The organism is Mycobacterium sp. P2_H7, from assembly GCF_056403275.1.
The window spans coordinates 87,735-145,405 of record NZ_JBFUFU010000013.1 but is presented as its reverse complement, the minus strand read 5'-3'; the positions used below and the strand labels follow the sequence as shown (position 1 = coordinate 145,405).

General features: G+C 66.8%; 45 protein-coding genes (2 of these 45 cut by a window edge). 13 read left to right on the top strand and 32 right to left on the bottom strand.

Going from position 1 to position 57,671, the window contains the following annotated elements:
* The 3 genes in view from AC1DY7_RS21170 to AC1DY7_RS21160 are tightly spaced (each overlapping or abutting the next) and all read right to left on the bottom strand, a layout consistent with a single transcriptional unit that may run on beyond the window.
* Nucleotides 1–572 carry the 5' end (the start) of a lipopolysaccharide biosynthesis protein gene (locus AC1DY7_RS21170; RefSeq protein WP_477495677.1) on the bottom strand. It extends 871 nt beyond the left edge of the window, so the window shows 572 of its 1,443 coding nt (coding positions 1–572); it begins with the start codon at nt 570–572; its stop codon lies beyond the left edge, outside the window.
* Nucleotides 572–2,470 (bottom strand): glycosyltransferase family 2 protein, encoded by a 1,899-nt coding sequence (locus tag AC1DY7_RS21165; RefSeq protein ID WP_477495676.1) that lies wholly within the window; start codon nt 2,468–2,470, stop codon nt 572–574. The genes AC1DY7_RS21170 and AC1DY7_RS21165 overlap by 1 nt, the downstream gene beginning before the upstream one ends.
* The gene (locus tag AC1DY7_RS21160; protein ID WP_477495675.1) at nt 2,467–3,543 is read right to left on the bottom strand and encodes a transferase; all 1,077 of its coding nucleotides are present in this window, start codon (nt 3,541–3,543) and stop codon (nt 2,467–2,469) included. The genes AC1DY7_RS21165 and AC1DY7_RS21160 overlap by 4 nt, the downstream gene beginning before the upstream one ends.
* Before the next feature lie 14 nt (nt 3,544–3,557).
* Here AC1DY7_RS21160 and AC1DY7_RS21155 point away from each other — a divergent pair, with 14 nt between their 5' ends.
* Nucleotides 3,558–4,112, top strand: a complete 555-nt coding sequence (locus tag AC1DY7_RS21155; RefSeq protein WP_477495674.1) for a dTDP-4-dehydrorhamnose 3,5-epimerase family protein — start codon at nt 3,558–3,560, stop codon at nt 4,110–4,112.
* On the opposite strand, the gene AC1DY7_RS21150 is transcribed toward AC1DY7_RS21155, so the two are convergent.
* From AC1DY7_RS21150 to AC1DY7_RS21125, 6 genes are all read right to left on the bottom strand, one after another.
* Nucleotides 4,096–5,124 (bottom strand): NAD-dependent epimerase/dehydratase family protein, encoded by a 1,029-nt coding sequence (locus AC1DY7_RS21150; protein WP_477495673.1) that lies wholly within the window; start codon nt 5,122–5,124, stop codon nt 4,096–4,098. The genes AC1DY7_RS21155 and AC1DY7_RS21150 overlap by 17 nt on opposite strands.
* Before the next feature lie 2 nt (nt 5,125–5,126).
* A complete protein-coding gene (locus AC1DY7_RS21145; RefSeq protein WP_477495672.1) occupies nt 5,127–6,377 on the bottom strand; it encodes a methyltransferase domain-containing protein in 1,251 nt (416 codons plus the stop codon).
* A gap of 101 nt (nt 6,378–6,478) precedes the next feature.
* Nucleotides 6,479–7,258 carry a glucose-1-phosphate cytidylyltransferase gene (rfbF, locus tag AC1DY7_RS21140; RefSeq protein WP_477495671.1) on the bottom strand — a complete coding sequence of 260 codons (780 nt, stop codon included), beginning with the start codon at nt 7,256–7,258 and terminating at the stop codon, nt 6,479–6,481.
* Nucleotides 7,255–8,043: a glycosyltransferase family 2 protein gene (locus AC1DY7_RS21135; RefSeq protein ID WP_477495670.1), complete on the bottom strand. Its 789-nt coding sequence runs from the start codon at nt 8,041–8,043 to the stop codon at nt 7,255–7,257. The genes rfbF and AC1DY7_RS21135 overlap by 4 nt, the downstream gene beginning before the upstream one ends.
* A 799-nt stretch (nt 8,044–8,842) precedes the next feature.
* Entirely contained in the window at nt 8,843–9,856 is a 1,014-nt protein-coding gene (locus AC1DY7_RS21130; protein ID WP_477495733.1) for an alpha/beta hydrolase family protein, read from the bottom strand.
* A 5-nt stretch (nt 9,857–9,861) separates the two neighbouring features.
* Nucleotides 9,862–10,851 (bottom strand): lysophospholipase, encoded by a 990-nt coding sequence (locus AC1DY7_RS21125; RefSeq protein ID WP_477495669.1) that lies wholly within the window; start codon nt 10,849–10,851, stop codon nt 9,862–9,864.
* Between the two features lie 49 nt (nt 10,852–10,900).
* Here AC1DY7_RS21125 and AC1DY7_RS21120 point away from each other — a divergent pair, with 49 nt between their 5' ends.
* The gene (locus tag AC1DY7_RS21120; RefSeq protein WP_477495732.1) at nt 10,901–11,890 is read left to right on the top strand and encodes a sigma-70 family RNA polymerase sigma factor; all 990 of its coding nucleotides are present in this window, start codon (nt 10,901–10,903) and stop codon (nt 11,888–11,890) included.
* Here AC1DY7_RS21120 and AC1DY7_RS21115 read toward each other — a convergent pair.
* On the bottom strand, nt 11,887–12,375 hold the full coding sequence (locus AC1DY7_RS21115) for a VOC family protein (RefSeq protein WP_477495668.1): 489 nt from the start codon (nt 12,373–12,375) through the stop codon (nt 11,887–11,889). The genes AC1DY7_RS21120 and AC1DY7_RS21115 overlap by 4 nt on opposite strands.
* A 128-nt stretch (nt 12,376–12,503) precedes the next feature.
* Here AC1DY7_RS21115 and AC1DY7_RS21110 point away from each other — a divergent pair, with 128 nt between their 5' ends.
* Entirely contained in the window at nt 12,504–13,628 is a 1,125-nt protein-coding gene (locus tag AC1DY7_RS21110) for an NDMA-dependent alcohol dehydrogenase (RefSeq protein ID WP_477495667.1), read from the top strand.
* A gap of 55 nt (nt 13,629–13,683) precedes the next feature.
* On the opposite strand, the gene AC1DY7_RS21105 is transcribed toward AC1DY7_RS21110, so the two are convergent.
* Nucleotides 13,684–14,460: an SDR family NAD(P)-dependent oxidoreductase gene (locus tag AC1DY7_RS21105; protein ID WP_477495666.1), complete on the bottom strand. Its 777-nt coding sequence runs from the start codon at nt 14,458–14,460 to the stop codon at nt 13,684–13,686.
* Nucleotides 14,461–14,569: 109 nt separating this feature from the next.
* Between AC1DY7_RS21105 and AC1DY7_RS21100 the strand changes: the two genes are divergently transcribed.
* Complete coding sequence (locus AC1DY7_RS21100) at nt 14,570–16,129, top strand: class I SAM-dependent methyltransferase (protein ID WP_477495665.1); 1,560 nt, start codon at nt 14,570–14,572, stop codon at nt 16,127–16,129.
* Here the strand turns inward: AC1DY7_RS21100 and AC1DY7_RS21095 are convergent, their stop codons facing one another.
* Nucleotides 16,130–16,573 (bottom strand): MarR family winged helix-turn-helix transcriptional regulator, encoded by a 444-nt coding sequence (locus AC1DY7_RS21095; RefSeq protein ID WP_477495664.1) that lies wholly within the window; start codon nt 16,571–16,573, stop codon nt 16,130–16,132.
* A gap of 69 nt (nt 16,574–16,642) precedes the next feature.
* Between AC1DY7_RS21095 and AC1DY7_RS21090 the strand changes: the two genes are divergently transcribed.
* From AC1DY7_RS21090 to AC1DY7_RS21080, 3 genes are all read left to right on the top strand, one after another.
* A complete protein-coding gene (locus tag AC1DY7_RS21090; RefSeq protein ID WP_477495663.1) occupies nt 16,643–17,404 on the top strand; it encodes a pirin family protein in 762 nt (253 codons plus the stop codon).
* Complete coding sequence (locus AC1DY7_RS21085) at nt 17,385–18,680, top strand: PQQ-dependent sugar dehydrogenase (RefSeq protein WP_477495662.1); 1,296 nt, start codon at nt 17,385–17,387, stop codon at nt 18,678–18,680. The genes AC1DY7_RS21090 and AC1DY7_RS21085 overlap by 20 nt, the downstream gene beginning before the upstream one ends.
* A 111-nt stretch (nt 18,681–18,791) precedes the next feature.
* Nucleotides 18,792–19,871, top strand: a complete 1,080-nt coding sequence (locus tag AC1DY7_RS21080) for a phosphodiester glycosidase family protein (protein WP_477495731.1) — start codon at nt 18,792–18,794, stop codon at nt 19,869–19,871.
* Nucleotides 19,872–19,882: 11 nt separating this feature from the next.
* Here AC1DY7_RS21080 and AC1DY7_RS21075 read toward each other — a convergent pair whose 3' ends face one another.
* From AC1DY7_RS21075 to fadD5, 15 genes are all read right to left on the bottom strand, one after another.
* Complete coding sequence (locus AC1DY7_RS21075) at nt 19,883–22,213, bottom strand: hypothetical protein (protein ID WP_477495661.1); 2,331 nt, start codon at nt 22,211–22,213, stop codon at nt 19,883–19,885.
* 195 nt (nt 22,214–22,408) lie between these two features.
* Nucleotides 22,409–23,236: an SDR family NAD(P)-dependent oxidoreductase gene (locus AC1DY7_RS21070; protein ID WP_477495660.1), complete on the bottom strand. Its 828-nt coding sequence runs from the start codon at nt 23,234–23,236 to the stop codon at nt 22,409–22,411.
* Nucleotides 23,237–23,239: 3 nt separating this feature from the next.
* Nucleotides 23,240–23,944, bottom strand: a complete 705-nt coding sequence (locus AC1DY7_RS21065) for a mammalian cell entry protein (protein WP_477495659.1) — start codon at nt 23,942–23,944, stop codon at nt 23,240–23,242.
* Complete coding sequence (locus AC1DY7_RS21060) at nt 23,911–24,462, bottom strand: mammalian cell entry protein (RefSeq protein WP_477495658.1); 552 nt, start codon at nt 24,460–24,462, stop codon at nt 23,911–23,913. The genes AC1DY7_RS21065 and AC1DY7_RS21060 overlap by 34 nt, the downstream gene beginning before the upstream one ends.
* Complete coding sequence (locus tag AC1DY7_RS21055; protein ID WP_477495657.1) at nt 24,459–25,436, bottom strand: RDD family protein; 978 nt, start codon at nt 25,434–25,436, stop codon at nt 24,459–24,461. The genes AC1DY7_RS21060 and AC1DY7_RS21055 overlap by 4 nt, the downstream gene beginning before the upstream one ends.
* Complete coding sequence (locus AC1DY7_RS21050; RefSeq protein ID WP_477495656.1) at nt 25,433–26,053, bottom strand: hypothetical protein; 621 nt, start codon at nt 26,051–26,053, stop codon at nt 25,433–25,435. Before AC1DY7_RS21050 ends, AC1DY7_RS21055 begins: the two co-directional genes overlap by 4 nt.
* Nucleotides 26,023–27,573 carry an MCE family protein gene (locus AC1DY7_RS21045; protein WP_477495730.1) on the bottom strand — a complete coding sequence of 517 codons (1,551 nt, stop codon included), beginning with the start codon at nt 27,571–27,573 and terminating at the stop codon, nt 26,023–26,025. Before AC1DY7_RS21045 ends, AC1DY7_RS21050 begins: the two co-directional genes overlap by 31 nt.
* A 6-nt stretch (nt 27,574–27,579) precedes the next feature.
* Nucleotides 27,580–28,731 (bottom strand): virulence factor Mce family protein, encoded by a 1,152-nt coding sequence (locus AC1DY7_RS21040; protein WP_477495655.1) that lies wholly within the window; start codon nt 28,729–28,731, stop codon nt 27,580–27,582.
* Nucleotides 28,731–30,380 carry a virulence factor Mce family protein gene (locus tag AC1DY7_RS21035; protein ID WP_477495654.1) on the bottom strand — a complete coding sequence of 550 codons (1,650 nt, stop codon included), beginning with the start codon at nt 30,378–30,380 and terminating at the stop codon, nt 28,731–28,733. The genes AC1DY7_RS21040 and AC1DY7_RS21035 overlap by 1 nt, the downstream gene beginning before the upstream one ends.
* Nucleotides 30,381–31,967, bottom strand: coding sequence for an MCE family protein (locus AC1DY7_RS21030; protein WP_477495653.1), 1,587 nt, complete (start codon nt 31,965–31,967; stop codon nt 30,381–30,383).
* A complete protein-coding gene (locus AC1DY7_RS21025) occupies nt 31,964–32,995 on the bottom strand; it encodes an MCE family protein (protein WP_477495652.1) in 1,032 nt (343 codons plus the stop codon). Before AC1DY7_RS21025 ends, AC1DY7_RS21030 begins: the two co-directional genes overlap by 4 nt.
* An 85-nt stretch (nt 32,996–33,080) precedes the next feature.
* On the bottom strand, nt 33,081–34,289 hold the full coding sequence (locus AC1DY7_RS21020; RefSeq protein ID WP_477495651.1) for an MCE family protein: 1,209 nt from the start codon (nt 34,287–34,289) through the stop codon (nt 33,081–33,083).
* Between the two features lie 4 nt (nt 34,290–34,293).
* Complete coding sequence (locus AC1DY7_RS21015) at nt 34,294–35,070, bottom strand: ABC transporter permease (RefSeq protein WP_477495729.1); 777 nt, start codon at nt 35,068–35,070, stop codon at nt 34,294–34,296.
* An 89-nt stretch (nt 35,071–35,159) separates the two neighbouring features.
* The gene (locus AC1DY7_RS21010; RefSeq protein WP_193585081.1) at nt 35,160–35,897 is read right to left on the bottom strand and encodes an MlaE family ABC transporter permease; all 738 of its coding nucleotides are present in this window, start codon (nt 35,895–35,897) and stop codon (nt 35,160–35,162) included.
* A 282-nt stretch (nt 35,898–36,179) separates the two neighbouring features.
* Nucleotides 36,180–37,814, bottom strand: a complete 1,635-nt coding sequence (fadD5, locus tag AC1DY7_RS21005; protein ID WP_477495650.1) for a fatty-acid--CoA ligase FadD5 — start codon at nt 37,812–37,814, stop codon at nt 36,180–36,182.
* Nucleotides 37,815–37,947: 133 nt separating this feature from the next.
* Between fadD5 and AC1DY7_RS21000 the strand changes: the two genes are divergently transcribed.
* Nucleotides 37,948–38,628, top strand: a complete 681-nt coding sequence (locus AC1DY7_RS21000; RefSeq protein ID WP_477495728.1) for a GntR family transcriptional regulator — start codon at nt 37,948–37,950, stop codon at nt 38,626–38,628.
* Between the two features lies 1 nt (nt 38,629).
* Here the strand turns inward: AC1DY7_RS21000 and AC1DY7_RS20995 are convergent, their stop codons facing one another.
* A complete protein-coding gene (locus AC1DY7_RS20995; protein ID WP_477495649.1) occupies nt 38,630–39,070 on the bottom strand; it encodes an SRPBCC family protein in 441 nt (146 codons plus the stop codon).
* Here AC1DY7_RS20995 and AC1DY7_RS20990 point away from each other — a divergent pair.
* On the top strand, nt 39,063–40,031 hold the full coding sequence (locus tag AC1DY7_RS20990; RefSeq protein ID WP_477495648.1) for a D-2-hydroxyacid dehydrogenase family protein: 969 nt from the start codon (nt 39,063–39,065) through the stop codon (nt 40,029–40,031). The two genes, AC1DY7_RS20995 and AC1DY7_RS20990, sit on opposite strands and share 8 nt — an antisense overlap.
* Nucleotide 40,032: 1 nt before the next feature.
* Here the strand turns inward: AC1DY7_RS20990 and AC1DY7_RS20985 are convergent, their stop codons facing one another.
* Nucleotides 40,033–40,452: an acyl-CoA thioesterase gene (locus tag AC1DY7_RS20985; RefSeq protein WP_477495647.1), complete on the bottom strand. Its 420-nt coding sequence runs from the start codon at nt 40,450–40,452 to the stop codon at nt 40,033–40,035.
* Between the two features lie 25 nt (nt 40,453–40,477).
* Here AC1DY7_RS20985 and AC1DY7_RS20980 point away from each other — a divergent pair, with 25 nt between their 5' ends.
* From AC1DY7_RS20980 to AC1DY7_RS20965, 4 genes are all read left to right on the top strand, one after another.
* Entirely contained in the window at nt 40,478–41,563 is a 1,086-nt protein-coding gene (locus AC1DY7_RS20980; RefSeq protein WP_477495646.1) for an alcohol dehydrogenase catalytic domain-containing protein, read from the top strand.
* 88 nt (nt 41,564–41,651) lie between these two features.
* The gene (locus AC1DY7_RS20975; protein ID WP_477495645.1) at nt 41,652–46,172 is read left to right on the top strand and encodes an EAL domain-containing protein; all 4,521 of its coding nucleotides are present in this window, start codon (nt 41,652–41,654) and stop codon (nt 46,170–46,172) included.
* A gap of 136 nt (nt 46,173–46,308) precedes the next feature.
* The gene (locus tag AC1DY7_RS20970; protein WP_477495644.1) at nt 46,309–49,041 is read left to right on the top strand and encodes an AAA family ATPase; all 2,733 of its coding nucleotides are present in this window, start codon (nt 46,309–46,311) and stop codon (nt 49,039–49,041) included.
* A gap of 145 nt (nt 49,042–49,186) precedes the next feature.
* Nucleotides 49,187–50,857 carry a hypothetical protein gene (locus AC1DY7_RS20965; RefSeq protein WP_477495643.1) on the top strand — a complete coding sequence of 557 codons (1,671 nt, stop codon included), beginning with the start codon at nt 49,187–49,189 and terminating at the stop codon, nt 50,855–50,857.
* Between the two features lie 68 nt (nt 50,858–50,925).
* Here the strand turns inward: AC1DY7_RS20965 and AC1DY7_RS20960 are convergent, their stop codons facing one another.
* The 3 genes in view from AC1DY7_RS20960 to AC1DY7_RS20950 are tightly spaced (each overlapping or abutting the next) and all read right to left on the bottom strand, a layout consistent with a single transcriptional unit that may run on beyond the window.
* Complete coding sequence (locus tag AC1DY7_RS20960) at nt 50,926–51,756, bottom strand: ABC transporter permease (protein WP_477495642.1); 831 nt, start codon at nt 51,754–51,756, stop codon at nt 50,926–50,928.
* Nucleotides 51,753–52,586 carry an ABC transporter ATP-binding protein gene (locus AC1DY7_RS20955; RefSeq protein ID WP_477495641.1) on the bottom strand — a complete coding sequence of 278 codons (834 nt, stop codon included), beginning with the start codon at nt 52,584–52,586 and terminating at the stop codon, nt 51,753–51,755. Before AC1DY7_RS20955 ends, AC1DY7_RS20960 begins: the two co-directional genes overlap by 4 nt.
* Nucleotides 52,583–57,671, bottom strand: the 3' portion of a protein-coding gene (locus tag AC1DY7_RS20950; protein WP_477495640.1) for a type I polyketide synthase. The gene runs 455 nt beyond the window's last position; the window shows 5,089 of its 5,544 coding nt (coding positions 456–5,544); its start codon lies off the right edge, out of view; it ends in the stop codon at nt 52,583–52,585. The genes AC1DY7_RS20955 and AC1DY7_RS20950 overlap by 4 nt, the downstream gene beginning before the upstream one ends.

Here is a 57,671-nt window from a genome sequence, read left to right as displayed (position 1 = left end):
GCCGCGGTGACACCCCAGGCGATCGTCACCGCACCCATCGCGGCGGTCTTGGCCAGCACGATCAGCAGCACCAACTTCGCCACGGCGTGCAGCGGGTTTTTCACCGCCACCCATCGGGCGACGCCCAAACCGGTGAACGCCTTGTCCTGCAGGACGAAGATCGCGATCACCATCACCAGTACGGGGTAGCCGACCATCGACCATCCGGTCTTGAACAACTCGTGCCGCGGGCCGACGAGCACCAACACGATCCCGGCCAGCAGCGACGTCACGGCAACCAGCAGGAAGCCCTGCCGTAGCAGCGTTCCCGCCCGATCACCGGCCACCGGCAGGAAGCGCTCGTAGAACCGGTCGACGCCGAGAATGGCCAATGTGGAGAGCATCAGCGCCGACGTGATCTGTGCGGCAGCCACGCCGACGTCGCTGGCGGGGAGCATCCGGGCAGCCGCGCCCCAGAAGAACACTCCCGCCACGCACACCAGGCCGTTCGACAGGATCAACGCGATCGTGTTGACGCTCAGATTCGACTCCGCCGGAAGGTCCCGGTCAGCCGCCTTGACCCCACTTCTCATCAGGATCCCAACTCCTCGGCGCCGGCGACACGCGCCAACGTGCGGCGGACCTTCGCGTTGACATACCCGCCCGTGGTGACGGCCAGTCCGAGAATGATGGTCGCGCCCCTGGCGAAGCCGTCCCGGCTCAACGACATCCATTCCCGCAGCACGCCCCTGGGCAGCGTGCGGCTCGCGTAGGAGCGTTCTGTTCCCAGCGCCTCGCGCGAATCGGCCAATTCCGAGACGATGCCCTTGGACATTCCCTCGTGGTAGCAGCGCCGGACGAAGTACGCCAGCGTCGTGCGATCAGCCGAAACGTGGTGTCGCACCCGCATGTCGGGATCGAACAGGATCCGGCTGTGCGGCCACCTGGCGGCGAGCCTGATGCACAGTTCGGTCTCCTCGCCCCCCACCGGGTGCGAGCCGACACGCCCCACCTCCGAGTTGAATCCGCCGACCTCGGCGAACACCGACCGACGCAGGGACATGTTGCAGCCCAGCGGATTACGCACCGCCGCAGGCGCCGTCGGCTGCCCGATATAGCTGCAGCCGACCACCCAGTCGAACTCGCCGGGCATCCAGGCGGGCCTGGTCTGCGGCCAGACCGGTTCCGCATAGCCGCCGACGCCCGCCACGGCACCGTCCTGATAGTGCGCCATCAGGGCCGCGGCCCAGCCGGACTCTGCCGCGGCATCGTCGTCGAGGAATGCGACGATGTCTCCGGTCGCGGCTTCGACACCGGAATTGCGCGCGCCGGAGAGACCGGATTGATGGATGTTCTCGCACACCGTGACCCGATCACGCGCCGCGAACTGCAGGAAGGCGCGGTCGTACAGATCCGGATTGTGGTCGATGACCAGGAGCACCTCCAGGACCGCGAACTCCTGCGCCAGTACCGATTCGACCGCGGCACAGAGTTCGTCCCAGCGCAACAAGGTATATGCGCAGATCACCACCGACAACGTCTCGGCCCGTTGACCCACGGCCGGGGCGGGCGGCACCACGTCCCGGCGGGCGCCGGTGCCCTGCGACACCCGCAAGGTCGCGARGGCAAACAACAGAAGCCGTCGCACGATGTTCTCGTAGCACCCGATCCGTCCGCGAATCCGATCGGTGCCGGTGATGTTCCAGCGCGTGTCTGTCCGCAGCACCTTGTCGAAGGCCAGGTGGGCGGCGAGTTGGGAACGGGCAGAGGTCAGCCCGGAGACCGATTCACTGCGCACCCGGAACGACCCCAGAGTGCCCGGCTGGCCGACGAAGTCCCCGTGGTGGAGAAGGCGCACCCACAGGTCGAGATCAGCAAGGAACGGTTGCTCGCTGCGGAACCCGCCGCAACGGTCGAAGTCATTGCGCCTGAACATGACTGCCACAGGTACGCCGATCGGATTGCCGCCGTTGTGCACCAACCGCCTGACCGTCACGTCGGCCGAATGCCGGCCCTCCAGACCGCGCAGGCCACGCGCCTCCACGATCAGCTGACCGTCGTCGTCGACGAAGTCCGTCTTCGCCGCGACCAGCGCCACCTCCGGGGAATCCACGAGGACGGCGACCTGCCGGCCCAGGCAGTCCGGCGTGAGCAGGTCGTCGGCGCAGACCAGTTTCACGAGTTCACCACGCGTGTGCCGAACCGCGCAGTTGAAGTTGTCGATCGCCGGTATCGTCGCCACGTTCGTGATCACGCGGACCCGGTCGTCGGTGATCGCGTCGAGGATCTCGCGCGTCCCATCGGTGCTGTTGTTGTCGACGATCACCAGTTCGAAGTCACGGTAGGTCTGGGCCAGGATGCTGTCGATGGTGGCCTGCAGATATCGCGCGGCCTGATACGCGGGTATGCACACCGATACCAGAGGCCGGGCACTCTCCTCGGAGCGTTCGGCATCCTGATCGCTGGGCTCGGTGTGTGCGTGAATCGTCACTGGCCGTGTGCCTTCCATTTCCCGTGGAGTTCGGGATACCTCGCGCTGACCTCGGGGAGCAGATCCGCCAGTGTCAGCAGCACCCGATCCGGTCGTGCGGCAAGCATTTCCTCGGGCGAGATGATCGGGATGTCGGTGCCGGGCATCCTCTTGCCCTGCTTGTTGGGCGAGGCATCGGCGACGGCCGCGATCAGGCGCGTATCGATCCCGGCACGGCTGAACAGCGAGACCGCTTTGGACGCCGCGGCATAGCCGTAAACGGTGTGACCGGCGGCGGCTTGGTCCTGTAGCCAGGAACGCAGCGAGTCGACGTCCTCATCGGCGAGTTCTTGCAGCCGTCCGATCGATGTCGCGGTGGTGACCCCGATCGCGGCTTCCCGATCGAGGATCGCTGCCACCGACCCGTCGGGTTCGACCTGCCCGTGCACCGCGGCGATCAGGATGGTCCCGCCGTACAGGTCGAAGTCCCAGGCAGCTGCCACCGACATGCCCACGGCGCCGAGCAGGTTCTGCAACGACGTCAGCGAGTAGTACGCGAAATGTCCGTGCCGCAGTGCATTCCACTGCCCTTGCTCGAGGATCGTGGTGATGGACTGGTACTGGATGAACAACGTCCCGCCCGCACGGGTCGCCGCCGCACGCCGCGCGAAAGAAGCGCGCTGATCCGGCTCGTGCATGATGCCGAAGCAGTCGAGCACGACGTCGGCGTCCACCGACGAGGTGTGGAAGCCGTACTCCAGGACATGCGGCACCCACGTCCCGCTGTGCGGGCTGTCGAACTCCAGGACGGTGCTGCCTCGCAACCAGCCCTCGACGGCAAGCTGTTTGACGGCCAGCGCCGCCTGGTCTCGCAGCGCCTGGGGTTCGACACCGTGCGCCTCTTCACCGCCGGTGTCGTCCTCGGCGAGCTGCGCCAGTCCGCACGAAGGGCACAGGTCGATGCTCAGCCCGTGGCAGACCTCCTCGGGGAGCACCGGTTCCGACGCGAGTGGAAAGTGGTCCGGCGCCGGCACCTTGCCGAAATCAAGTACCGTCGAGAGCCCGGTTTCGCCGCATCCTCTGCACTGATTCATGGCAACATTTCCTTGTGCGAATCGAAACAACGGATCTGGCAGATGTTCTCGTCCTGGTGCCGCAACCGTCGCGCGACAGTCGCGGCCTGTTCACGCGGACTTTCGATGCCGACATCTTCGATGCCCATGTCGGCAGACCCGGCGCCGCCGCGTCGTTCGTGCAGGATTCCCAGTCCCGGTCCGCCCAGGGCGTGGTCCGGGGTATGCACGGCCGGTCGGGTGCGGGCGAGTCGAAACTCATCCGATGCGCCAATGGCGCCATCCACGACGTGCTCGTCGACATCCGACGGGAATCTCCGACGTTCGGTCGCCGACAGGCCTTCCGCCTCGATGACGACGCGTTCCACCACCTGTTCGTTCCGCCGGGCTTTCTGCACGGCTTCCAGGCCCTCACCAGCACCGCGGACGTGTGTTACCGCATCGACCGGCCACACAATCCGGCCGAGGATCTTGCTGTGGCCCATGATGATCCGGACCTCGCCATCACGTGGCCGCAGCCCGTCACGGTGATATCGCCCCGCGACGCCGGCGCCCCCAGCTGGGCGGCCCTGCTCAGGCAACTGCCTTGACCCATCGCATCGTGGGATCCACCGAGCCCTTGCTGCGCAACGAATCGAGGATCGCCAGCCGGGTGAACTTGGCTTTGAAGTCCGGCTCGGTGAGCCCGGCCGACACGTAGGCCCCATAGAGCTGGACGGCGCCGTCGGCGACAGACCATGCGGCGTCGAATCCGAGTGCCCGCCGGAAGGCCGAGAAGTCAACCTGGTACGAGCGCGGATCCGCTCCGGTCTCACCGGTGATCCGCAACACGGAGCCGGGAACCGCGTCGACCACGCACTGGGCGATGTCGGCGACCGTCACGTTGTTCGCTTCGGTACCGACGTTGTAAGCCGCACAATGGATCTTGGCGATCGGTGCCTCCAGCGCCAGGAGGAATGCGGCGGAGATGTCGCGGATGTGCACGAGCGGACGCCAGGGCGTGCCGTCCGAGAGCACCTTGACCTCGCCGGTGAGCACCGCGTGCCCGACCAGGTTGTTCAATACGATGTCTGCCCGCAACCGGGGTGAGAAGCCGAAGGCCGTGGCGTTGCGCAGGAAGACGGGCGAGAAGGAGTCGTCGGCGATCGCCGCCACGTCGTCCTCGACCCTGACCTTGCTCTCGGCGTACGGCGTGAGCGGGCGCAGCGGTGCGTTCTCGTCGACCAGGCCGGCACCCGCCGACCCGTAGACCGAGCATGTCGAGGCGTACAGGAATCGGCGGACACCCGCCTCTTTGGCCAAGCGCGCCAACCGAACCGAGGCGTGGTGGTTGATGTCGTAGGTGATCTCGGGGGCCAGCGCACCCAGTGGATCGTTCGACAGTGCCGCCAGGTGGATCACCGCGTCGAAGCCGGCGAGCTGGTCGACGGTCACGTCGCGCAGATCCACCCGGATGCCGGGGGGATCCTGCGGTGGTGTGCCGAGCACACAGTCCGCGAAGAAACCACAGTCCAGACCCGTCACCTCATGGCCGGCCGCCTGCAGCAGTGGCACCATGATCGTGCCGATATAGCCCTGGTGTCCGGTGACCAGTACCTTCATCGTCAGATCCCCGCCTTTTCTTGGGTGCGGAGCTCCGCGGCGTGCAGCGTGGGCAGGGGGAAGACCAATTGCCCACCCCATGCGCCGATGTAGGCCAACTGCTGCTCCAGTTCGCGCTCCAGGTTCCAGGGCAGCACCAGCACCACATCCGGCTGGTCCCTGTCGATCTGCGCGGGATCGACGATCGGGATACGCGTCCCCGGCGTGAACAGACCCTGTTTGTAGGGGTTTCGGTCCACCGTGTACTCGAGCAGGTCGGTTCGGATGCCGCAGTAGTTGAGCAGGGTGTTGCCCTTGGCGGGCGCCCCGTACCCGACGACGCGCTTGCCCTGCGCGCGGCAATCCAGCAGGTACCTCAGCAGGTCCTGCCGGATGGCTTCGGTCCGCGGCCGCAGGCTCAGGTAGCCCTCGGCATGGTGCAGGCCGGCCTCTTCTTCGATGCGCAACACTTCGGCCACCCCGTCACTCGGCGGCTGGGCGCAGCCCTCCGGCCGAGCCCACAGTCGCAGCGAACCCCCATGTGTCGGAATAAGTTCGACGTCGACCAGGGCCAGTCCTGCGGTGGCGAGGGCACGCATCGCCGACAACACCGTGTAGTACTGGAAGTGCTCGTGGTAGATCGTGTCGAACTGCCCGAGTGCCACCAGATTCAGGGCATGGTGCACCTCGATGGTCAGCCAGCCCTCGTCACTCATCAGCCCGCGCAAGGAGCGGGTGAACCCCAGCAGATCAGGGATGTGCGCGTAGACATTGTTGGCCACCACCAGATCGGCAGGGCCGTGCTCCGCGCGGACGGCGGCGGCCACTTCCTCGTCGAGGAAGTCGGTTCGGGTGGGCACTCCCGATTCACGCGCTGCCGCACCGACATTGACCGAGGGTTCGATGCCCAGGCACGGGATGCCGGTGCTCACCATGTTGCGCAGCAGATAGCCGTCGTTGCTCGCGACCTCGACCACGAACGAGTCCGCACCCAGGTTCAGGCGTTCGGTGGCCTGCTCGACATACTGCTTGGCATGCTCCAACCAGGAGTCGGAGAAGGACGAGAAGTACGCGTACTCCGTGAAGGTCTCCTCGGACGTGATGAGGGCCGGGATCTGCAGCAGCAGGCACGACTCACACAGCCGCAGGTGCAGCGGGACGGTGTGCTCGGCGGAATCGAGCTGATCCTCGCGCAGGAAACTCTGCGAGGGCGGGCTCGCACCGAGGTCGAGGACGCTGAGAAGATTGTCGGAATCACATAGACGGCAACGCATTTTGGATACTGCTCCTTGAGGTCGGGACAATGATGCAGAGGCGAGGTGGAGGTGCGAACGGTGCCTCGATGCGCGATCACGGCCCCGTACCCGGCTGGGCGCTAGTCGGGGACGTCGCTCCAGGTCTTCCAGGGAGCCTTGTCGCTCTCCCACAGATCGTTGAGGTAGATCTTGTCCCAGAGGGTGTCCATTCCCCGCCAGAAACCGTCGTGCTGGTAGGCCGTCAGCTCGCCGTTCTTCGCGAGCTTCTGCAGCGGCTCCTGCTCGAAAACCGTTTCATCACCGTCGATGTAGTCGAGCAGTTCGGGCTGGGCGACGAAGAAGCCGCCGCTCACCCACCCACCTTCCTCGGTGGGCTTCTCGCTGAAGTTCGCGCGGTCGGATTCGAACTGCAGCTTGCCGTAGCGCGCCGGCGGCTGGACGGCGGTGACTGTCGCGGTGGCCCCCGACACCCGGTGATGTTCGATCACCTTCCGGATGTCGAGATCGGTCACGCCGTCGCCGTAGGTGAAGGAGAACGGCTCGTCGCCGATGTACTTCCTGGCACGCAACAGGCGACCACCGGTCATGGTGCTCTCCCCCGTGTCCAGCAGGGTGACGGTCCAGGGCTCGGTCTTGGACTGCAGCGTCTGGATCGTGTCGGTGGCCAGATTGATCTTCAGGTCCGACATGTGCAGGAAGTAGTTGACGAAGTATTCCTTGATCATGTAGCCCCGATAGCCAAGCAGCACAACGAAATCGGTGATTCCGGCGTTGGCGTAGATCTTCATGATGTGCCACAGGATGGGCTTGCCGCCGATCTCGACCATCGGCTTCGGACGACTGTCCGACTCTTCGCTGATACGTGTGCCTCGGCCGCCGGCGAGGATGACGGCCTTCATCGCGCCGCACCGTGGACCAGCGCGGGTGCCGCGGTACGCGTCCCACGGTTGGCGATCGCCTCGAGCACCCGCCCGGAGCGATGCCCCTTCAGCACGGTCCGCAGCACCCTGGTGCCGTCCCGGATGGCGCGCAGGTTCGATTTTCCGTACCGACGTGGGAGTTCCAGGCTCGGCACCTCGGCGATCCGGAGTCCCGCCTGCATGGCGCGCACGGTCATCTCCGCCTCGATCTCGAAGCCGGTCGCCGACAGTTCCAGCAGGTCCAGGTAGCGCCGGTTGAACGCGCAGAACCCGTAGCAGAGGTCGGTCAGATCAGCGTCGTACACCGAGTTGAACACCAGGAGCAGGAAGCGGTTACCGAGCCGGCGGAACGGGGTGATGTCCAGCGATCCGCCGCCACCGACGAATCGCGATCCCTTGACGAAATCGTAACCGTTGCTGAGGAAGTGGATGTAGTGCCGGATCTCCTGGGGCGCCATGCTGCCGTCGGCATCCATCATGACGATGAGATCACTCTGGGCGGCGAGGAAACCGGTTCGCAGTGCGCTTCCCTTACCCGGGCCCACCTGCTGCACGACGCGGATGTCCGGGCGGTACGTGCGGGCGGTGATCAGGGTCGAGTCGGTGGATTCGCCGTCGACCAGGATGATCTCGTCGACATCGTCGGCAATCTGTTCGAGCACCCAGGCGATGTTGCGACCCTCGTTGCGGACCGGGATGACCAAGCTGACGCTCGGTTTCGGACGCGTGACGTGGCCTCCGTTCACGGCAGCCAGTTCGGTCATGTTCGATCTCCCATCCTGCGACGCGGTGTTCGCAGTTTCGTGTGATTGGTAAGGCGACGGAGGCCATGGCGCCTCCGGAGAGCAGGGTTGAGTAAGCCCTTCCGGATGGATGCTTCCGAGAGAGCAAACGATGTTTGATTTGCGAAACGGTGGTTACGGCGACGCTGCCGGAAGTGATGGACGGGAACGTAGCACGCAAATCTCACGCAAGACAAGAGATGCAGCAAATAAGCGACGGGCCGTGTCATCCATCCGGACGACAAACTGTTGCCGATGGATTAACGGAACTTTTCGAAAGGTCCCTACCGGCAACGTAGCTGGTCAAAGCCACATATTGACGAGGCGGGCTGTATGTGACTGCGGTACAAACCTCGGTCGGACGTTGCCGATGACTCTCGGTTTCAGCTCGCTCGTCGTCAATATGGCAAATTTACGTCCTCGTTAGCAAAGATTCGTTCACAGCTTCGTGGCAAATGCTGATTGAGTCACTACAAAGCGTGTCAGCAAACCCATATAGAGCTCCCACTAGGGCTGATCTTGATTCAGCAAGGCTCGCTCGAAAGGATCTGCGAATGCGGCAAACGTGACTGTGCGTCCGCTGTGGGCATGGCGCTAATCCCTGATTGATCCGGCGTGGTGGTCGCGGCAACACACGATTCTGTGCTACGTCGGGTACCGCGCAGCCCTCGCCAGGGTCCCGCCATCGGCCCCGCCGCCCCTATTCGGGTAGGTCGATAGCCTCGACCGCCACATCTCGGCGAATGCCGGGGTCTACTCCCCGATGGTGCTCAGCGCGCGGTCATTTCGCGACGAATGCGTTCAGCGCCTCGGTCAATTGGGGTGAGAGCGGGTCCTTTTTCGCGTAGTTGGCGACATTGTCGCTCGCATCGTCGCGCAGCACATGGTTGACACCCTTGAGGGGGACGACCGTCAACGCCGTGTGCTTGAGGGCCGCGATCAGCGGCTGCTCGTCCTCGCAGCGGGCCTGGTTGTCGGCGTCCGAGCAGGTGAGCAGGACCTGTGTCCCACCGGGGACCTTGCCTGCCAACACAATCGGGTCGATGGCGTCGGCCTCCACGACGGCGTTGACGTTCTTGGCATTCAGGATCGCCGACAACCCCTCCGGCAGTTTCTCCGGCGCCGTGTGCTGCGTCCGCGCCTGGGCCACCGCCGCATTCCAGGCCGCGACCACCGCGTCGGCCTGCGCCTGCGTCTTGGCTCCCGAGCTGACCGCGGCCGCCACATCGGCGTGCACACGCCCGGTGATGATGTCCAGGTATCGGCCCGACAACGGCTGGAACAGACCGAGTGCGTGGATCTTCGGTGCGTCCGGCGCGGTGTCCGACGCGAGATTCATCGCGTGAATGGTGCCCTCGCCCAACGCATATACCGACAGCCGCGCGGCGTCGACGCCTGGCCGGCCGGCCAGGAACCGGATGGCCGCCCGAGCGCCGGTCGTGTAGATGGCACTGCCGACATCGGCCGGATGGTCCTTGTACTTACCCAATCCCGTCTTGCCGGTGCCGACCTTGTCGTAGCGCAGCGTCGCGACGCCATGATCGGACAGGTACTCCGCCAGCTGCCGCATGTTGCCGACCGGGCCGGCGACGGCGTTGTCCCCGTTGCGGTCGGTCTGGCCGCTCTCGGAGATCAGCAGGGCCGCGGGGCCCGATCCGTTCTGGTGGCGGAAGGTGCCGTGGATCGTGAGCCCGTCGGCGTCGAAGCTGACGTCCTCGTCCACCCAGCCTTTCGGCTCAGAGGTGCAGGCCGAACAACCGAGAATCAGCAGCAGTGCGGCCGCGAGCAGCAGCAGCCGTCTCACAACCGGGTCTCGATCCAGGTGGTCACGTCGTCGAGCACGAGTGCACGCTCGGGTTCGTTGAACACCTCGTGGTACAGCTCCGGATATACCTTCAGGTTGACGTCGGTGGACGCCACACATTCGACGAGGCGCTCGCTGCCGGCGACCGGGATCAGCTTGTCCTGTCCGCCGTGCACCACCAACAACGGGGCGGTCAGTGCGGACGCGCGTTGCGGCATGGTCTCGCCCACCCCGATCAGGGCCTTGGCGATCCCGGCGGGCAGCTTGCCGTGGTGCACCAGCGGGTCGGCCTCGTAGGCTGCCACCACCTGCGGATCCCGGGAGACGGCGTCGGCGGGCAGGTTCTCCACCGGCAGGCCGGGTAGCAGGCTGCCGAGCACCTTGGCGACCGCCGTCATCACCGGCGACACCGCGGCCTGGGCGTAGACCGCGGGACCGGACAGCACCATCGCCGCATAGTCGTCGGGGTGCTCCACGCCGTAGGAGAAAACGACTCCACCGCCCATGCTGTGCCCCAGCACGACCCTCTTGAGCTCGGGGTGCGCCGCCGTGGCCAGGCCGACGAGGTGATGGAAGTCCGCGGTGTATTCGGAGATGTCGCGCAGGAAGACCCGCTTGCCGCCGGACCGTCCGTGCCCGCGCAGGTCGAGGGCGTAGGTGATCAGCCCGGCCTCGCCGAACCGCTGCGCGACGTGGTCGTAGCGGCGGGCGTGCTCGGCGTACCCGTGGCAGAGGATGACGACGCCATTCGGATCCCTACCCGCCGGGTCTGATCCCCTAGTCGCTCCGCTCCCGCCCGCCGTGCCTGATCCCCCAGTCGCTCCGCTCCCGCCCGCCGTGTCTGATCCCCTAGTCGCTCCGCTCCCGCCCGCCGTGTCTGATCCCCTAGTCGCTCCGCTCCCGCCCGCCGGGGGGGTCCAGACGTCATAGACGATGCGGGTGCCCCCGACACCGTCGAAGCTGCGTTCACTGCGCGTGGTGGCCACCGGACGAGCGTAACGAAGAGGTGACTTGTCGGTACCGGTGCGTAAGCTCATGACCGTGAGCGTCCTCACAGAGATCACAGGCCATTCCGCGAAGGCGGACTCCCCTGACGCGTTCCTCGCGGATGCGCAGCAGTACCGGCGCGAGCTCTTGGCGCACTGCTACCGGATGACCGGTTCGGTGCACGACGCCGAGGATCTCGTGCAGGAGACGTTCCTGCGGGCATGGAAGTCCTACAGCGGTTTCGAGGGCAAGTCCTCGGCCCGCACGTGGCTCTACCGCATCGCCACCAACACCTGCCTGACGGCCATCGAGAGCAAGCAGCGGCGCCCGCTGCCGTCGGGCCTGGGCACCGACAGCTCGGACCCGACCACCGAGATCCTCGAGCATCACGAGGTCCCATGGCTGGAGCCGTTGCCCGACACCGCCGAGGTGGTGGAGTCCAAGGAGTCGGTGCGGCTGGCTTTCGTCGCCGCGCTACAGCACCTGTCGCCGCGGCAACGGGCGGTGCTGGTGCTGCGCGATGTATTGCAATGGCGCGCAGCCGAAGTCGCCGACGCGATCGGCAGCTCCACTGCCGCGGTGAACAGTCTGCTGCAACGGGCCCGCGCCCAACTCGACGAGGTCGGCCCCAGCGCGGACAACACGCTGTCGGCTCCGGAATCCCCCGAGGCCCAGGAACAGCTCGGCCACTACATCGCGGCGTTCGAGGCCTACGACATCGACAAGCTGGTCACGCTGTTCACCCAGGAAGCCATCTGGGAGATGCCCCCGTTCGACACCTGGTACCGCGGTCCGGAGGCCATCGGCCTGCTCTCCAAACACAAATGCCCCGCCGAGTTTCCCGGCGACATGCGATTCATCGCCACCAGCGCCAACGGTCAGCCCGCGGCGGCGATGTACCTTCGCAACCCGCAGACCGACGTGCACGAGGCCTTCCAGTTGCACGTCCTGGATGTCACGCCCGACGGCATCTCGCACGTGGTGGCGTTCATGGAGCCGCGACTGTTCGCGACGTTCGGGCTACCCGAACGGCTCTAACCCCGCGACGCCGCCTGCAGCGCGGCGATGTCGAACTTGCCGTGGGTGGACAGCACCGCGCTCATCAATCGGGCATTGGCCGCGTCGTCGCCCTCGATGAGCAGGTCGTAGTACTCGCTCGGGGTGATCTGCCAAGACAGGCCGTACTTGTCCTTGAGCCACCCGCAGGGCTGCTCGGAACCGCCGTCGACGAGTGCTGCCCACAACCGGTCCAGCTCGTCCTGGCCACTGACCCGCACCTCGAGCGAGACGGCCTCGGAGAACTGGAACTGCGGGCCCCCGTTGATCCCGACGAACCGCTGGCCGGCGAGTTCGAACTCGACCACCACCGGAACGTCCTGCGGTGACGGCGAGTCGGGGTGGGAGTCGATGGTGGTCACGATTCGGCCGTTGCCGCCGAAAGCCGCGATGTAATGTGCGGCGGCTTCCTCGGCCTGCCGGTCGAACCAGAGATTGGGCACGATCTGAGCGTTGATCTGAGTCATGCAAGGTAGACCGGCGGGCGCCCCGGGAATCATCGACCGCCTACCTGAACGATTCAGTGAAGCTGCCATAGCTGCACCTCACAAGGTCGCTGGCCGCAAATCTAGAACCTGTTCTATGATCGCAGTCCATGAAGACCAAGGGCGCCCTGCTGTGGGAACTCAATGCACCGTTCACCATCGACGAGATCGATCTCGGTGACCCCGTCGCCGACGAGGTCCAGATCCGGATACATGCCGCGGGCATGTGCCACTCCGACTACCACCTGACCACTGGCGCCACCCCGATCGGCCTGCCCGCACTCGGCGGCCATGAAGGTGCCGGCGTCGTCACCAAGGTCGGCAAGAACGTTACCGGGATCGAGGAGGGCGACCACGTCATCCTCGCGTTCATCCCGGCGTGCGGGGTGTGCCCGCCGTGCCTGAAGGGCTTCCGGTCGCTGTGTGACCGCGGCGCCCTGCTGCTCGGCGGCAAGGCCATCGCCGACGGCACGTCGCGCGTGCACGCCGGCGGCCGCGAGGTGTCCCCGATGAACCTGCTGGGCACCTTCGCGCCGTATATGACGGTGCACAAGGACTCGGTCGTCAAAATCGACAAGGACATCCCGTTCGAGACGGCCGCGATCATGGGGTGCGCGGTGCCGACGGGATTCGGCTCGGCCACCAACGTCGCCGAGGTGAAGCCAGGCGAGACCGTCATCGTCGTCGGGGTGGGCGGCATCGGGATGAGCGCCCTGCAGGGCGCGGTGATCTCGGGCGCCAAGCACGTCATCGCCATCGACCCGAACGAGTGGAAGCGCGAGCAGGCCATCAAGTTCGGCGCCACGCACGTGTACCCGTCCATGGCCGAGGCGATCGCGCCCGTCATCGACACCACCTACGGCCTGATGGCCGACAAGGTCATCATCGCCGTCGGCGACATGAAGGGCGAGTACATCGAAGAGGCGATGATCCTGACCGCCAAGACCGGCACGTGCGTCGTGACCGGGATGGGCTCGATGCTCGACGCCGACGTCAAGCTGAACCTGTTCCTGTTCACCATGCTGCAGAAGACGTTGAAGGGCAACATCTTCGGTGGCGGCAGCAGCCACGTCGAGACTCCCCGGCTGACCGCGCTGTACAAGTCCGGGCTGCTCAACATCGACGACATGATCACCCGCACCTACAAGCTGGAAGACATCAACACCGGCTACCAGGACATGTTGGACGGCAACAACATTCGCGGCGTCGTCACCTTCGACGAATCGGACTGGTAACCCGCCGAGCATAAAGGCCCCCGCTGCACAGCGGGGGCCTTTCGCTTGGGCGCTGCTACTTCGGTGGCATCCGGATGCCACCGTCGACGCGGACGACCTCGGCGTTCATGTAGGAGTTGGTGATCAGTTCGATCACCATCGAGGCGAGCTCGTCGGGCTTACCGAGGCGGTGCGGGAAGAGCACCGACTCACCGAGCTTGGCCTTGAACGCCTCGGAGGCTTCGCCCTCGCCGTAGATGGGGGTGTCGATCAGGCCGGGGGCGACGGTGTTCACCCGGATGCCGACGGCCGACAGGTCGCGGGCGACCGGCAGGGTCAGGCCCACGACGCCGCCCTTGGACGACGAGTACGCGGCCTGGCCGATCTGGCCGTCGAATGCCGCAACGCTGGTGAGGTTGACGATCGCGCCGCGCTCACCGGTGTCGGTCAGCTCGTTGCGGCTCATCGCGGTGGCCGCCAGGCGGATCGCGTCGAAGGTGCCGACCAGGTTGATCGCGAGCACCTTCTTGTAGGCGTCCAGGTTGTGCGCCGAGTCGAACTGGCCGTCCTTGCCGATGGTGCGCTGGGCCCAGCCGATACCGGCCGAGTTCACCAGGGCGCGCAGCGGGCCGAGGTCGGTGGCCGTGTTCACGGCGTCGGCGATCTGGTCGGTGTTGGTGACGTCGACGGTGACGAAGACGCCACCGATCTCGTGCGCCAGTTCCTGGCCGCGCTCGGCGTTCAGGTCGGCGACGACAACCCTGGCGCCCTTGGCGGCCAGCTGACGTGCGGCGGCGGCTCCGATACCCGATGCGCCACCGGTGACGATTGCACTAGCTCCATTGATATCCACGAGCGCAGAATATCCCCTATCCACCGGTCGGTAGGGCGGATACCCCGTCCGGCACTTCCAGTTCACCTCGACGGCGTAGCGTGCCGCGGAGTTTTGCCAAGGTAGAGGAGTGACCGCAGTGACTGACGCGAGCGATACGCTTCGGGCCGACTACGACGAGACGCCGTACGTCTCGAATTCGTTCCCCCAGTCGGCGCCGGGGACGCTGGCCGCCGTTGCGCACCTGTTCGGGCTGCAGCCGCCAGCCGTCGCCACCGCCCGCGTGCTCGAAATCGGCTGTGCCGCAGGCGGAAACATCCTGCCGTTCGCCGCGACGCATCCCGACGCCGAGGTCGTGGGCATCGACCTCTCGGAGGTGCAGATCGAGCAGGGGCGGGCGCGGGTCCACGCGCTGGGCCTGCAGAACATGCAGTTGATCGCCGCCGACCTGGCGAAGGTGGATCTGTCCGGGCTGGGCCGGTTCGACTACGTCATCGCCCACGGTGTGTACAGCTGGGTGCCCGAGGACGTGGCCGAGGCCCTGCTGGCCACCATCCAGGCGACACTGTCACCGCACGGCGTCGCCTACATCAGCTACAACTGCTACCCGGGCTGGAAGGCCAAGGAGATCGTGCGCGACGCCATGATGTTGGCGAGCGGGGGCAGCCAGACACCCGGCGAGAAGGTGCAGCAGGCCCGCGGCATCGCCGATTTCCTGGAGGAGGTGTCTCCGGCGGGTGGTGTGATGGCCAGCGTGCTGGCCGAATGGCGGGCCTCCGATGACGGCTTCGGCGATTCCTACCTGCTGCACGACGAGCTGGAGGCGTTCAACACCCCGCGCTATTTCTACGAGGTGCTGGCCCGGACGAACGCGCACGGCCTGGCGTTTCTGGGCGAGGCCCGGCCGGAGGTGATGATTCCGGCGAACCACGGACCGAAGGTGGCCGAGTACCTGGCCGCGCACTGCGGCAACGCCCAGGTCCTGGTGGAGCAGTACCTGGACTTCGTCACCAACCGGACATTCCGGCAGTCTCTGTTCGTGCACGCCGACCGCGCGCCGCAGATCAACTACGACCCCGGTGCCGAGCGCTTCCGCCGGCTGCACCTGGCAGCCTCCGTGCCTGCGCTGGACGGACCGACCCGGCTGGACAATTCCCGCCAGGAATTTCAGCAGGCCGACGGTGCCACCTTGTTCACCAACGCCCCGGCCATCAAGGCGGCGCTGGACGCCCTCACCGCACGCTGGCCCTGGACGTTGTCCCACGACGAGCTGGTGGCCGACGTGAGTGCGCGACTGGTCGCCGCCGGGACCCAACCCAGCGCCGACCTGCCCGCCCATCTCGACGATCTGACGAGTGTGCTGGTGATGCAGGGCCAGGCGCATTACCAACTGGACGCGGTACTGCCGGAGCCGGTGGGCACACCGCTGAAGATCGACGAATCAACAAGGAGGGTGGCCGAATTGACCGCCCGGGACGACGACGCGTCGACGTTCAACCGCTGGCACGAGACGGTGTCGCTGGACAGCCTGGACCGCCACCTCGTCCCGCTGCTCGACGGCAGCCGGGACGACGAGCAGTTGGTCGAGGCGCTGCTCTCCGCCGGTGCGGGAACTCGGGACGAGCTCACCGAACACGTGCGCACGATGCGGGAACGGCTCTCAGGGCTCAAGCTGGTGCGGCTGAACTGATCACCCGAGCCGCTGCACCGCACGGGCCAGCCACCGCCCCACGGCGGCGGTCTGCGCGGCGTTCATATCGTCGAACAACACCGCCTGCACCAGCGCCACATGCCCCGGCGCCGCGGCGGTCAGCGCCGCCCGGCCCGCTGCGGTGATCTCGACCGTCACCACGCGGCGGTCGCCGTCGGTGCCGTGACGGGCCACCAGATCGCGGTCGGTCATCCGGCGCAACTGGTGTGAGACCCGGCTCTGCTCCCAGCCCAGCCGCTCCCCGAGCTCGTTCATCGCGCAGCCGGGCCGTTCCTCGAGAGCGACGAGCACCTCGTAGTCGGACAGCGACAGCCCGCAATCGGCCTGCAGTTGCCGGTTCATGGCGGCCTCCAGTCGGGCACTCATCGTCAGGTAGTCACGCCAGATCCGCTGTCGGTCGTCGGTCAGCCACATGGAATACATGACACATCATCTATGTTGTGGTGTCCAGTACCGGCACCTAGGCTGGCATCGAATCGCAAGGAGAACCCGATGAGCAGTACCGCAACCATCGACATCCGCCGCGCCGGCGACCGGGCGGCCACCAAGATCTCGTGGCTGGACTCCAAGCACTCCTTCTCGTTCAGCGACCACTACGACCCCGCCAACACCCACCACGGCCTGCTGCTGGTCAACAACGACGACATCGTCACGCCGGGTGCCGGTTTTGACACCCACCCGCACCGCGACATGGAGATCGTGACGTGGGTGCTGCGCGGCTCCCTGGTACACCAGGACTCGACCGGGCACTCGGGCGTCATCTATCCCGGTCTGGCGCAACGCATGTCGGCCGGCCGGGGCATCATGCACTCCGAGAAGAACGACTCATGGACGTTGACCGGCGATGAAAACCATTCCGAGCCCGTACATTTCGTGCAGATGTGGGTGGTCCCGGATGAATCGGGTATCACCCCGGGCTACCAGCAGCTGGAGATCGACGACGAACTGCTCCGCGGAGGGCTGGTCACCGTCGCCTCGGGCATGCCCGAGCACCGCGGCGAGACCGCCATCAGCATCCAAAACCGCTTCGCCGCGATGCACGTGGCGCGGCTGCAGCCGGGCGATTCCGTCGAACTGCCCCAGGCGCCGTACCTGCACCTGTTCGTGCCCCAAGGCGACGTCGTCCTGGAGGGCGCCGGCCCGCTGGCCGAAGGGGACGCCGTCCGACTCACCGCCACCGGTGGTCAACGGCTGACAGCCACCACCGCTGCCGAGGTCCTGGTGTGGGAAATGCATGCAGGCCTGGCTGCCTGACCGCCTTCTCGCCGGCAGCATCACCACGGTGATGCTGCTGGCCGGTTGCGCGACAGACAGCACCCCGGCACCGCAAACCCCGGTACCGGTCACCCCCGCAGCGCCCGCCGCGAAGCCCGCCGGTCTCGTGCCTGTGACGGTGGACGTCCCAGAGGGTCTGAACCAACGGCCCTTCGACACCGCCCGCCAGGCCCTGGTGCCGCCGGGGTGGACCCTGTCGGTGTGGGCCAGATTGCCCAAGGCCAGGCTGGCGGTGTGGGCGCCGGACGGGCGGCTGCTGGTCTCGCTGCCGAGCACCGGCCAGGTGATGACCGTACGACCGGAACAAAACACACCCCTGCTCGAAGGGCTCGACCAACCGCACGGCCTGGCCTTCGCCGGCGCCACCCTGCTGGTCGCCGAGAGCGACCGGATCACCTCCTACGACTACCGCGACGGCACCGCCACCAATCCCCGGCCGATCGCTACCGGGCTGCCCGACGCCCGCAGCCCCGACCTACGCGGCGCGTACTCCCACGCGCTCAAGAGTGTCACGACCGGACCCGATGGGGCCGTGTACTTTTCGATCGGATCCACCGGGAACATCTCGGCTGGGGACCGCACGGCCGAACCACCGCGCGCCACCGTGATGCGGGTTCCACCCGGCGGCGGCCCTGCGGAGCCGTTCGCGACCGGGGTCCGTAACGGCACCGGTCTGGCCACCGGGCCCGACGGATCCATCTGGACTGCGATCAACAATCGCGACAACATCGCCGACCCGGCCACCGGCCAGGTGCGCCCCGAGTACGTCGCCGAGAACCCGCCCGAGGCCGTCGCCCGGCTGACCGCGGGCCGCGAGCTCGGGTGGCCGTACTGCCATCCCGTCGGCGGTCCTTCCGACGCCCCGTTCATCCGCGACGTCCAGACCAATCCCGACGGGCAGGCACTCGACTGCGCGGCGCTGCCGCCCGCCGAACAGACCATCGGCGCCCACTCCGCGCCACTGGGCATGAGTTTCACCGATGGCGCGTTGCCCGCCCCGTATACGTCCGGCGCACTGCTGGGCGTGCACGGCTCCTGGAACCGGCAACCACCCCGCGCCCCCGAGGTGTCCTTCCTGCCGTGGCAGAACGGATCGTTGGGACCCGCACAGACCCTCCTCGGTGGCTTCCAGTCCGCCGACGGATCCCGTTGGGGCCGGCCGGTTTCCGCGATCGTCGGTCCTGACGGCGCGGTGTACGTCACCGACGACTACGCCGACGCGGTGTACCGGCTGGCGCGACCAGGCCTCCGCTAGGCGCAATTGTCTTGTGGCAGAAGCGTTATCCTGCCGTGACGAAAGTTGACAGTGTGTCCGCTGTGACTATCCTGAGCATCTCGTGGAAGTTTGCCAGGAAGGACCGCAGTGCTGAGCTCCACCCGGTTTCTCCTGCGCATTGGCGCCGGTATCGCCGCCGCCGCGGTCGCCGCGGCGCTTGCCACAGCGGCGGGATCTCCGGTTGCGCACGCCGCCGACGGACGCACCCTGCTAGCGAACGCGATCGCCAACACCCGCGGCTCGTACCTGGTGTACAACTTCGGCGGCGGTTTTCCCGCACCGCTGCTCAATGCCGCAGGCAACTGGTATGAGATGGGCGGCGGCGGGCACCTGATGATCATCAAGGGCGCGTCGACGCGCTTGGCGCCCCGACTGCTCGTCGACTCCCACAACGGCTATCAGTCCCGGTGCGAGCGCACACCCGGCGCCCGCACCGCCGAAGGCCTGCCGCAAGCCTCCGAGATCTACACGCCCATCGCGGCGTGGCAGGCACTCGGCCGGCCCACGATCGCGATCAACGCGAACTTCTTCGACATTCGAGGGCAGCGCAGTGGCTCGTGGAAGACCACTGGGTGCAGTTCCCCGCTCGGGGCCTACGTCGACAACACCCGCGGCCAAGGCAAAGCCAATGCCGCGGTGACCGGCACCATTGCCTACGCGGGCAAGCAGGGGCTCTCCGGCGGCAACGAGATCTGGACCCCGCTGTCGACGATGATCCTGCCGGTCTCCGGCGCTCCTTTCGTCGTAAATCCCAGGGCTGCCGATGATTTCGATGCTGCGACGCCCGTCATCACCGATCTGATGAACCGAGGCACCCGCTTCGTCGCGGTCAGCGGGCTGGGGTTGCTCGCCCCTGGCGACACCGGTCAGATGAACGACCCCGGTCCGTCCGCGGCGCGCACCGCGCTCGCCTACGCGCGCGCCCGCGACGAGATGTACGTCTTCCAGGGCGGCAGCTACACCCCCGACCAGATCCAGGATCTGTTCCGGGGGTTGGGCAGTGACACCGCGATCCTGCTCGACGGCGGCGGGTCCTCGAGCATCGTGTTGCGCCGGGACACCGGGGGCATGTGGGCCGGCGCCGGTGTGCCCAGGGGTTCGTGTGACACCCGTGAGGTGTTGTGCGACTCCCGTGAGCGCGCGCTACCCAGCTGGCTCGCGTTCGGCTGAAACCCGCTGCCTCAGGCGGCTTCCCCGGCCGACGCGGCAGATGTGCCTTCCGATGCCGCCGACGCGGACTCGGCCGTCTTCTTTTTCTTCTTCGGGGCGAGCGCGTGCGTGACCTCGTTGACGGCGGTGGTCAGCGGATCGTGCTTCTTGGCCTTCGGCTTCGGATTCTTCTGCGGCGCAGGGGTTCCCGCCTTGGCCGTATCGTCGTCCTTCTTGACGTCCTCTTTCTTGACGTCGTCCTTCTTGACCGTGTCGTCGTCCTTCTTGACGTCGTCAGCCTTGACGGTGTCGTCGGACTTCTTCGGGTCCTCCGCGGCCACGTCCGCGGCGTCCTCGTCATCCGGCAGCGCGTGCTTGGCCGGGGTGCCGGAATCCTCCGGAACCGGAGCGTCTTGCGGTGCAGCGTGTTTACCGGTGGGAACAGCCTCTTTCTCGGACGTCGCGTCCTTGTTGTCCCCGGCTTTGGTGACCTTGTCGGCGCCGGCCGCGGACACCGTCAGCGTGCGCGCATTCGCCGCAGGTAGCGCGTTGGCCGCGGACAGCCCGTCGGTGACCGCGTCCGTGGTGGCCGCGGTGAGCCCCTTGAGCAGCGAGCCGCTGGTCAGCTCTTTGACCAGATGCACCAGATTGTTGATCAGGTTCGGCGTGGCCGTCGGGTGGCCGCTGAAGAACTCCTTATGGATGCCCTTCACCAGCGAGTTGAGGACGTCGTTGAGCACCCGCGCCGGGTTGACATGCGGGAAGGACATGAACGGCGTCGGCGTACCCGCGTCGTCGAGTGTCCGGGTGTAGGTGCCGTCCGGGTTGCGCACCACGTCGGTGTAACCGAGGTTCACCAGACTGGTCAGGGCCGGCGCGAGAGCGTTGGCCAGCCGGACCGGAATCTGGCCCAGGGTCCCGAAACTCACCGCGTTGAGCACGTCGCCGGTGAGGTACAGCGGCTCCAGCAGCGGCAGCGTCTTGGTCGGCAAGGTCAGATACAGGTTGACCGCCAACGGATCTCCGGATTGGAGGTTGCCGAGGATGTCGCCGACTCCGGACCTGATCTGATCGATGGTGCCGTCCACATCCAGCCCGCGGACGATATAGCTGGCGCCGATGGTCCCGGCGATCAGGTTGTTCAGCAGGGTGACCGGATTGGGCCAGGCGGCGAAGTCGGAGAACGGCTGGTACTCGACCGTGGCGTCGACCTTCACCGGGATCAGATTGGCACCGCCGATGGACAATCCGGTGCGCAGCAACGGTGTTCCGCCACTGTGGGTGGCAGCGGTCTCGGGGGTGATCACGTCGATGCCGAGCAGGTCGGCCAGCGGGTAGAACCGGGACAGCAGACCACCGTTGGCGCGGCCCATGTTGTTCAGCAGCACCAGCGGAAGAACGGTGAAGCTACCCACGATCGGGTGGCTGGTGGCGTTCACGCCACCAGGCTGGTGGGACAGGTCGGCCAGCACCTTGTCGTAGGCCGCCCCGGCGGCGAACGCACCCAGACCCAGACCTGCCACGATCGGCACGCGCAGGTTGACGACCGACGGATTCGGGATGTCGATACCGAAGATCTCGGCCAGCTCCGCGACGCTGTCCAAGGCGTTGTGCAGCACCGTGACGAGCCCTCCGACCACCGGCACGCCCGCTGCCGCATCGAGCACGTTGTCGACCAGACCCTCCGCCGAGATGTCGAAGTACGGCGTCGAGTTGATCCGGTCGAACACCGCGTTCGGGGTGCCCGGCGTCCAGCCCAGGTCCAGGCCGATCGCCTTGAGTAGCGCGAATGTCGGTCCCGGGGTGACGATCCTGATGAAGTCCGGGATCTGCAGGCTGGTCAGGATGCCGTCGAGGTCGATGCCGACCAGTTTGAGGACGTGGTTGAGTGAGGCGACACCGGACGCGTCGGTGATGTTCAGTCCGTGCAGCAGTCCGATGAGCGCGTTGGCAATCGGGGCCAGCAGGTCGGTGTGTCCGATCACGGGCAGGTTGACCGGGAGGGTCAGCGCCTTGTGCACGATCGTGCCGAGATCGATCTTCACCGCGTCCAGCACCGGATCGAGCAGATTCTCCGGGATCAGATTCAGCAGCGCATTCAGATCGACCGACGGCTGCCCGAGCAGATGCGGCAGACTGAACGCATTGAGGAGCGTCTCCGACAGGTTCCCGGCGACGTTCTGTCCGGTGTTGTACACCGAATTACCCAGGCCGCCAGTGACATCCGGCAGGACGCCGGGCTGCGGGAACAGGCTGGTCGATCCGGCGAGGTTCATCGGCTGGTCTTGGACCAGCCGCAGGTCCGGACGATGCTGGACCGGCTGCGGGGCGGCGGCGCCCACGGTCAGTGCCGTGACCGTCATGGTCGCCGCACTTACCACCGCTATCCGTTTGGTTCGTTTCCCGACCACGCGATGCTTACCCGACATGCGCACACGCCTTCCCCCACTGCCCCCCAGCTGACGCACAGGACCGTAACACCTGATTCACACAACGAGACCTGTCTTTGCGCAGTTAACTTTCGCCCGCGTCGAAGGCTTGTGCGCGTGAGCTTTTGATCAAGGTTGGCGCATGACCATCCGCAGTATCCGGTCCCGCAAAGCGGCCGGGATATTGGTGAGCAATGCGACCTGAGCCTTGGGACCCACCCCCACGACATAGCGTGACCGGGGCCGCCGTGAGGTCAGCGCGGTGTGCACGACGCCGGCCACCGTGTCGGGCGCCACCGCCAACCGCTGCGAAATCGGTACCGACTTGCGCATTCCAGCAACGTGGCGGGAATACAGTTCGCGCTGTTGCGGAGTTAGCTGTGCTTCGACATCGGCGACCATGGCGTCGGCCGTGCGCCACATATCGGTATCGGTCTGCGCGGGCTCCACCAACACCACCCGTATCTGCCACGGCGCCAACTCCATCCGCAGCGCGTCGGCGGCGGCCTCCAGCGCGAACTTCGAGGCCGAGTACGCACCGGTGAGTGGTGTGGCGAGCCGGCCGTTGACGCTGGAGATGAACACCACCCGGCCGCGCGACTCCCGCAGCCGCGGTAGCACCGCCCTGGTGACCGCGAGCTGGCCGATCACATTGACGGCCAGTTGCTTTCGCCACCCTTCGGTGTCGACGGTCTCCATCGGCCCGGCGACCACGATGCCGGCGTTGTTGACCACCGCGTCCAACCGGGCCGGCAGCACCGCGTCCAGGGCCGCGAGCTGGTTCTCCTCGGTGACGTCGAGGATGATGCCCGTGATCCGGTCGTGGACGGCGCCGACGGCGGCGGCATCGGCCGCCGATCGCACGCCCGCGAAGACGTCCCAGCCGCCCCGGGCGAGTTCCTCGGCGATGGTCCGCCCGATACCGCGTCCGGCGCCAGTGACGAGCACTGCGGGCATGCGCTACAGCCTCGGCGTCAGATCCAGCGATGTCACCGGTGTCATCTCGGTGATCAGCCACGCCGAGTCCCGGCGTTGCAGGGTCAGCCGGTAGGACAGGTACCGCAGCGACGGGATGTTCTTGGTGACCGGACTGGTCGCCACCGAGTTCGTGTAGACCAGCGCGGTGGCCTGCGCCGGGCCGATCGACTCGATGGCAGCGCCGAGCACCTGGGTGCTGTTGGACACCTGCGCCTGCTTGTTGGGCGCCACGATCGCGTCGATGTACTGGCGGTACTGGGCGGCGAAGTCACCGGCGAGATATTTCTCGGCCCGGTCAGGCAGCGACTCCATGTCCTCGGGGGTATACGTCCACAGCGTGGTGATGGCACTGGTTGCGGTACGGGCGATCTCGACCTTGGTGTGCACCAGCGCGCGGTCGGACAGATACTGCTGTGCCGTGGCGCCCGCGAAGGCCCCGGCGGCGACGAACAACACCGCGGCGACCGCCGCCGCGATCTTGAGCGGCCGGCCCGCCGTCCGATGCGGGACCAGAACGGGTTCCACCGCAGGCTCCGCATCCGACCCATCCGCGACAACCTCCGGATCGGCGTCGACATCCGGGGCGGCCGGCGCTACTCGCGCCGCCTTTCCCGTCGGCTGAACCTCGGCCTGGCCCGTGTCGGACCCGGTGGTCAGATCACCTGAATCAGTCGGCTGATCTTCCACTGGCGTCCTTCCTGAATTGTCGTTGCCAACCAACGGCTTCCGGTCTCGATGGTCTGCTTGCCGTCCGGCGTCTTACTCGTCGTCATGGTAGCCACCAGGACATCGGCGCTGCCGTCGTCGTTCCAGCGTTGCACGCCGGCGGCCAGCACCGCCCCCGTGGTCGGTTCCAGCCGGGCGACCTGGATGACGATCTCGTTCTGCTTCTCCGTGAATGCCTTCACGAACTCGCCGGTGGCCTGGGCCTTGATCCGGTCCGCATAGTCGTTGGCGTGGAACGGGTCCATGGTCGTGTACACCGTCATGAAGTCCCGCACGTACGTCAGCGCGGATGCGTCCCTGACCTCGGTCCGCCGGTCCGACTCGTGGGCCATCACCATCACCGTGCACAACCCGATGACCGCGGCCAGCAGCACCGCACAGAGTCCGCCGACCACCGGAAGACCCCACCGTTTCGGTGGATTGTCCACTGCTACAAAGAACTCGGGCTCTTCAGGATCGATCTGACGACGCGGGCTCATCGGGGAGCACCACCCGGCGTGGGTCGGGTGATCACCGTCAGGTTGCGCACCCGCCACTGTCCACCCGATTTGTCGAAGTCCACCTGCACCGTCGCGGTGATGACCCGCAGGGTCTTCGGATCGGCCCCGCGCTGACCCTGCATGGCCATCAGCATGGTGGCGGTGTCCGTGCCGACCTGCGTCACCGCACTGTTCACCGTCCAGTACTCGTTGGCGACGATGGGCGCCTTACGCACCGAATCCTGTTGGGCCACAAGTTGTGGGCGATACGCGTCGGTCGCCAGCGCCTGCGCCTTGGTGAAGTCGTCGTTCAGGGTTTGCGGGGAGTAGCTGAGCATCTGCTCGACGATTCGCGGGCCCTGCGTGGAGATCTCCGACCTGGCCTCGTCGATCGCACGGTCCTGCCGGTACACCGCGCCGTAGCCCAGTCCCGCTGCCGCACAACACAGCAGCACGGTCGCCACCAGTCCCAGCGCCACGGGTCGGCGCAGGTCGCGCTCGGGCGCCTCCACTCGATGGACCTCGGTGCGCAGCAACAGATCCGCGAAGGTGCGCGCCCGCCGGTCCCACAGCGGCCACAGCCAGCCGAGCAGCACCGCGGCGGTGTCGAGCAGGTGGGCGATGTCGCGCCCGATCAACCGGACGCTGCCCGCCGGCTGACCGGCGCGGGTGACCACCCGGATGCCGGTGACGGCGCGCCCCAGGGTCCAGCCCGTCCACGCCGGCAGCAGCCAGCGGTTCACCAGCACCGCCAGCGTGACGGCGGCGCCCAGCACGGCGAACACCCACCACTGCCAGCTCATCCACGGCGAGATCCAGGCCAGCATCGCCATCACGGCCACCACGGCGGATCCGAAGATCACGTCGATGGCCAGCGCCCCCGCCCGGCTGCCCCATGACGCCACCGGCGCCGGCGGGGCCGGTTCGGTGATGGTGGCTGCTTCGTCCCCGTTCACGTCGAGCACGGCCGTCACGTCGTGACCTGGACGAGGTCGGCGATCTTGTACGTGCCCTCGTCCCGCTGCATCGTCACCCGCAACCGATAACCCTGCTCCTGGTCGGCGGACTGCGAATTGGTGACCTTGGTGCGCACCGCCACCAGGATGTCCACCGAGCCGTCGTCATTGTGGCGCTCGACGGCGGCCCGCAGATCCGACACCGCAACCTTCACGTTGGCGGCCTGATAGGCCTCGACCATCATCCCGCTGAAGAAACCAGCCTGCGCCCCGAAGTCACCCGTCGAACACGCGACGATCTTGGCCTGGCTGGCACCCATCGATGCGGTGTCCGGGGCCTGCGTCGCGGTCACACAGTCCTTGGCGGCCTGCAGGGCGACCGCGTCGTCGCGCCCGATCTGGGCGCTCCGCGCATTGGCCTGCACGGCCAGGTAGCCCACGACAGCCAGCCCGGCAGTGAGCACGAGCAGACCTGCACAGATCGCGGCCACCCAGCCGGTACCGAGGCGTTCAGGCCTGGCCGAGCCGTCCTGGATCGCCGGATCGGGATCCTCGGAAAATTCCACTATGGGGTCTTCGACAGATTTTTCGCTGGGGGTGGGGTTCAGCCGGCTGGTGCCAGCATCTCCTTCCATCCGCTATCTCCTGGCTTCATCGAGTTGTTGACGGTGTACGGGACGCCGTCTGGTCCGACCACCTCACCGCTGGACGGGCTGTACACCGCGGACGGACCTGCTGCCGGAGTGTAGATGCAGGGGTTGGGTTGCTGTCCACTGCAGCTGACGGTGCCCTGGCCGGGCGGGGTGAGCGGGTCACTGGTGGGGGCGAACACCTGCGGTGGCGGCAGCTGACTGGCCCCCATCGGGTTGAGCCCGTTGTTGATCGACGGCGCCGGGATCACCATGCCCGGCTTCACCGGGTGGGTGCAACGGGCCGCCGGGGCGGGGCAGTCCACGACCTGCTCCGGGTCGCCGTACCACGGGTTGGTGCCCAGCGGGACGTACGGCTTGTTGTCGCGGCATTCCGCCGGGGTGGCGGCGCGCTTGCCCGGGACGTCGGCGCACGGGTAGTTACGTGCGCCTCGGACCGCGTTCGGCGCGTCCTTGGGGATCTTGCAGTAGAGCCCCGACGGAATCGGATCGGTGGTGGTGTCGGCCGGGGAGCGCCACTGCGAGGCGGGCAGGAACCCGGTCAGACAGGGCGGGGGCGAGTTGATCCCGAGGCCGAAGTGCAGCAGACCGTTCGGCGCGAAGATCGTCGCGGTCTGGGCGATGGCAGCACCCTGAGGCAGCACCACCAGCACCTGCTCGACGTTCTTGTTGTACCGCTTGAGCATGTCGATGACGACCTCGAGGTTCGCCAGCGTCTGCGGCAGCGCGTCCCGCACATCGCTGAACACCGCGTTGAGCTGATCGGCCGTCGGGGCCGCCTGCTGCAGGCCGCTGCGCAGCGCACCGTCCTGCTCGGCGGTCTGGCTGGTGATGGTGTTCAGGTTGGCCGCCCACTGGGAGATGGCGTCCCCGGAGTTCACCTGGCTGTCGATGATCGGCCCCGAGTGCTCGACGATGTCGTTCACCGAAGGCAGATTCTCTTTGAAGTCACCGGCCAGTGCCTGCGTGGAATCGACCAACCGTTGCAGTGACGGGCCAAGTCCACCAACGGCTTTCGCCGTCTCGTCGAGCAGCTGACCGATCTTCTCCTTGGGCAGCGCGGAAAGACCTGCCTCGGCGGCATCCAGGGCTGGACCGACCTCGGCAGGCACCGTCCCCTTCGTGATGGTCTGACCCGTACTGAAGTACTTGCCCTCGTCCTTCTCGGACACGATGTCGAGGAACTGCTCACCGACCGCGGACACCGAATGCACATTGGCGGACGCGTCGAGCGGCACCTTGGAGCCGTTGTCGATGTCCATGGTCACCCGGGCGCCCTTCGGCGTCGGCTGCACATCGCGCACCTTGCCGATCGTGGTGCCGCGGTAGGTGACGTTCGCCGTCTCGTACAGACCGGCCGAGTTCGGCAGATCGGCGTAGAGGCGGTACATCCCGATGCCGGCGGCGGTGGGCAAGCGCAGATAGAACAGCGACAGCACCACCAGTCCGACGATCGTCAGGAGCGCGAAGGCGAGCAGCTGCATCTTGATGAATCTGGTCAGCAACATGTCTCACTCCCCCCTTTCGACCAGCGGACCACCCGGCGCGTTGTGCGGGTTCGGTGTGAAGCGCACATCCGGGATCATGGTCGCCGGATCGCGGCCCCAGGCCTGTTCCAGCGCCCGCAGCATGCCCGACACCCCGGTGCCCGACAGCAGCCCGTTGTCTATCGCGGACAACGTCAGGTCGATGGTCGCCGACGCGTTGATGTAGTCGCCGCGAATGGCTTTCGGCACGTTCTCGATGTTGAACGGCACCGTCAGCAGCAGCTTCAGCGCGCCCACCAGGTACGGCGAGGCCTTCGACAGCTGCTTGAGCGGACGCTGCAGGTTCACCAGGTTGGTGTGCAGGTTCGCGTTGGTGTTGCTCAGCGTGTCATCGGCGGCAGCCGACACCCGGCCCAGCGCCGTCACCGCATCGGCGAACAGATCCCGCGTTTCGGCGAAATGCTGGATCAGCGGCGGGAATTCGGTGAGCACCTGGTCCAGCGTGTCGTTGCGCTTGGCAACGACCGCCAGCAGCCGGTTGGTCGAGTCGATGGCGCGGGTGATGTCGGCGCTCTGCTTGTTCATCTCGTCGGTGAAGGTGTCCAGCCGGTTGAGGAACTCCCGGATCTGATCGGCCCGGCCGGTCAGGATGTTGTTGACCTCGTTCTGGATCACCTCGATGTTGGGGATGCCACCCCCGGTGAGGATGCCCGAGATGCTGGCCAGGGTCCGCTCGATGGTCGGGTAGGCCGACGAATTCTTCAGCGGCACCGTGTCACCGGTGCGCAGCGGCGTCGACGACGGATCCGGCGGGCTGTCCAGTTCGACGTGCTGCGAACCCAGCAGGCTGGTCTGGCCGATCTTGGCCAGCACGTTGGACGGCAGCTTGACGCCGGGCTCCAGGTCCACCGTCAGGGTGGGCACCCAGTTCTTCAGTTCGATCGACCGCACCCGGCCGACGAACACGTCGGCCACCCGGACCCGGCTGTTGGCGTTGAGCGCCAACGTTTCCGGCATCTGGATGTAGATGGTCGAATGCCCGTCCTGGGTTCCCGGCCCGCCGGGCAGTGGCACGTTGGCCACCCCGCGCCACTGGGAGCAGGAACTCAGCGCGACGGCGGCGACGGCCAGTGCGGCCGTACGGCGGCCGGCCTTCTTCCAGTCTCGTGTCAGCACTAGTTGCCCCCTCCTGCTTCGGCGGGCAGCGCCGGTCCGGCAGGTGCCGGTGCGGCGGCCGGGGCAGCGCCGGGTGGCGGCGCGATGGCGCCCAGCGGGTCACCGGGCAGGACGCCCGGCGCCGGGACGGGCGGGGGACCCGGCTGCGGGTACCACGGCGGTGGCAGCGGGCTGTACTCGTTGTACGCGTCCGGCGGACCGGGCAGGTTGCCGCCCGGGGGCACACCGAACGCCGGCGGTGCCGCGGGCGGAACGATATCCGGCCCACCCATCAACTCCGCCAACGATTCCGGGGTCAGCATGTTCTGCGTGAACGGCTGCACCTCGACGCCCTGCATGCCCGGCGCCACGACCCAGCCCGGCTCATGGTTGCCGTGCGAGAACAAGGTGTCGCGCGACCAGATGCCCGGCACGGTGGTGTCCTTGTAGCCGGGTGGCGGCTGCAGTCGCGGTTCGGAGTAGGCGATCTGTTTGGGCAGCGTCATCGCGGTGCTGGCCAGGTTCACGCCGAACGGCAAGAAGTTGAACTTGATCGCGTCCAGGATCGGCGCCAGGTACTGCGCGCACAATTCCGCGGACTCCTGATAGCCCAACCGGCTACCGGCCTGGATGGTGCTGCAGATGAAGTTCAACGGGTTCGAGAAGTTCGTGACACCCGGCAGCACCGGGACCGCCACGATGCCACCCTGGTTGGGCGACACGATGTTCACCACGTTGGACACCAGGTTCGGATACGCGTGCAGGCCGGTCTCCAAGCCGTTGCGCGGATCCGGTTGCAGGATCGTGGTGGTCACATCCGACAGGTTCTTGATGTCGGCGGTGAGCGGTTTGCCGTTCTCGTCGAGGAACTTTCGGGTGGTCGCGAGCACCTGATTGAGGTCCTGCAGGGCGTTGGCGACCTCACGGTCGGTGTTGGTGAACGAGTTGGTGAACTGTGCCAGGTTGTCGTTGAGCGCCACGAACTGCTGGTCGTTCTTGTACAGCGCATTGACGAACGTCGCGAGGCTCTTGATGACCGTCACGATGTCCCCACGGCCCTGATGCAGCGCATCGAGTGCCTCGGAGAGTCCCTGGATGGTCTTGTTGAACTGCTCACCCTTACCGGCGAAGCCGTCGGCGAAGGACTCGATGATGTCGCCGAACGGGCCCTTGGGCTGGTCCTTGGATGGGCCGAGGTCGGCAAGCAGGCGGGTGACCTGGTCACGGAGCTCGTCGTACTCGACAGGAATCTGGGTGCGCTCCAACGGAATCGTCGCGCCGTCGGCCATGGCGGGCCCGCCGGTGTAGGGCGGGGAAAGCTGGATCACCCGGGAGGCCACCAGGCTGGGGTTGAGCACCGAGGCGGACGCGTTCTCCGGAACCTTGTACTTGCTGTTCCAGTGGAAGACGACCTTCATCTTGTCGCCGTCGGTGGTGATCGAGTCGATCTTGCCGACCTGCACACCCATGATGAGGACCTTGTCCCCGGGGTACAGCGCGAGCACCTCGGGGAAGTACGCGGTGACCGAGGTTGTGGTCAGCTTCTTGAAGACGTTCCAGCCCACCACGCCGGCGCCGATGGCGACCGCCAACACGATGGCGGTCAGGACGACCGCCGTCCGGGAGAAGTGCGGCAGCTTGATGTTTCGGATGTTGAAGACGCTGGACATCTACTGCACCCCTCCCTGAGATCCGGGCGGAAGGAACGGCGGGTTACCGGGCAACGGCTCGGTGCCCACCGGCGGGACCTGCTGGCCGGGCCCCGGCGGGGGCGGCGGTCCGGGCAGGATCGTCGCCGGGACCGCGCGTCCGGGAATGTCGCCGGGGGGCGTGGGCACCCCGGGCGGACCGACCGGAACCTGGCGCGCGCCGGGCGGGCCGGGCGCGATGGGCACCGGGGTACCCGGCACGTCGGGCGACAACTGGCCGGGGATGGCCGCGGACGGGACACCGGGGCTGGGCCCCATCCCGTTCGGATTCGGGGCCGAGGTAACAACATTCGGCGGCGGGAAGCCACCGGGAACGGGGCCGTACGGTCCCTGGTCCAGATGTGCGCACGGCAGCGGGTCGGCGGGCGTCGGCAGACCGTCGGCCGGCGGCGTGTAGGAGCACGGGGATCCGGGTCCCACCGCGGGACCGGGATGCTCCGGGGTGCCCTCCAACGGTGTCGGCGCGGGTGGCGGCGCACCGTTCTCGAACCTGGTGCCGTTGGGGTCCGGGAACCGGAAGGCAGGCAAGCCGGAGTTACGCCAGAACTGTTCGGGGTCGATGCCGCGTTTCTTGAACGCCGCGTCGACGAACGGCTGCAGCAGCGTCGGCGGCAGCAGGTTGGCCAGCAGCACCTTGAAGTACGGGCCCGAGGCCAGCGCTTCGGCCAGCGAGATGATGAACTTGCCTGCCAGGCTGAGGGTGTCGGCCAGGTCGTTCTTGCGCTCGTTGAGGATGTTGCTCACGGTCTGCAACTGGGTGAGCACATGGTTGATGTTCGGGTTCTCGTTGATAAATCCCGAGATCTGCTGCGACACACTCGAAATGCGCTCGAGCAACATGCTGACGGCTTGACGGCGCTCATTGACGGCAGCCAGCAGGGTCTGCGCATTGACCAGCAACGCGTTCACCTGACCACTGCGGTCCCCGAGGACGGTCGCGATCTTGCCCGCGTTGGACAGCAGCGCCTTGAGTTGCTCGTCGCGCTTGCCCAGCGAGTCGGAGAACTCCTGCACGCCCTTGAGCGCGGCGCTCAGGTGCGGCGAGGTCTGATCGACGGTCTCGGACAACACATTCAGCGACTGCTTGACGGCCTTGGTATCCCAGCCCTGCGAGGCGCGGGTGACGTCGAGGAACGCGTCGTAGATCTGATACGGCGTCTGGGTCTGCTCCACCGGCAGGAACCCGCGCGGCTTGAGGATGGTGTTGCCCCGGGGCTCCACCTGAATGTTCTTGCGGCCCAGGATGGTGTCGGTGCGGATGGCCGCCCGGCTCTCGGTGCCGATCTGCCGGCCGCCGAGGGTGTAACCGATCTCGACCTTGTCGCCGTTGATGTCCATGCTGGTGACATCGCCGACGTCCACGCCGGCGATGCGCACCTTGTCGCCGACGCTGAGGCCGCCGGTGTCGTTGAACTGCGCGTAGTACGTCGGGACCGCGAACAACATCGGCACGCTGGTGAGGCTGGAGCCGACGCCTATGACCAGCGCGACGGTGAGCACACCCATCACGCCCTTACGGACCCGGTCAGAACCCTGGATCGTCCTCATTTCGGCGTGCACCTGCCTGACGGCTGGGTGACCACCCGCACGGTGCGGACCGGTCCGCCCGGTTGAGCGCCGTTGAGCTTCAGCGACAGGTCGCAGACGTAGAAGTTGAAGAAGTCACCGTAGAGGCCGCCGGCGCGGCCGATGATCTTCAGCGACGCAGGGATCTGCTGCAGGATGCTGTTCACCTCATCCTTCTGATCGATCAGCGGCTGTTGCGTCGTCTCCAGGTACCCGAGGGTGTCCCGCAACAGCGGCCGGTTGTCGGCCAGCAGGTCGCCCAGCGACCCGGCGGCATTGCTGATGTCGGCGACCGACGATGCGATCGGATCGGCCCGGTTCTTGAGGCCGGTGATCAGCAGCTCGAAGTTCTTCAACGTGTCGTCGAACTGGGTCTGGTGCTTGACGGTGGTGTCCAGCACGGTGTTGAGGTTGGTGATCACCTCACCGATGGCCTGGTCCCGGCTGGCCAGCGCGGACGTCAGTTCCGCGGTCTGGTCCAGGATGTCGCTGATGGTGCCGCCCTGCCCCTGGAAGATCGTGATGAGCGAGTTGGCGATGTTGTTGACCTTGTCCGGGTCCAGCGATTTGAACAGCGGACGGAAGCCGCCGACGAGCGCGTCGAGGTCGAGGGCCGGCTCGGTGCGCTCACGCGGGATGGTGCCCCCCGGCGGCAGGATCTTGTCACTGTCGCCGCGGCGCAGTTCCATGTAGCGGTTGCCGATCAGATCCACATAGCGGATCGCGGCGGTGGACTCCTGGAAGAGCTGCAGGTCGTTCTGCACCGCGAAATCGACCCGGACATGCTTGCCGTCGTCGATCAGCGTGACGTCCTTGACCTTGCCGACCTCGACGCCGTACGCGCGGACGAACTGTCCGCTGCGCAGACCGCTGACGTTGTCGAACACCGCCGAGTACCCGGTGGTCTTGTCGAAACGCAACTGGGCGAACACCACGAAGATGATCGCGGTGAAGGCGAGCAGGACCGCCGAGATCGCACCCAGCTTGAAGATCGTGCCTTTGATACTCATGCGGCTCCCTCGCAGGCTCGGGTCCCGCATGCCGTTTGGTCAAACGTTGCGCAAGCATCACGCATCTGCTGTCTATTCGCTCCGCTCATGGGTTGATCGTGTTCTCCCCCACCTGGCGGCCCCAGACGTATTCGGAGGCAAGCGGCTGGCCGAGCTCGAAGTGGTTGTACGGCGCAATGCTGGCGCCGGTGTCCATCACCAGGTAGGGCATCGGCCACAGATCCCGGGTGATGGGCTGCCAGCAACCCGGCCGCCCCTCCGGACCACCGCTGGCGTTGACACGCGGCAGGTTGTCCGGGAAGACATAGGGATTGCCCGCGCCGAGGAGTTCGGTGTTGGTCAGCAGCGAATAGCCGTTACCACCAAGGGCGGCAGCGAGTTTGGGTGCCGCGTCGTGGAAATTGCGAATGGTGCACAACAATTCGGGGCTGTAGTAGTCCAGCAGCTTGCTGGTCGGCAACAGATCCTGCGCACCGCGCACCAGGTACGGGCCGCCGCGCTCGAAGATGTCGCCGGCGTTGTTGCCGAACCCGACCGCCGACATCAGCGCCTGGTCGATGTTGCCGCGCTCCGCGTTCAGCGTGCGGGCCGTGGTGACCGCGTGGTCGAGGCCGTCGAAGAGGTTCGGTGCGGCATCGGCGTACACGCTGGACAGGTCGGCCAGACCCTGGGTGTCCCTGCGGATCTGGGGCATCCGGCCGTTCAGGTCGCCCAGGATGTCGTTGCCGTTGACCAGGGATTGGCCGAACTTGTCGCCCAGGCCGTCGAGCGCCTGGGCGGCGGCGGTCAGCGTCTGATTCAGCTTCACCGGGTCGAGCTGCTGCGAGATACCCATGATGGTTTCGAACAGCGTGTTGAACTCGGTGGTGGTGCTGCCCGCGTTGATGACCGCGCCGGGCTTGAGCTTGTCCGACGACGGGTTGGCCGGCGACAGGAACGAGATGTACTTGTTGCCGAACACCGTCGTGGCACGCAGTTCGGCGTCGACGTTGGCCGGAATCATGTTGAGGTACTGCGGTTCCACGTCGAGCAGCAGCTTGGCGCGGGACTCCTCGCCGTCGGTCACCACGCCTGCCGACTTCAGCCGGCCGATCGGCACACCGTTGAACGTGACCTTGGAACCCGGATCCATCGAGAGGCCGGCACGTTCGGCCATCACCACCAGTGAGGCCTTGCGGTCGAAATAACCCCGGAACTGTGCCCAGGTCAGGCCGAGCACCACGGCCACCACGAGCAGCAGCACGATGCCTGCCAGCTTGTAGGGCGGGCTTTTGGGCTTGTTCTCTGCGGTCATCGCGTCACACCGTGAGGTTGAAGTTCGGGTCGGTGCCGTACAGCGCCAACGAGGCGAGCAGCACCACCATCACGATCGCGATCAGCGACGTACGCATCGACCTCCCCACCGCTTCACCCACGCCCACCGCACCGCCACTGGCGAAATAGCCGAAGTAGCAATGGTTGAGCATGATGATGACCGACATGATGATGACCTCCAGGAACGACCACATGACGTCGTCGACCCGCAGGAATGTGTGGAAGTAGTGGTCGTAGGTGCCCGATGACTGGCCGTAGAACAGCGTCGTCACCGATTGCGCCGACAGGAACGACAACAGGATCGCCATGGCGTAGAGCGGGATGATCACGATCGATCCGGCGATCAGGCGCGTGGACACCAGGTACGAGATCGACTTGATACCCATGACTTCGAGCGCGTCGATCTCTTCGCTGATCCGCATGGCGCCGAGTTCGGCGGTGGCACCCGCGCCGACAGTGGCGGCCATCGCCTGACCGGTGACCACCGGAGCGACGACGCGAATGTTGGCCAGGGCGGCGAAGAATCCGGTGAACGCCTCGACACCGATGTTGCCCAGGGACGCGAAACCCTGGATGGCGATCAGTGATCCGGCCGACAGCGTGACGAAACCGATGATGGCGACGGTGCCGCCGATGACGGCCATGGCGCCGGTGCCCATGCCGATCTCGGCGACCAGTCGGAGGGCCTCGCGGCGATAGTTCTTGAACGCGTGCGGGACGTGCCCGACGGCGTTGACCACGAACCAGGCGACGTGCCCGATGCTGTCCAGGAAGCGGCCCGGCGCCCCGGCAAAACCGGAGGCGCGGCCGAAGGTGCGGGGGAACCGGGTCCGGAGAACCGCAGCGGTGCTCACGTGGTCGTCCCGAATCGCACACCGATCGTGGTCAGCACCACGTTCACCGCGAACAGCGCCACCACGCAGAGCACCAGCGTCTCATTCACCGCGGTGCCCACGCCCTTGGAACCGCCGGCCACCGTCAGCCCGCGGTAGCAGCCGACCAGGCCGGCGATCAGACCGAACAGCGTGGCCTTGATGACCGAGATCATGACCTCCGGGAAACCGGTGAGCAGGGTCAGCGTCGAGACGTAGGCGCCGGCGTTGACGTTCTGGATGTACACACCGAAGAAGTAGCCGCCGACCAGACCGATCGTGATGACCGCGCCGTTGAGTAGGAAGGCCACGAAGGTCGACGCCACCACGCGCGGGGCGACCAGCCGCTCGATCGGATCGATGCCGAGCACCTCCATGGCATCGATCTCCTCGCGCACGGTGCGCGCACCGAGGTCGGCGCAGATGGCTGTCGAGCCGGCACCCGCGACCACGAGCACGGTGACCAATGGCCCGAGCTGGGTGACCGCACCGAGGGCGGCACCGGCGCCGGAGACGTCGGCGGCACCGAACTCGGCCAGCAGGATGTTCAGCGTGAAGATGATGAGCACGGTCAGCGGGATGGACACCGCGAGTGTCGGGAGGAAAGCCACCCGGATCAGGAACCAGCTCTGGAGGACGAATTCCTTCCATTGGAAGGGCCGCGTCAACAAGGCTTTTCCGGTCAGCACGCACATCTTGAAGAAGCCACCGACCATGGTCAGGGGCTTCTCAAGCTGATCACGGAAGTAGTCGACCAGGCCGTTACTCGCCGTCACCCTTGCGTACTCCTGTCGAGATCGTCGCGATCTTCACGGAGCGGCATCACGTACTGCACGTCCCCTCCCTGCCCATTCCGGCCCCGACCCCGAACATGTGATCCCCGCCTCCCTACTGGTGGGTAGTAAGACGGACCACAGGACTGTACCCGATCCGGTACCGGCGGTGTTGGGCAAATGATTTATTCACAGTGCAACTGTTAGCAAAGCCCCGCCGATTGGTTACTTGTTCGAAGATGTGCTAGAAACCGTTGCCGCACTAGAACTTTCGTGGGCGTCAATCACGGTTTCGGCGCCGAAGAGCGTGCGCAGTTCGGTTTTGAGCACCTTTCCGGACGGATTGCGGGGCAATGCGTCGACGATCTCCAGCGCCTTGGGGTGCTTGTAGCGAGCTAACCGCTCGGTGAGGAATTCGTCGAGTTCGGCAAGCGTCAGACCCGCCGCAGACGCAGCGACCACAGCGACCGGCACCTCGCCCCACTTCTCATGCGGGCGCCCGATGACGGCGACCTCCACAATCGCCGGGTGAGCAGCCAGGACGTTCTCGACCTCGGCGCAGTAGATGTTCTCGCCGCCCGAAATGATCATGTCCTTTTTACGATCTACGACCCAGATGTAACCCTCGTCGTCCTGGCGCACCAGGTCACCCGAGTGGAACCAGCCCCCGGCGAACGACTCGGCGGTGGCCTTCGGGTTGTTCCAGTAGCCGGACATCAGGGTGGGTGCCCGGTAGACGATCTCGCCGACCTGGCCGACGGGGACGTCGTTCATATCCTCGTCGACGATGCGCGCGGAGACGGTCGGGATGACCCGGCCGACCGAACCGAGCTTACGAATGGCGTCCTGGCCCAACAACATACACGTCACCGGGGACATCTCGGTCTGCCCGAACGCGGCCAGGATGTTGGCGCCTGGGAACGCTTCGGCCATCTCTCTCAGCAACGTATCGGATGCCGGGGCGGCACCCCACGACAGGACGCGCAGCGCCAGGTTCCGCGCCTTGGCCCGCTGCGCGGCGCAGACGGCCTGCCACTGCGCGGGGACCAGGAAGATCCCGGTGACCTTCTCCGCCTCGAGCACATCCAGCAGTGCGCCGGGGTCGAACGCGCCCAACGGATAGAGCACCGTCGGGCGGCCGAGCAACAAGCCGGTGATCATGTTGCCGATCCCCGCGATGTGGAACAGCGGGACGCCGATGAACCCGATGTCGCTGTTGAGGTCGGCGCCGTTGGTGAAGAGGTGGGTCAGGGCCTGGCCGGCGATGTTGGTGTGGGTGAGCACCGCGCCTTTGGGCCGCCCGGTGGTGCCCGAGGTGTACATGATCAGGGCGGGCGAGTCGTTCGGGATGTCCACCGGCGCGGGGGCGGCACCCGACTCACCGATGAGGTCCTCGTACCCTTCGAGGCCATCATTCGGGGCGTCTCCGGCCACGATGACCGCGGCCAGCCTCGCGTCGAGTCCCCGCACGGCCGCGGCGACAGGCGCCAGCACGGGTTCGGTGATGATCACCTTGGCATCGCAGTCGCTGACCAGGAACGCGATCTCCGGCGGCGTCATCCGGAAGTTGACCGGCACCGCGATGGCCCCCAGCCGATTGGCGGCCAGGAACGACTCGATGAACTCCGGGCGATTGAGCATCAGGATGAGCACCCGGTCGCCGAAGCACACGCCGCGGCGCTGCAAGGCGCCGGCCAGTGCCGTCACCCGCTGATCCAGCTCACGCCAGGTGGTGGTCTGGCCGAGGTAGCGCAGTGCGGTCTGTTCGGGCTGCATGAGCGCATGCCGGGACAGCTGGTTGGACCAGTTCTGCTGACGGGCGAGATACGGCTGATCGGTGGGCAGCGGTGCAGCGGTCAACGGGAGCGCCTTTGCAGTCGTGGGGTTGCGCGTTCTTGATATTTGATCAAATCTAATGTCGTCGCGGTCACACTATGACGAGAATTGCCCGCAGACCAACCTCGAGCACCCGGAAAGGCAGCCCGCCCCCACCGTGAACGCACCCGCCAAGCCTCTCTCGTTCAGCCGTCGCGAACAGCTGTCCGACGAAGTGGCCGCCCACCTGCGAGCGGCCATCATGTCGGGCACCCTGCGGCCGGGCACCTTCGTGCGGCTCGACGAGACCGCCGCCGCGCTCGGCGTCAGCATCACCCCGGTCCGGGAGGCGCTGCGCACCCTGCGCGGCGAGGGCATGGTGCAACTGGAGCCCAACCGCGGTCATGTGGTGTCACCGTTCACCCGGGATGACATCGCCGATATCTTCTGGTTGCAGGCCACCATCGCCACCGAGATCTCGGCGTCCGCCGCGACCCGCATCACCGACGCCGAGATCGACGAGCTGTCGCTGCTGACCGACGCGCTGGCCGCCGCCGTCGCCGCCGGTGATGCCGAAGCAATCTCCATGGCGGAGTTCACGTTTCACCGTGCGTTCAACCGGTCCGCCGGCCGGATCAAGTTGGCCTGGTTCCTGCTGCACGCGGCGCGCTACCTACCGCCCAATCTCTACGCCGCCGACCCCACCTGGGGCGCCGACGCGGTGGCCAACCACCGGGAACTGGTCGAGGCCCTGCGCCGCCGGGACGTCGATGAGGTGGTGCGCCTGACACGCAGCCAGTTCTCCGACGGTGCGCGGCGACTGACCGGGCGGCTGGACGAACTGGGCCTCTGGACCTGACTCAGGCGCTGAGTTCCTCGGCGCGCTTCTTGAGGTTGCCGGCCAGATGCTCGAGCGCGTCGCCGGCGATCTTCTTCACCATGAGCGACGGGATTCCGGGCATCGACACCTCGACATCCATGTCGACGGTGAGCAGCGATATCGGGCCCATCTCCACCACCGAGAACAGCTGTTCCTGTTTGGCGAAGATGTCGCCCTGCTGCAGCACAGTCTGGATCTGGTTGTCGCCCGGGTAGTAGACCGCCTGGATGAACGTGCTGGCCATGCCCTGGATCTTGGTGTCCAGCCGCAGCTGGCTGGGGCGTCCGTCCTCGTAGCGCGCCAGGATCCACAGCCCGGTGATCTCCTCGTTCCACTGCGGGTAGGCCTCGAAGTCGGCGACGATCGCCATGATTGCCGCGGCGGGTGCGGTGACTTCTTCGGTCTTGCTCACGATGGGCATCGGGCGATTCTATAAGGCGGTGAGCACACCGATCCGGGTCGCGGTCCTCGATGACTATCAGAACGTCGCGTTGACGATGGCCGACTGGTCAGCCGTCACCTCGCGCGCGGAGGTGACGGTCTTCGACGATCACCTCTCCGACGAGGACGCACTGGTATCCCGGCTGGCGCCGTTCGACGTCGTGTTCGTGATGCGTGAGCGAACCCCGTTGCCGCGCAGCGTGCTCGCGCGACTTCCCCGGTTGGGGTTGATCGCATCGACCGGCAACGCCAACGCGGCGATCGACGTGACGGCGGCCGCAGAGCTGGGCATCCACATCAGCCACACCGGCGGATCGGTGGCGTCGACGGTCGAGCTGACTTGGGCGCTCATCCTCGCGGCCGCACGCAACCTGGTCGCCGAGAGCCAGGCGGTCGCCGACGGCCGATGGCAGATCGGGGTGGGCCGCGAACTCGAAGGCCGGGTGCTCGGAGTGCTCGGCCTGGGTCGCATCGGGCCGCGGGTGGCGCGGATCGGGGCCGCGTTCGGGATGGACGTGGTGGCGTGGAGTACGAACCTGACACCGGATGTCGCCGCGCAGGCTGGTGTGCGATACGTGCCGCGCGACGAGTTCTTCGCCTGCTCCGATGTCGTGACGGTGCACCTGAAACTCGGTGACCGGTCCCGCGGCCTGGTCGGGGCCGCCGAACTCACGGCCATGAAGCCGACCGCCGTTCTCGTGAACACCTCACGCGGTCCGATCGTCGACGAGGCCGCCCTGATCGACGCCTTGCGCTCAGGGTCGATCGCCGGCGCCGGCCTGGATGTGTTCGATGTCGAACCGTTGCCGGCCGGCCATCCCCTGCGGGCCATGCCGGGTGTCGTCACCACACCGCACCTCGGCTACGTCGCCGACCGGCCCTATCGGATCTTCTTTCGGGACGGTGTCGCGGCGATCGCAGCCTGGCTCGAAGCTCGCTGACTCACACCACCGCGCCGGCCAGCAGCGCGCGGATCGTATCGGGAATCGGTACCGGCCTGCGGGTGTCACGGTCGACGTAGACGTGCACCCAGGTGCCGACGGCGGCCAGCGGCGCACCGTCGGCGAACAGGGCGGTGCGGTAGGTGACGCTGCTGGTGCCCAGCCGGGTGACCGCCAGCCCGACCACCAGGTCCGCCGGGAACGCGAGCTCGGCGAAGTACCGGCAACTCGACTCGGCGACGACGCCCAGCCAGGGAGCCACCATCGCGTCGATGCCACTGCCCGCGCCGAGCCAGGCGTTGATGGCCGTGTCGAACAGCTCGTAGTACACGGCATTGTTGAGGTGGCCGAACATGTCGTTGTCCGTCCAGCGGGTCTGCACCGCCCAGTGCACAGGGAAGTCCGCACTCGTCAGGTCCATCCGGCCAGTCTGTCAGGCTGGTGCGATGAGGATTCGTGGTGCCGTTCTGGAGACCATCGGGGCGCCGACGCCCTATGCCGAGTCGCAACCGCTGCGGGTGCGAGAGCTGGGCCTGGCCGATCCCGGCGACGGTGAGTTGTTGGTGCGGATCGAGGCGGCCGGGTTGTGCCACTCCGACCTGTCGGTGGTGGACGGCAACCGGGTGCGCCCGGTGCCGATGCTGTTGGGGCATGAGGCCGCCGGCATCATCGAAAAGGTCGGCGGCACATCGGATCTGACCGTCGGGCAGCGGGTGGTGATGACCTTCCTGCCGCGCTGCGGGCACTGCACCGCCTGCGCGACGGACGGACTGGCACCGTGCATCCCGGGCAGCGCCGCCAATGGCGCGGGCACCCTGCTCAGCGGGGCTGTCCGGTTGGGCGGCGGCGTGCTGCACCATCTCGGGGTGTCCGGATTCGCCACCCACGCCGTGGTCGACCGCCGGTCGGTGGTGCCGGTGGAACGCGACGTCCCCGCGGTGGTGGCGTCGCTGCTGGGCTGTGCCGTGCTCACCGGCGGCGGGGCGGTCCTCAATGCGGGACGACCGAAGCCGGGCCAGACGGTGGCGGTCGTGGGGATGGGCGGGGTTGGCATGGCGGCCATGCTCACCGCACTGGCCCATGACGACGTGCGGGTCATCGCGGTAGATCGGCTGCCCGAGAAGCTTTCTCGAGCGCGCGAACTCGGTGCGCACCAGACATACACGCCGGAAGACGCATCGGCGGTCACGGCAGAGGTCGTGATCGAGGCCGTCGGGCACCCGGCTGCACTGGAGACCGCGATCGGCATGACCGCCCCCGGCGGGACGACCGTCACCGTCGGACTGCCCCGGCCCGACGCGCGAATCAGCCTGTCGCCGTTGGCCTTGGTGGCCGAAGGCCGGACCCTGATCGGAAGCTATCTGGGCTCCGCGGTCCCGGCCCGCGATATCCCCCGCTTCGTGGAACTGTGGCGGGCCGGACGGCTGCCGGTCGAGGCCCTGGTGTCGGCGAGCATCAGCCTGGATCAGATCAACGCCGCGATGGACGCGCTGGCCGATGGTACGGCGGTGCGCCAGATCATCGAGTTCTAGTCTGGACCGATCCTATCCGGATTGCAGTTATATTGGGTCAAACCGGCTCGGAGGGATCGGGCGAAGGCCGACGCGAGAGGCCGATGTGATGCCCGACGAGCGCGGTGGCGTGCGCACCATCGTGGTCGGGAGCTCCGCCGGCGGTCTCGATGCATTGACACGGTTGCTCGGAGCCGTTCGCCCTGGTCTGGGCTGGTGTCTGGTGATCGCTCAGCACCTCTCGCCGAACGACCCCAGTGCCCTGGTGTCTCTTCTCGGTCGGGTCAGCGCGCTACCGGTGGTGGAGGCTACCGACGGTGCGGGGCTCGAGCCCGACCTGGTGCTCGTCACCCCACCCGGCATCGACATCGTGGTGAATTCGACCACCCTGAATCTGGTCGAACCCGACGAGGGACGCCGGCCGTGGCCGAGCATCGATCGGTTGTTCGTCTCCGCCGCCGCCGCCTTCGCCGATGACGCGGTCGCCGTGGTGTTGTCCGGCACGGGTGAAGACGGGGCGGGGGGCGCGGAGTCCATCATGGCCGCCGGCGGTGTGGTCGTCATCCAGGATCAGGCCAGTGCAGCCTTCGGGTCGATGCCCGGTGCCGCGTACGCGACCGGATCGACCGACCTGCAGTTGCCGCCCCAGAACATCCCCGCGGCGCTGGAGAGCATGCTCGCGACCCGGCCAGCTGACGCTCCCGGCGATGGGGTGCTCGACGACGCCGCCGTGGAATCCACCATCGTGGCGCTCCATTCGGTCACAGGCATCGACTACTCGGGCTACAAGCGCTCGACGCTGCGCCGTCAGATCGAGCGGCGCTTGCGTCTCGCCAATCTTACTCCCGCGGAATACCTTTCCCGGTTGGCCGACGACGCCCACGAGGCGGCGACCCTGAGCCGCAGCATGCTCATCGGTGTCACCGCGTTCTTCCGCGATGCGCCCGTGTGGGATGCAGCATCGGAATTGCTGCGCGAACTCATCAGCGGACTCCCGCCGATGACACAGCTGCGGATCTGGGTGCCCGGATGCGCCAGTGGCGAAGAGGCGTACACCGTCGCGATGCTTGCGGCCGAAGCACTAGGTCCCCATCACGCAGGCCTGTCCGGGCGGCTGAAGGTCTTCGCCACCGACCTGGACGAGCGGTCGCTCGCGGCAACACGCCGAGCGCGGTACTCCGAGGAAACCGTGGCAGCCGTGCCGTCGCGCCTTCGCGATCGGTGGATGCGCAGAGTCGATCAGGAGTGGGACGTGGTGGCCGCCTTGCGGGAATGCATGGTGGTCGCCCCACACAATGTCGCGTTCGACCCGCCATTCCCCCGGCTGCACCTGATCTCGTTGCGCAACACCATGATCTACTTTCAGCCGCATCTCCAGGACCGGGTGCTGCGCCTCTGCCACTTCGCCTTGGTGCCGGACGGGTTGCTCGTGCTGGGCAAGTCCGAGCAGGTGCCGCGGCTGGAAGCGCTGTTCGCCGCGGCCGCGAGCGAGCACCGCATCTACCGGCGCCGCGACTCCGCCGAACCGGTGTTACTGCCCGCGGGCCGCTACCTGCCGTCGGTGCCGCTACCCCATACCGCGGCGCCCGCAACGCGACTCCAGCACGGCCTCGCGATGTATCGCCGCCTGTTGCGCACCCTGGCGGAGCCGGCCCTGGTGCTCGACGCCGACGACGCCCTCATCGAGGTCATCGGTGACGTCTCGAGTTGGTGTGTGGTCGGCGAGGGCCGCCACTCGGGTCATGCCACCGAACTGCTCCGCGACCCCTACCAGCTGATCGTGCGCACCATGCTCAGCCAGAGTCGGCAGCACGCAGGCACCTCGGTGGTCCGCCAGATCGACGCTGCCCCGGACGCGCCGGTCGAGGTGACCGTGACTCAGGTACTGGCCGACGGTATCGGTGCCGTGGTCACCTTCCGGGCGATTGCAACAACCCCGACGGCCGCGGCACCGGTACTCATCGATGCAGCGGGGTCCCCGATGACCGCGGCCCTCGAATCCGCCCACGACGCCTTGCGGGTCACGATCGCCGACCTGAGCGACTCCAACGAACAGTTACAGGCGTTGAACGAGGAGTTGCAGGCCTCCGCCGAGGAGTTGCAGGCCACCACCGAAGAGGCCCAGGCCACCAATGAGGAACTGGAGAGCGCGAACGAAGAACTCACCACGCTCAACCAGGAACTGCAGGCCCGCAGCGCGGAATTACTCAGCGCGAACACCGATCTGGAGAACATCCAGGCATCCATGACCAGCGGGCTGGTGATGGTGGACCGCGAGCTGCGGATCCTGCGGTACACCCCGTTGGCGGTGCGCGTGTTCTCCCTCATCCGGGAGGACATCGGCCGCCCGTTGCCTGCCGTACCCACCACCATCGCGGTGCCTGCCCTGGTCATGGCCCTGCAGGAGACGATTGCGACCAGGGCATCCCGTCTCATCGAACTCAGTGACGACACCCGGGATTTCCTGCTCCAATTGCAGCCCTACACCGGATCGGCGGGCGAAGTGCTCGGCGCCCTGGTGGTCGTCATCGATGTCAGCGACGTCGCGAAGGCACAGCGCGAACGGGAGCGGGCGCTGGCGAACCTCGAGGCGGTCGCGGAGTCGGTGCGCGAACTCGTCTGGCAGCGCGACGATTCCGGCGCGTTGACGTTCTTGACCAAGCGCGTCGAAGACATCTACGGACTGGACCGGGATCAAGTGCTGGCCGATCCTCGACTGCTTACCGCGGCGGTGCACCCCGACGACCGCGACAGGGTCGCGGCCGCGATGGCGAGTACCGACCGCCGATGGCAACTGGAGTACCGCATCGTGCGCCCGGACGGGTCCGTGCGCTGGATCGACGAATCCGCGATCCGCACCGACGGGGCAACGAACGCCGCACCGTCGGTCACCGGCAGCGCGCTCGACGTCACCGATCGGCAGCGGCTGCAGACGGCGGCGGCCAAGCGCGCCGCGGTGCTGGAGGCGTTGCTGCGTGCGCACACCGTCGGGGTGCTCGTGCTCGACGCCCACGACCGCATCGTGCAGGCCAGTGCACCCGTCGCCGCCATCGTCGGGCACCCGGCCGATGCGCTGGTCGGGCTCCCACTGAATGCCCTGCTCCAGCCCGACCCGACGGCGCTAACGTTGTCCGAGTCGACGATGCGCGACGGACTCGACGCCCGACGGATCCTCAGCGCCGATGGAACCTACCGTGCCGTCGCCGCCGAAGTGCTGGTCGTCGCCGCGGCCGACGGGCAGGACAGCGGCGGGGAGCCCGATCGGGTCGCCCTCGTGCACGACGTGACCAGACTCCGCGAGATCAGCGCCGACCTGGCTACCCGAGAGCAGTTCGATCAGCAGACCGGCCTGCTCACCCGCGCCTATTTCCGTTCGCACACCGACGAATTGGTCGCCGCCGGCACCGCAGGACTCGCGGTGCTCTGGATCGATCTGGACGGGTTCAAGGAGATCAACGACCGGTTCGGTCACCGCAGCGGTGACGCCGTGCTGGCCACCGTGGCGGCCCGGCTGCGACGCGCCGCGCGACGCCACGACGTGATCGGGCGACTCGGTGGTGACGAGTTCGCCATGCTCGTCACCCGCGCCGAGGACCTCAACGGCATCGAGAGTCTCGTGCACCGCATCTCCACTGCCGTCCGTGAACCCATCGACGTCGACGGCACCCTGGCCTACGTCTCGGCGTCGGTGGGCATCGCCATTCATCCGGTGGACGGCCGCACCGCCGAGGAACTTCTGCACAATGCCGACATCGCCATGTACGCGGCCAAGAACCGGGGCGGGGACCGACACACCTATTTCGCCCAGGACATGAACGACCGTGCCGATGAACGCGCCGAGTTGCGCCGCGAGTTGGCCGGCGCAGTGCGCGCCGGCGACTTCGCATTGCACTATCAACCGGTGGTCGAGGTCGGCACCGGGCGCCTCGCCCACGTCGAGGCGCTGTTGCGATGGCGACGGGGTGACGAACTCGCCACCGCCGACACGTTCATCACCCACGCCATGGACACCGGCCAACTCCGGGCGATCGGGCGGCTGGTGCTGAAGATGCTCGACGCGGACTTCACCGGTCTACACCAGCGGCTCGGCGCGCGGCAACCCCGGGTGGCGGTGAATCTCTCCAGCACCGAACTGGAGGAGCGGGACACCACCGATTGGTTGCTGACCTGGAATCCCGCGGGTGGATTCGACCGGGTGATAGCCGAGGTCACCGAGTCGGTGCTCGTCACTCCGGACGGCCGCGCCATCGACACGCTCTCGGTGCTGCGCCGACTCGGCGCCACCATCAGCGTCGATGACTTCGGCACCGGCTATTCCAACCTGGAGGCGCTCGATCGCTTGCATCCCGGGATCATCAAGATGGACCACTCGATGGTGCAGCGGGCCGTCGACAACGGCGGTCGAGCGGCCAAGATCCTCGAGGCCTCGGTGCAATTGGCACACGCGGTCGACGCGAAGGTCGTCATCGAAGGTATCGCCAGCGCGGACATGTGGTCCTATGTGTTGGGCCTGGACGCCGAGTTCGCCCAGGGATACTTCCTGGCGCCACCCATGCCGTTGTCAGACCTGGTCGACTGGATCAACGCAGCGGAAGCCGGCAACGGGTTGGGCCCGACAGAGAGCGCGTAACACGCCGTGATCACCGAATATTCCCGCTCAACCGGCTAGTTGACAGAATTCGGCGACGCACCTAGCGTTCGGATCGTCCGGCCCGAAGGAGGTCGACGAGCAAGACTGGAGAATGCGATGGCGGCCGATGCACCGGGTGACCATTCACAGCGGCCACACAGCGCCGCACCCCGAGCGGAATCCTGAAACCACCTCGGAGCCAACCTTTTTCGTCGAGCAGAGCGAACCGGTCGGGCGCGACCGTGAGATCACCGCACTGACGGCGGCGATCACCACCGCCACACCCGCTGCCGTGGTGATCATCCGCGGATCCCGCGGTTCGGGAAAGTCCTTGCTGCTCAACCACACCCGCAGGACTGCCGCGGCGAACGGGTACACCACCCTGAGCACCACGGGCGTGCCCGCCGAATCGGTGCAGCCGTTGTCCGGCCTCGATCACCTGCTGCGCGCCCTGCCGCCCGGGGTGTCGCCATCGGCACCCGGCCCAGGCCTGCTGGCCCTGCTCCGCGAACTCGGCGCAGATCACCGGTTGGCCGTGTTCATCGATGATTTCCACCACCTGGACGCCGCCTCGCGGGCAGCCATTCTGTTCGCGGCGCGTCGCCTTGTCGGCAACGCCGTCACCATGGTGCTGTCGGTACTCGACACCGTCCATCTCGACGGCCTCGGCGCTGACGACGTCACCACGCTGCGCCTCGGACCGCTGCCCGCGCGGCAGTCCGAAATGTTGCTCGACCGGCAACCGGTACCCGCACTCGGTTTGCTCCGTACGGCCATACTGACTCAGGCACAGGGGAATCCGGGCGCGCTCGTCGCCTTCAACGCGATATTCGAGACCTGGGGCGGCGGCTGGGCCCCCGACCCGATGCCACTGCCCGCCGGACTTCAGGCCGGCTACCGGGACACCCTCGACGCGTTGTCGCCCGACACCCGCACCACCCTGTTGACGCTTGCCGCAGCGGGCCCCGACATCGCCATGGTCATGGCGGCCACCCCACCCGCCCAGCTCGCCGCCGGCCGGTCCGCCGGTCTGCTGGACGCGGCCGAACGCACGGTGCGCTTCGCCGACCCGCTGGCCCGCTCCGCGTGCTACCACCACGCCACCGTGCCGCAACGCCAGGCCGCGCATCGGTGGATCGCCGACGTGCTCGATGCCCGGCCGCACCGGCAGGCCTGGCACGCCGCGCTGGGAGCCGAGCACCTCGACGACTCCGCAGCCGACCGACTGGTCGCCGTGAACACACTGACGCGCGAGATCGACGGGGATGCCGCCGCAGCCGCCGCATTGCAGCGCGCGGCCGAACTGAGCAGCCAGCCCGTCCAGCAGGCCGACCTGCTGCTGGACGCCGCCAAACTCACCCGTCATACCGCGGACGTGCGGTGGGAACAGGAACTGGGACAGCGGGCCAAAGAGGTGGCCACCGATCCGCACCAACGGATGCGGGCACAAATCGAGCTCGGTTGGGCGGCTCTGTGGAACGACAACCACCATAAGACCTTCGCCGCGCTGAACACGGCGGCCGTCACCGCCCGATCGGTCGATCCCGCCTGGTCCTGGGAAGCGCTGCGGGCGATGGGCATCCTCGGCTACCTCACCGACGATCCGGTGATACGCCGAACGTTGGCCGAGCACCGGACCCTGATCTCGGGCACCGGACCCGCCGACATCAAAGCGACGATGTCGCACGCCTGGATCGACGCCGTGACCGATCCGATGTCAGCCACCATGAGCCGCCACACCGTGGCGGCATTGGCCGACCGCATCCATGACCCGGTGTACCGCGGAATCCTCGGGGCCACCGCCTGGGTCACCGCCGATGACGAATTGGCGCTGCGGTTGCTCAACACATCGGGCAACGGCGACCTGAGCGCCGCTCCCGGCAGCGCCGTGATCCTCACCGCACTCGCCAGAGCCTGCCTGGAGACCGGCCGGTTCGCCCAGGCACTGGACGCCACCGCGCAGCTCCAGGCAGTGGCCATCGCCAACCGGAATCCGCTGATGAACGCAGTCGGCCGGCTCACGTCCGGCGCCGTCGCGGCTCTGCGCGGCGACTTCGTCGCAGCCCGCAAGCATCTGGCCGTGGCGGTGGACCGGGTTGTGCTCACCGAGAGCCGGGTTGCGGGTGCCTGGGCGGGGCATCTGGGCGGACGGATCAACCTGTTCAACGGCGAGCCCGCACTGGCGTACGCCGAGCTGAGCGACCTTTTCACGCACACCGGCGTCCCGATGCACCGCCGCGAGTCCTATTGGGCCTTGGGTGATTTCGCGGATTCGGCGGTGGCTGCCTCCACCATTGCAGACGCCGGCCGCCGCCTGAACGCGATTGTCGACCATATCCCCGCCGACGCACCCACCCGGCTTACGCACCTGGTCTCCTACGCCAAGGCGCTGCTCACCGACCGCGACGACGGCGAGGCCCTGCTCGGTGCCGCTCTGGCTGATCCCGCCGGGGAGCAATGGCCGGTGGAGCGGGTTCGCCTGTTGATCGCGCATGCGGCCGTGCTGCGGCGGCATCGCCGCAGAAGCGAGGCGCAGCAGCAACTCAGCCGCGCCCTGGCCATCGCGCACCGCCTCGACGCCGGCCCCCTGATCGACCTGTGCCACCGGGATCTGCGCGCCGCCGGCATCCGCCCGGTACCGGCCGCCACCGATCCTCCGCTGAGCCCGCAGGAACATCAGGTCGTGTACCTCGCCGGTCTCGGCTGGACCAACCCGCAGATTGCCGCCCGGCTGCAACTGTCGACGCGAACCATCTCCAATCACCTGTACCGGTCGTTCCCCAAGCTCGGGATCACCCGCAGACAACAGATCCGCGACATCCCGCCGCCCGGCGGCCTGGGGCCCGTCGAGACTGTGGTGAACGGCTGAATTCCGCACGATTGTGATCGGCATCTCGGAATTGAGTCATTCGTCTCTAGCGACGGACCCGCCTCGAAAAGCACCATTGCGGCGCGGAACCTACTCGCCAGTAGGTTTCGATCCCAACTCGTTGAGTCCCTGAAAGTAGCCCGCAATGCACACTGCCGTCCGCCCGTTCGCCACCAGCGGCGTCGTCGCGCTGGTCGGGGCCGGCTTCATCGCCGCCACACCGATCGTCGCCGCCCCGATCGCCACCAAGATCGAACATGCCGCCACCCAGTTGACCGCTTCCGCCAACCCCTTCTCGGCCTACGGCTCCGTCTTCGAGAACACCGTCGACAACCTGCAGTCCATCTTCACCACGGCGGCGACCAACGGGCCGACGCCCATCCTGTCCGCGGTCTTCCAGAACCAGGTCGCCGCGATCAAGGACATCCTGACGCTGCTGTCCCCCACGGTGAAGGCGCAGCTCGCCGCAGCTCCTTCGTCCTCTGCCGCCGCCGTGACCGCGGCCGCAACGCTGCCGTCCATCCTGCAGACCACGCTGGGACAGATCTTCAGCGGGATCACCGCCGGCGCGCCGCCTCTGCTGGCGAGCGCCATCCAGGATCTGCTGCACGGCAACATCGAGGACGCCGTCAACCAGGTGCTGCTGGCCGGGCTGACGGTGCTCCTGCCCGCGACGAACCTGATCGCACCGGCGCTCAACGGCATCGCACATCCACTGCAACTCCTGGTGAACGCCGTCGACAAGCTGGGTCCGCTGGCCACCATCCTGGCCAACCCGGTGCAGAACGTCGTGAACGTCATCAAGGCGCTGAACGCCAACTTCCTCGGGTTGCCCGGCGCACCCACCAATCTGGTGACCGCCCTGGGCGGAGTGCTCGGCCCGCTGATCCAGGCACCCTCCGCTGCGGGCGCCGCGGTCCAGGGCATCATCAACGCCGTGCGCGCGGGCAACCTCGGCGCGGTCGTCAAGGCGATCGTGTCGGTGCCTGCCGTCATCGTCGGCGGAATCCTCAACGGCGGCTACGGTCCCGACCTGTCCAGCGTGATCAAGACCGGTCTGGACCTGCCGCTGTTCGGCGGCGGTCTGCTCACCCAGTTCGCCATCACCTTCGCCAACAACGTGCTCAGCGTCAACCTCGCCGGCAGCATCCCCGCCCTGCAGACGCTGCAGAAACTGATCGCCGACGCCCTGAAGCCGCCGGTGATCACCAAGACGACGACGCCCGCGGCAGCCGGCACCGCCGCGGTCAGCCAGGCGCCCGCCGCCGCAGCGACGACGGTGACCCTCGCGACCGCCGACACCAAGACGCCCGCCGCTGATACGCCGAAGACCGCGGAGCAGACGACCACGGCAGCCGATACCCCGAAGGACACCGCGACGACGAAGCCGGCGACCGACGACACCACGTCGCCCGCGGACACCGCCCCGGCCGACACCGGGACGCCGACCAAGACCGACCCCGCCGCAGACTCGACGACCGGGTCGACTGCGCCTTCCGATACCGACGCCACGGGCTCATCGACCAAGGGCGACACCAAGGGTGACTCCAAGGGCGATACGAAGGGTGACACCAAGGGCGGTTCGGCGGCCTCCGGTTCGGACTCCTCGGCGGGCACCGGTACCGGCACGACGAAGCCCAGCCACGTCCGTGGTCCGAAGCACGCGGGCAAGGGCGACGGTTCGGGTTCGCAAGCCGGTGGGGACTCCTCGGGCGCAACGGGTTCGACCGGCTCAACGGGTTCGACGGGTTCAACGGGTTCAACGGCGAAGCCCAAGCACGCCAAGGGCAGCCACCACGCCGAGCACGCGGCCTGACCCCAACGGATGATGGTGCCCTACCCGCGGTCGCCGCGGGTAGGGCATCACACGTCTTCTGCCACCCTTCAGCTCTTGTCCGACCACCTGAAAACCAGCAGGCAACCGATCAGCGAGCCGACACTCCACGCCGCCAACACGGCGAAGATCCGCCAATGTTCCCAACTTCCGGCCGGTTCGAAGATCACCATGTCGGACGGTAAGAGCACCGAGCGGAACCCCTGCGCCATCCATTTGACCGGGAAGACCGAGCCGACGAAGAGCATCCATGTCGGTAACGCCATCAGCGGCACGTAGGTGCCCGACAAGAACTGCAGACCGACAGCAGGGCCGTTGGTGATCACCGCGGCCGAGACAGCGTTGCTGGCGAAGTTGCTGATGAATATGCCCACCAGCGAACAACTCACGATGCCCAGCACGAAAACCCAGGTCAGGGTGAACCATCCGAAAGCCGTTGCCGGCAAACGGAGCCCGAACACCAGAACACCTACCGCCAACAGAATCACCGCCTCGGCCAGACTGACAATGCCGACCAGGATGATCTTGCCGATAAAGTACGACAATGCCGTCGTCGGCGTTCCGCGCAGCCGCCGCAGCGCCCCGGTGTCGCGGTCGGCTGCGATGCTGATACCCAGATTGATGAAGGATGTGGACAGGATTCCGTAGGCCAGCATGCTCGCGGCGATCACGGACCCCGTGCTGATTTCGCTGTTGGGTAGCTTGTCGGAGAAGATCGAACCCAGCAGGATGCAGATCACTGCAGGCATCGAGAACGTCAGCGCCACTTGCTCTGGCCGGCGATAGAACATCTTCAGTTCCGGGACTACCCGGGAGAAACCGATCCGCACCGCCGACGGCAGCGCCCGGCGCTCCCGATGCTCGGTCCCGACGGCCGTCATGCCAGGCCCACCAGATGCAGGTAGGCATCCTCAAGTGTCGGCCGGGTCACCGTCAGGTCGGCCAGTTCCATCCCATCCCCGCTCCGCGCCCTGATGAATTGGGTGGGATGCTCCGTCGTCTCGACGCGTACTTCGCCCCGTTCACGCCAGCGGACGGTGGCGGCCAGTCCCAGATGCTGAGTGAGTTTTGTGGGCGAGTCCAGCGCCACCAAGCGCCCCTTGGCGATCACGGCGACCCGATCTGCCAGCGCCGCAGCCTCTTCCAGATAATGGGTGGTGAGCAGGATGGTCGTCCCGTCGGCCGACAGCAATCTGATGAGCGCCCAGAATTGACGCCTCGCTTCGGGATCGAATCCGGTGGTCGGTTCGTCGAGGAACAGCAGTTCGGGATTGCCGATGATACCGAGCGCGACGTCGAGTCGACGACGCTGCCCACCGGAGAGCGTTCGCACCCTCGATCCGGACACTGAACTGAGACCCACGAGCTCGAGCACCTTCGCGGGGACCCGGGCATTGCCATAGCAGTTCGTGAACATCGATACGGTCTCGCTCACCGTGAGCATCCCGGCATCGCTCACTTCCTGAAGCACGATGCCGATCCGTGCGCGCCACTTCCGGCCGGCTGTTCCCGGATCCTCACCGAGCACCCGTACGTCGCCTGAGTCTCGCTTGCGATTCCCCTCCAAGATTTCGATCGTGGTGGATTTCCCCGCACCGTTGGGACCGAGAATGGCGAAGATCTCGCCCGGACCGACGTCGAGATTAAGCCCTTCTACCGCCTGCCGAGGTCCGTAGGCCTTGGACAGATCGCGCACCTGCACCGGATTCACGGCACGGCCCCGCCCTCGCCGGACTCCGCATGCGCTTCGAGTTCAGCCAGCAGAGCCATGAGTTCTGCCGCCGACAACGTGTCGATCAGGTGGTCCACGTCGATCTCTGCGGGCACCGGTTCCACTGCGGCGGGTACCTCGGCATCGCCATGGATCGCGTGCAACTGGGCAAGCACCCGGCTCGACAACGAATTCACGCTGACACCTCGGAGTATCTCCAGCACCGGCAGGTCGATCGAGAACATCGCGTTGATCCTCATCCGGAACTCCATCGCCATCATGGAGTCCAGGCCGATGTCATCGAGCATGTCGTCGGTCCCGATATCGGCGACGGCACAGTCGAACACCGTCGCCACGACGCCTCTGAGATGGTCGGAGATCACTTCGAGCCTGCGATCCTCCGGCGTCCCCGCGAGGACATCGAGGATGGAGGCGTCCGATTCGGACAGCTGCGCCGTCGTCTCGGACGCCTCCAGGTCCGCGAACATCGCGGGCAACCGTCCGCCGAGTCCGAAAGTCTGAGCTCGGCTCCAATCTGCCGTGATGGCAATGACATTGGCCACCGCCTGGTTGATGAGGCGATCCAGTATCCGGACTCCGACCGCCGGGGTGATGAGCTCGATGCCCCGCTGCGCATAGACCTTCTCGAGTTTGAGTTCTTCGACCATGCCCACCGACCAAGGTCCCCAGCCGATCGTCAGTGCGGGAAGTCCCTGAGCGCGCCGGTAGTGCGCAAACGCATCCAGGAATGCGTTGGCGGCCGCGTAGTTTCCCTGTCCCGGTGCGGCAATGGTCGATCCCGCCGAACCGAACAACACAAAGAAGTCGAGTTCGTGCTCCTTGAAGGCGTCGTGCAGCGCCCACGTGCCGGTGACCTTGGGCGCCAGCACTTTGGCGAAATCATGTTCGCTCATGTTGACCAGTAGTTGATCATCGACCACGCCCGCGGCATGGATGATCCCCCGCACGGGCCGGCCGCCGGCCCGGTCATGGTCGCCCAGCCAAGCCTGCACCTCTCCCGCCACCGTCACATCCACACTGGCGGTGTCGACATGAGCGCCCAGTCGTTCGACCGCCCGGATCACCTCGACCGTCTCCGCATGCGGGTCATCGCCGGCCAGCGTGGCCCAGCAACTCCTGGGCGGGACGGCGCTGCGGTTCAGCAATGTGATGTGGCGCGCCCCGCGTTGCGCCAGGTAGGTGGCCACCACCCTGCCGAGTGACCCTGTTCCGCCCGTGACCAGATAGGTGGCATCCGGATTCAGTTTGGCGGGAAAAGGTTTGGTCAGGTTGCTGCACAAACGCAGGCGGGGAACATAGGTGGTATCCCCGCGGATCGCGATCTGGTCCTCGGACCGAGCGTTCAGGATGTGCCCGCAGATGCGTCCGGCGGTCTCGGCGGTGTTGTCCCGGATATCGACGTCGATGAGGCCGCCCCAGTACTCGCCGAATTCCTGATGCCCGATGACGCGACCCAACCCCCATACCGGAGATTGCTGCACCGCAACCTGTCCGGTTCCCGGTGCGGGTGCCGCGTTGGCCGTGACCAGATGCAGCCGGGGCTTGACGGTGTCGTGCTCGGCGAGCGCCTTCACGAGGCGCAGGATCGTCAACGGACCCATCGCTCGGCCGGCTCCTGCTGCCGAGGAATCGGAGCATTCTGGGGTGTCCACGGGCCAGAAGTCGATGATGCCGGTGAGGTCGCCCTCCAGTCCGAGATGCGCGGTCAGCAACTCGGCGGGTTGTTCGGGACATCGAGGGTCCATGGACCATCCCTGGTCCACCTCGGCGAGCGCGCCGAGGGCATGGTGATCCACCGTGCGCACGCGATGACCACGCCGGCGCAACTCGGCGGCCACTGCCTCACCGACTCCGGTGGAGTCGGTGAGCACCAGCCACGACATGTCCTCGGCCAGTTCCTCCCCCGGATCCGGCATGGGTTCCTCCGCGACGGCCCAGTGCAATTCGTAGAGCCCCCTGTCGATCCGCTCGGGAGACATCCGTGACGAGGCACTCAGCGACTGCACCGTGAAACCGTCGAAGACGGCAATCGGGTTTCCGAGACCGTCACTGATCGTGATGTCGCTCTCGATCAGATCTTTGGTCGCCGAGACGACGTCGACGTGAACCTCCATCTCCTGCTGAGGTGCGCCGTAGATCGCACAATGCCGAATCCTGGTGGGAAGGAACGGTTCTCCAGGCACTACCTGGCCGGCAAACGGTGCACCGAAGAGGGTCTGGAAGGCACCGTCGATCAGCGCGGGATGGAACCTGTACTGGCCGAGTTCGCCGGCAACACTCGCCGGTACGGCCAGTTCCGCACGCGCCCAGTCGTGGCCGGCGCTCACCCCGGTGATCGGGCGGAACATGTCACCGTAGTCGAACCCGAGATCGCTGGTGTGTGCGTAGAACTCCTCGCCGCTCATCGATGTGACCGGACCGGCGCCGTCACAGGTGTGAGCGCCCGCGGGCGCCGCCGGAAGCGTGTTGAGGTCGGCGGTCGCGGTGATGGTCCACTTCACCTCGCCATCGGCGGTGGCCGTGAAAGCCGCGAACTCGAGCGTGCCGCCTTCTTGATTGAGCGTGGTCCGCAGAATGGGATCGCAGGTGTCGTCGAGGATGACGGCCCGCTTGAGGACCAGGTTGTCCACGCTGTGATTGGATCCGTAGGCCTCCTTGGCTGCCGCAAGTGCCATCTCGACGTACACCGCTGCCGGCAGGACAACGCTGCCCTGCACCCGGTGGTCACCGAGAAATGCGTTGAGCACAAGGGAGAGTTCGGCTTCCCACGTCGGATGGACCGCGCTGACGGGTTGCCCGAGCAGGGGATGCACCGGGTTGTAGTACAGCGTCTCCAACGCTTCCTGGGTTTCGGTCCAAAAGCGCTTCTTCTGCCAGGGATAGGATGGAAGTTTCATCATCCGGGCCCCCGCACGAGGGTTCACCGCATCCCACGAGACGGTATGACCCAAGCCGTGCAACGCGCCGACGCAGTTCAGCAGGGCGCGGCGGTCGTCGTCATGACGTCGTTGCGCAGGCAGAACCGAGACTCGCTGGATCCCTGCGGTTTCCGCGATCGACGCCGCCAGCACCGGATGCGGGCCGAGCTCGACGAAGTGGGTGTAACCATCGTCGAGCATCCGGCGGATCGCGGGCTCGAACAGCACGGTGGCACGGGTGTTCTGCCACCAGTAGGCGGCACCGGCCGGGTAGCCGTCCAGCTTCTCGCCGGTGACTGTCGAATAGAGAGGCAGCACTGCCGATTTCGACGAGAGGCCAGCGAAGGCGGTGAGCAGGTCGTTCTTCACCATCTCCATGTAGTGGGTGTGGTAGGGCACCGCGCCTGTCAGATATCGGTTGAAGACCTGCGCCTCATCCAGTTGCCTGACGATGTCGTCGAGGACGCCGCCGTCACCGGCGATCGTCACTGCGGACGGGCTGTTGACCGCAGCCACCGAGATCCGCCGCCCGAACTCGTCGGCGGTCCTGTCGTCGATCACCCGCATCAGGGTTTCGGCGTCGACACCGACGGCGAGCATGCGGCCCAGGCCGCTGGTGCGCTGCTGAAGGCGGCTCCGGTGATAGATGATGTGGACCGCCTGCTCGAAGGTGAGCAGACCGGCGAGATGGTGAGCCGCGACCTCGCCGGCACTGTGACCGATCACCGCGTCTGCCGCGATACCGAGGTGGGCGAATTGCTCGGCGAGCGCGACCTGCACGGCAAAGTTTGCGGGCTGCGCAATCTCCGTGTCCGCCATCCGGGAGGTGCGCTCATCACGCCGGAGCTCCTCTAGCAACGACCAACTCGCGTATTGCGACAGCTCGCGGTCGCTTCTGGCGATGCTGTCGGCGAAGACGGGTAGACCATCCAGCAGACCCCGGCACATGCCCCACCACTGCGGGCCCATACCGGTGCAGACGAAGGCAAGCTTCGGCGTATCCGTGGGCGTCCGGCCAGTCGATATCTCGCCACCGTCTCCGAGGGCTCGCAGCTGTCGGTGTGCGTCCTCGATGCTCTGCACGACCAGGGTGTGGCGGTGACTCAGATGCGTACGCCGATGACTGAGCGTGTAGCCGAGGTCCTGCAGCGTGGTGCAGGAGTGCGCGGCGAGGTGGTCTGCCAACCGGCCGGCCGTGGCGACGAGGGCCTCCTCGCTGCGCGCGGAGATGGGCAGAACGGTGAGCGCGGGGCACTCCGGCGCCTGCTGGGGTGGCGCGGACACCGGAGGCTCGGCCAGCACGACATGGGCGTTGGTGCCACCGAATCCGAATGAATTCACTCCGGCGATGCGGCGCGCGTAGTCAGGAAACGGACGCCCGGACGCGGGTACGTCGATGTTCAGTTCGGGCAACGAGACGTACTTGCTGGGTGTCTGAAAATGCAGATTGGCGGGGATGTGACCGTGCTTGAGGATCAGCGCGGCCTTGATCAGCCCAGCGACACCCGCACCGGCTTCGAGGTGTCCGATGTTGGTCTTCACGGACCCGATCAGCAGCGGTCGGTCCGCCGGTCTGTCCACGGTCAGGGCACGCGACAGCGCCCTCATCTCGATGGGATCGCCGACGGGTGTCCCCGTTCCGTGCGCCTCCACGAATCCCACGTCGGCGGGCCGGACACCAGCGCGTCGCAGGGCCGTGCTGATCGCTGCCTCCTGCGCCTCCTCGCGCGGCACCGTGATGCCGTCGGTATGCCCGTCCTGGGACACCGCGGTACCGAGGATCTGGGCATAGACGTCGTCGCCGTCGCGTTGCGCCTGGGCCAGGGTTTTGAGGACGACCACCGCGCCGCCTTCTCCACGGGCGTAGCCGTCGGCCGATTCGTCGAACGCCTTGGACCGCCCCTGCGGGCTCAGGAAGCCGCTCCTGGACTCGGCGATCGCCGTGTTGGGCCCGATCATGATGTTCACGCCGCCGGCCAGCGCCACCTCGCATTCGCCGCTCCAGATGCTCTGTGCAGCCAGGTGTACCGCCACCAGCGAGCTCGAGCAGGCCGTGTCGACGGACATACTCGGACCGCGAAAGTCAAAGGCGAACGAGATCCGGTTCGCCAGCATCGTCATCATCATTCCGGTGGCCGAGTGCGCT

Bases quoted from the DNA above. Each gene is read 5' to 3' on its own strand.
- AC1DY7_RS21060 (WP_477495658.1), bottom strand. From the start codon at position 24,462: ATGAGCCCGCGTCGTCAGATCGATCCTGAAGAGCCCGAGTTCTTTGTA.
- AC1DY7_RS20965 (WP_477495643.1), top strand. From the start codon at position 49,187: ATGCACACTGCCGTCCGCCCGTTCGCCACCAGCGGCGTCGTCGCGCTG.
- AC1DY7_RS21150 (WP_477495673.1), bottom strand. From the start codon at position 5,124: ATGAAGGTACTGGTCACCGGACACCAGGGCTATATCGGCACGATCATG.
- AC1DY7_RS20980 (WP_477495646.1), top strand. From the start codon at position 40,478: ATGAGGATTCGTGGTGCCGTTCTGGAGACCATCGGGGCGCCGACGCCC.
- AC1DY7_RS20985 (WP_477495647.1), bottom strand. From the start codon at position 40,452: ATGGACCTGACGAGTGCGGACTTCCCTGTGCACTGGGCGGTGCAGACC.
- AC1DY7_RS20975 (WP_477495645.1), top strand. From the start codon at position 41,652: ATGCCCGACGAGCGCGGTGGCGTGCGCACCATCGTGGTCGGGAGCTCC.
- AC1DY7_RS20960 (WP_477495642.1), bottom strand. From the start codon at position 51,756: ATGACGGCCGTCGGGACCGAGCATCGGGAGCGCCGGGCGCTGCCGTCG.
- AC1DY7_RS20995 (WP_477495649.1), bottom strand. From the start codon at position 39,070: ATGCCCATCGTGAGCAAGACCGAAGAAGTCACCGCACCCGCCGCGGCA.
- AC1DY7_RS21160 (WP_477495675.1), bottom strand. From the start codon at position 3,543: ATGAATCAGTGCAGAGGATGCGGCGAAACCGGGCTCTCGACGGTACTT.
- AC1DY7_RS21145 (WP_477495672.1), bottom strand. From the start codon at position 6,377: ATGCGTTGCCGTCTATGTGATTCCGACAATCTTCTCAGCGTCCTCGAC.
- AC1DY7_RS21120 (WP_477495732.1), top strand. From the start codon at position 10,901: ATGACCGTGAGCGTCCTCACAGAGATCACAGGCCATTCCGCGAAGGCG.
- AC1DY7_RS21020 (WP_477495651.1), bottom strand. From the start codon at position 34,289: ATGACCGCAGAGAACAAGCCCAAAAGCCCGCCCTACAAGCTGGCAGGC.
- AC1DY7_RS21110 (WP_477495667.1), top strand. From the start codon at position 12,504: ATGAAGACCAAGGGCGCCCTGCTGTGGGAACTCAATGCACCGTTCACC.
- AC1DY7_RS20990 (WP_477495648.1), top strand. From the start codon at position 39,063: ATGGGCATCGGGCGATTCTATAAGGCGGTGAGCACACCGATCCGGGTC.
- AC1DY7_RS21075 (WP_477495661.1), bottom strand. From the start codon at position 22,213: ATGACGGTCACGGCACTGACCGTGGGCGCCGCCGCCCCGCAGCCGGTC.
- AC1DY7_RS21115 (WP_477495668.1), bottom strand. From the start codon at position 12,375: ATGACTCAGATCAACGCTCAGATCGTGCCCAATCTCTGGTTCGACCGG.
- rfbF (WP_477495671.1), bottom strand. From the start codon at position 7,258: ATGAAGGCCGTCATCCTCGCCGGCGGCCGAGGCACACGTATCAGCGAA.
- AC1DY7_RS21090 (WP_477495663.1), top strand. From the start codon at position 16,643: ATGAGCAGTACCGCAACCATCGACATCCGCCGCGCCGGCGACCGGGCG.
- AC1DY7_RS21030 (WP_477495653.1), bottom strand. From the start codon at position 31,967: ATGAGGACGATCCAGGGTTCTGACCGGGTCCGTAAGGGCGTGATGGGT.
- AC1DY7_RS21035 (WP_477495654.1), bottom strand. From the start codon at position 30,380: ATGTCCAGCGTCTTCAACATCCGAAACATCAAGCTGCCGCACTTCTCC.
- AC1DY7_RS21085 (WP_477495662.1), top strand. From the start codon at position 17,385: ATGCAGGCCTGGCTGCCTGACCGCCTTCTCGCCGGCAGCATCACCACG.
- AC1DY7_RS21070 (WP_477495660.1), bottom strand. From the start codon at position 23,236: ATGCCCGCAGTGCTCGTCACTGGCGCCGGACGCGGTATCGGGCGGACC.
- AC1DY7_RS21095 (WP_477495664.1), bottom strand. From the start codon at position 16,573: ATGTATTCCATGTGGCTGACCGACGACCGACAGCGGATCTGGCGTGAC.
- AC1DY7_RS21010 (WP_193585081.1), bottom strand. From the start codon at position 35,897: ATGGTCGGTGGCTTCTTCAAGATGTGCGTGCTGACCGGAAAAGCCTTG.
- AC1DY7_RS21050 (WP_477495656.1), bottom strand. From the start codon at position 26,053: ATGGAAGGAGATGCTGGCACCAGCCGGCTGAACCCCACCCCCAGCGAA.
- AC1DY7_RS21025 (WP_477495652.1), bottom strand. From the start codon at position 32,995: ATGAGTATCAAAGGCACGATCTTCAAGCTGGGTGCGATCTCGGCGGTC.
- AC1DY7_RS21135 (WP_477495670.1), bottom strand. From the start codon at position 8,043: ATGACCGAACTGGCTGCCGTGAACGGAGGCCACGTCACGCGTCCGAAA.